The sequence below is a fragment of the Ruegeria sp. C6 genome, from assembly GCF_056537625.1.
Map to the genome: position 1 here is coordinate 1,465,949 of NZ_JBQFRW010000001.1, position 53,842 is coordinate 1,519,790.

64 protein-coding genes (2 of these 64 cut by a window edge) are annotated in these 53,842 nt (G+C 57.2%); 35 read left to right on the forward strand and 29 right to left on the reverse strand.

The genetic code is table 11. The annotated features are described in order from the left end of the window. Window positions 1–938 carry the 5' portion of a glutathione-disulfide reductase gene (gor, locus tag ACR0MJ_RS07255; RefSeq protein ID WP_480760171.1) on the reverse strand. It extends 421 nt beyond the left edge of the window, so 938 of the gene's 1,359 nt are visible here — the first part of the coding sequence; the start codon lies at window positions 936–938; its stop codon lies off the left edge, out of view. A gap of 129 nt (window positions 939–1,067) precedes the next feature. Continuing rightward, window positions 1,068–1,853 carry a ribose-5-phosphate isomerase RpiA gene (gene rpiA / locus ACR0MJ_RS07260; protein ID WP_170645840.1) on the reverse strand — a complete coding sequence of 262 codons (786 nt, stop codon included), beginning with the start codon at window positions 1,851–1,853 and terminating at the stop codon, window positions 1,068–1,070. Window positions 1,854–2,020: 167 nt separating this feature from the next. Between rpiA and ACR0MJ_RS07265 the strand changes: the two genes are divergently transcribed. The 4 genes from ACR0MJ_RS07265 to ACR0MJ_RS07280 are packed head-to-tail and all read left to right on the forward strand — an operon-like array spanning window position 2,021 to window position 5,501. Beyond that, window positions 2,021–2,722, forward strand: coding sequence for a glutathione S-transferase family protein (locus ACR0MJ_RS07265; protein ID WP_480760173.1), 702 nt, complete (start codon window positions 2,021–2,023; stop codon window positions 2,720–2,722). Between the two features lies 1 nt (window position 2,723). Beyond that, window positions 2,724–4,097 carry an L-serine ammonia-lyase gene (locus ACR0MJ_RS07270; protein ID WP_480760175.1) on the forward strand — a complete coding sequence of 458 codons (1,374 nt, stop codon included), beginning with the start codon at window positions 2,724–2,726 and terminating at the stop codon, window positions 4,095–4,097. A gap of 27 nt (window positions 4,098–4,124) precedes the next feature. Then, window positions 4,125–4,541 carry a GFA family protein gene (locus ACR0MJ_RS07275; protein ID WP_170404929.1) on the forward strand — a complete coding sequence of 139 codons (417 nt, stop codon included), beginning with the start codon at window positions 4,125–4,127 and terminating at the stop codon, window positions 4,539–4,541. Window positions 4,542–4,586: 45 nt separating this feature from the next. Then, a complete protein-coding gene (locus ACR0MJ_RS07280; protein WP_480760179.1) occupies window positions 4,587–5,501 on the forward strand; it encodes a DMT family transporter in 915 nt (304 codons plus the stop codon). On the opposite strand, the gene ACR0MJ_RS07285 is transcribed toward ACR0MJ_RS07280, so the two are convergent. Then, window positions 5,446–6,153 carry a thiamine diphosphokinase gene (locus tag ACR0MJ_RS07285; RefSeq protein WP_480760183.1) on the reverse strand — a complete coding sequence of 236 codons (708 nt, stop codon included), beginning with the start codon at window positions 6,151–6,153 and terminating at the stop codon, window positions 5,446–5,448. The two genes, ACR0MJ_RS07280 and ACR0MJ_RS07285, sit on opposite strands and share 56 nt — an antisense overlap. A 120-nt stretch (window positions 6,154–6,273) precedes the next feature. Between ACR0MJ_RS07285 and ACR0MJ_RS07290 the strand changes: the two genes are divergently transcribed. Beyond that, on the forward strand, window positions 6,274–7,947 hold the full coding sequence (locus tag ACR0MJ_RS07290) for a hypothetical protein (RefSeq protein WP_480760186.1): 1,674 nt from the start codon (window positions 6,274–6,276) through the stop codon (window positions 7,945–7,947). A gap of 98 nt (window positions 7,948–8,045) precedes the next feature. Here the strand turns inward: ACR0MJ_RS07290 and ACR0MJ_RS07295 are convergent, their stop codons facing one another. The 6 genes from ACR0MJ_RS07295 to nthA all read right to left on the reverse strand — a co-directional run bounded on the left by ACR0MJ_RS07295 (window position 8,046) and on the right by nthA (window position 12,202). Continuing rightward, window positions 8,046–8,753 (reverse strand): YfaZ family protein, encoded by a 708-nt coding sequence (locus ACR0MJ_RS07295; RefSeq protein WP_170626079.1) that lies wholly within the window; start codon window positions 8,751–8,753, stop codon window positions 8,046–8,048. 79 nt (window positions 8,754–8,832) lie between these two features. Beyond that, window positions 8,833–9,075 (reverse strand): DUF2842 domain-containing protein, encoded by a 243-nt coding sequence (locus tag ACR0MJ_RS07300; RefSeq protein WP_170511086.1) that lies wholly within the window; start codon window positions 9,073–9,075, stop codon window positions 8,833–8,835. Next, the gene (locus ACR0MJ_RS07305; RefSeq protein WP_480760192.1) at window positions 9,075–10,367 is read right to left on the reverse strand and encodes an adenylosuccinate synthase; all 1,293 of its coding nucleotides are present in this window, start codon (window positions 10,365–10,367) and stop codon (window positions 9,075–9,077) included. The genes ACR0MJ_RS07300 and ACR0MJ_RS07305 overlap by 1 nt, the downstream gene beginning before the upstream one ends. A 220-nt stretch (window positions 10,368–10,587) precedes the next feature. Continuing rightward, window positions 10,588–10,917: a nitrile hydratase accessory protein gene (locus ACR0MJ_RS07310; RefSeq protein WP_170404914.1), complete on the reverse strand. Its 330-nt coding sequence runs from the start codon at window positions 10,915–10,917 to the stop codon at window positions 10,588–10,590. Further along, window positions 10,914–11,591, reverse strand: a complete 678-nt coding sequence (gene nthB / locus ACR0MJ_RS07315; protein ID WP_480561789.1) for a nitrile hydratase subunit beta — start codon at window positions 11,589–11,591, stop codon at window positions 10,914–10,916. The genes ACR0MJ_RS07310 and nthB overlap by 4 nt, the downstream gene beginning before the upstream one ends. Then, window positions 11,588–12,202 (reverse strand): nitrile hydratase subunit alpha, encoded by a 615-nt coding sequence (gene nthA / locus ACR0MJ_RS07320; protein ID WP_170393582.1) that lies wholly within the window; start codon window positions 12,200–12,202, stop codon window positions 11,588–11,590. Before nthA ends, nthB begins: the two co-directional genes overlap by 4 nt. Before the next feature lie 151 nt (window positions 12,203–12,353). Here nthA and secG point away from each other — a divergent pair, with 151 nt between their 5' ends. From secG to ACR0MJ_RS07350, 6 genes are all read left to right on the forward strand, one after another. Further along, entirely contained in the window at window positions 12,354–12,722 is a 369-nt protein-coding gene (gene secG, locus ACR0MJ_RS07325) for a preprotein translocase subunit SecG (RefSeq protein ID WP_010439184.1), read from the forward strand. 159 nt (window positions 12,723–12,881) lie between these two features. Next, window positions 12,882–14,525 carry a CTP synthase gene (locus ACR0MJ_RS07330; RefSeq protein ID WP_170421030.1) on the forward strand — a complete coding sequence of 548 codons (1,644 nt, stop codon included), beginning with the start codon at window positions 12,882–12,884 and terminating at the stop codon, window positions 14,523–14,525. A 102-nt stretch (window positions 14,526–14,627) separates the two neighbouring features. After that, window positions 14,628–15,404: an isocitrate lyase/PEP mutase family protein gene (locus tag ACR0MJ_RS07335; RefSeq protein WP_170393586.1), complete on the forward strand. Its 777-nt coding sequence runs from the start codon at window positions 14,628–14,630 to the stop codon at window positions 15,402–15,404. A 71-nt stretch (window positions 15,405–15,475) separates the two neighbouring features. Further along, complete coding sequence (locus ACR0MJ_RS07340; RefSeq protein ID WP_170563411.1) at window positions 15,476–15,769, forward strand: DUF1330 domain-containing protein; 294 nt, start codon at window positions 15,476–15,478, stop codon at window positions 15,767–15,769. A 41-nt stretch (window positions 15,770–15,810) separates the two neighbouring features. After that, a complete protein-coding gene (locus ACR0MJ_RS07345; protein ID WP_170393590.1) occupies window positions 15,811–16,260 on the forward strand; it encodes a tellurite resistance TerB family protein in 450 nt (149 codons plus the stop codon). A 21-nt stretch (window positions 16,261–16,281) separates the two neighbouring features. Beyond that, on the forward strand, window positions 16,282–16,719 hold the full coding sequence (locus ACR0MJ_RS07350; protein ID WP_170393592.1) for a tellurite resistance TerB family protein: 438 nt from the start codon (window positions 16,282–16,284) through the stop codon (window positions 16,717–16,719). 31 nt (window positions 16,720–16,750) lie between these two features. Here the strand turns inward: ACR0MJ_RS07350 and ACR0MJ_RS07355 are convergent, their stop codons facing one another. Continuing rightward, complete coding sequence (locus ACR0MJ_RS07355) at window positions 16,751–17,329, reverse strand: disulfide bond formation protein B (protein ID WP_170563413.1); 579 nt, start codon at window positions 17,327–17,329, stop codon at window positions 16,751–16,753. 9 nt (window positions 17,330–17,338) lie between these two features. After that, the gene (locus ACR0MJ_RS07360; protein WP_223118239.1) at window positions 17,339–17,494 is read right to left on the reverse strand and encodes a DUF5993 family protein; all 156 of its coding nucleotides are present in this window, start codon (window positions 17,492–17,494) and stop codon (window positions 17,339–17,341) included. A 366-nt stretch (window positions 17,495–17,860) separates the two neighbouring features. Between ACR0MJ_RS07360 and ACR0MJ_RS07365 the strand changes: the two genes are divergently transcribed. From ACR0MJ_RS07365 to ACR0MJ_RS07380, 4 genes are all read left to right on the forward strand, one after another. Beyond that, a complete protein-coding gene (locus ACR0MJ_RS07365; protein WP_170393596.1) occupies window positions 17,861–18,637 on the forward strand; it encodes an ABC transporter ATP-binding protein in 777 nt (258 codons plus the stop codon). A 33-nt stretch (window positions 18,638–18,670) separates the two neighbouring features. Continuing rightward, window positions 18,671–19,420 carry a transporter substrate-binding domain-containing protein gene (locus ACR0MJ_RS07370; RefSeq protein ID WP_170510687.1) on the forward strand — a complete coding sequence of 250 codons (750 nt, stop codon included), beginning with the start codon at window positions 18,671–18,673 and terminating at the stop codon, window positions 19,418–19,420. Between the two features lie 81 nt (window positions 19,421–19,501). Next, the gene (locus ACR0MJ_RS07375; protein WP_170393600.1) at window positions 19,502–20,389 is read left to right on the forward strand and encodes an ABC transporter permease; all 888 of its coding nucleotides are present in this window, start codon (window positions 19,502–19,504) and stop codon (window positions 20,387–20,389) included. Continuing rightward, a complete protein-coding gene (locus ACR0MJ_RS07380; protein ID WP_170393602.1) occupies window positions 20,386–21,192 on the forward strand; it encodes an ABC transporter permease in 807 nt (268 codons plus the stop codon). Before ACR0MJ_RS07375 ends, ACR0MJ_RS07380 begins: the two co-directional genes overlap by 4 nt. On the opposite strand, the gene ACR0MJ_RS07385 is transcribed toward ACR0MJ_RS07380, so the two are convergent. Continuing rightward, window positions 21,189–22,016: a M90 family metallopeptidase gene (locus ACR0MJ_RS07385; RefSeq protein WP_480437024.1), complete on the reverse strand. Its 828-nt coding sequence runs from the start codon at window positions 22,014–22,016 to the stop codon at window positions 21,189–21,191. The two genes, ACR0MJ_RS07380 and ACR0MJ_RS07385, sit on opposite strands and share 4 nt — an antisense overlap. A 193-nt stretch (window positions 22,017–22,209) precedes the next feature. On the opposite strand from ACR0MJ_RS07385, the gene ACR0MJ_RS07390 reads away from it, so the two are divergent. From ACR0MJ_RS07390 to ACR0MJ_RS07410, 5 genes are all read left to right on the forward strand, one after another. Continuing rightward, complete coding sequence (locus tag ACR0MJ_RS07390) at window positions 22,210–23,529, forward strand: glutamine synthetase family protein (protein ID WP_480760201.1); 1,320 nt, start codon at window positions 22,210–22,212, stop codon at window positions 23,527–23,529. 58 nt (window positions 23,530–23,587) lie between these two features. Further along, window positions 23,588–24,268, forward strand: coding sequence for a type 1 glutamine amidotransferase (locus ACR0MJ_RS07395; protein ID WP_480760203.1), 681 nt, complete (start codon window positions 23,588–23,590; stop codon window positions 24,266–24,268). Then, the gene (locus ACR0MJ_RS07400) at window positions 24,268–25,626 is read left to right on the forward strand and encodes a glutamine synthetase family protein (protein ID WP_170731847.1); all 1,359 of its coding nucleotides are present in this window, start codon (window positions 24,268–24,270) and stop codon (window positions 25,624–25,626) included. The genes ACR0MJ_RS07395 and ACR0MJ_RS07400 overlap by 1 nt, the downstream gene beginning before the upstream one ends. A 12-nt stretch (window positions 25,627–25,638) precedes the next feature. Further along, window positions 25,639–26,943: an NAD(P)/FAD-dependent oxidoreductase gene (locus ACR0MJ_RS07405; protein WP_170393612.1), complete on the forward strand. Its 1,305-nt coding sequence runs from the start codon at window positions 25,639–25,641 to the stop codon at window positions 26,941–26,943. A 112-nt stretch (window positions 26,944–27,055) separates the two neighbouring features. Further along, the gene (locus tag ACR0MJ_RS07410; RefSeq protein WP_480760206.1) at window positions 27,056–28,255 is read left to right on the forward strand and encodes a DegT/DnrJ/EryC1/StrS family aminotransferase; all 1,200 of its coding nucleotides are present in this window, start codon (window positions 27,056–27,058) and stop codon (window positions 28,253–28,255) included. A gap of 9 nt (window positions 28,256–28,264) precedes the next feature. Here ACR0MJ_RS07410 and ACR0MJ_RS07415 read toward each other — a convergent pair whose 3' ends face one another. The 4 genes from ACR0MJ_RS07415 to ACR0MJ_RS07430 form a co-directional block, all read right to left on the reverse strand. Beyond that, window positions 28,265–29,020, reverse strand: a complete 756-nt coding sequence (locus ACR0MJ_RS07415) for a trypsin-like serine protease (RefSeq protein WP_170404883.1) — start codon at window positions 29,018–29,020, stop codon at window positions 28,265–28,267. A gap of 8 nt (window positions 29,021–29,028) precedes the next feature. Further along, window positions 29,029–29,583: a polyhydroxyalkanoate synthesis repressor PhaR gene (gene phaR / locus ACR0MJ_RS07420; RefSeq protein WP_170393618.1), complete on the reverse strand. Its 555-nt coding sequence runs from the start codon at window positions 29,581–29,583 to the stop codon at window positions 29,029–29,031. Between the two features lie 135 nt (window positions 29,584–29,718). Then, window positions 29,719–30,165 carry a phasin family protein gene (locus tag ACR0MJ_RS07425; protein ID WP_170393620.1) on the reverse strand — a complete coding sequence of 149 codons (447 nt, stop codon included), beginning with the start codon at window positions 30,163–30,165 and terminating at the stop codon, window positions 29,719–29,721. A 132-nt stretch (window positions 30,166–30,297) separates the two neighbouring features. Beyond that, a complete protein-coding gene (locus ACR0MJ_RS07430; protein ID WP_480760210.1) occupies window positions 30,298–32,100 on the reverse strand; it encodes a PHA/PHB synthase family protein in 1,803 nt (600 codons plus the stop codon). Between the two features lie 111 nt (window positions 32,101–32,211). Between ACR0MJ_RS07430 and phaZ the strand changes: the two genes are divergently transcribed. Further along, window positions 32,212–33,483, forward strand: coding sequence for a polyhydroxyalkanoate depolymerase (gene phaZ / locus ACR0MJ_RS07435; protein WP_170404873.1), 1,272 nt, complete (start codon window positions 32,212–32,214; stop codon window positions 33,481–33,483). After that, window positions 33,480–34,064: a DUF6151 family protein gene (locus ACR0MJ_RS07440; RefSeq protein WP_170645822.1), complete on the forward strand. Its 585-nt coding sequence runs from the start codon at window positions 33,480–33,482 to the stop codon at window positions 34,062–34,064. The genes phaZ and ACR0MJ_RS07440 overlap by 4 nt, the downstream gene beginning before the upstream one ends. Here ACR0MJ_RS07440 and ACR0MJ_RS07445 read toward each other — a convergent pair. The 4 genes from ACR0MJ_RS07445 to ACR0MJ_RS07460 all read right to left on the reverse strand — a co-directional run bounded on the left by ACR0MJ_RS07445 (window position 34,061) and on the right by ACR0MJ_RS07460 (window position 37,236). Further along, complete coding sequence (locus ACR0MJ_RS07445) at window positions 34,061–34,771, reverse strand: alpha/beta fold hydrolase (protein WP_480760215.1); 711 nt, start codon at window positions 34,769–34,771, stop codon at window positions 34,061–34,063. The genes ACR0MJ_RS07440 and ACR0MJ_RS07445 overlap by 4 nt on opposite strands. Window positions 34,772–34,844: 73 nt before the next feature. Further along, window positions 34,845–35,459 (reverse strand): hypothetical protein, encoded by a 615-nt coding sequence (locus ACR0MJ_RS07450; RefSeq protein WP_480760316.1) that lies wholly within the window; start codon window positions 35,457–35,459, stop codon window positions 34,845–34,847. 20 nt (window positions 35,460–35,479) lie between these two features. Beyond that, window positions 35,480–36,487: an alpha/beta hydrolase gene (locus ACR0MJ_RS07455; protein ID WP_480760217.1), complete on the reverse strand. Its 1,008-nt coding sequence runs from the start codon at window positions 36,485–36,487 to the stop codon at window positions 35,480–35,482. After that, window positions 36,487–37,236, reverse strand: coding sequence for an alpha/beta fold hydrolase (locus ACR0MJ_RS07460; RefSeq protein WP_480760219.1), 750 nt, complete (start codon window positions 37,234–37,236; stop codon window positions 36,487–36,489). Before ACR0MJ_RS07460 ends, ACR0MJ_RS07455 begins: the two co-directional genes overlap by 1 nt. 216 nt (window positions 37,237–37,452) lie before the next feature. On the opposite strand from ACR0MJ_RS07460, the gene thrS reads away from it, so the two are divergent. The 5 genes from thrS to ACR0MJ_RS07485 all read left to right on the forward strand — a co-directional run bounded on the left by thrS (window position 37,453) and on the right by ACR0MJ_RS07485 (window position 42,137). After that, complete coding sequence (gene thrS, locus ACR0MJ_RS07465) at window positions 37,453–39,411, forward strand: threonine--tRNA ligase (RefSeq protein ID WP_170421002.1); 1,959 nt, start codon at window positions 37,453–37,455, stop codon at window positions 39,409–39,411. A 221-nt stretch (window positions 39,412–39,632) separates the two neighbouring features. Beyond that, a complete protein-coding gene (locus ACR0MJ_RS07470; protein ID WP_010439128.1) occupies window positions 39,633–39,935 on the forward strand; it encodes a BufA1 family periplasmic bufferin-type metallophore in 303 nt (100 codons plus the stop codon). Between the two features lie 71 nt (window positions 39,936–40,006). Further along, on the forward strand, window positions 40,007–40,864 hold the full coding sequence (bufB, locus tag ACR0MJ_RS07475; RefSeq protein ID WP_480760221.1) for an MNIO family bufferin maturase: 858 nt from the start codon (window positions 40,007–40,009) through the stop codon (window positions 40,862–40,864). Next, window positions 40,861–41,622 (forward strand): HvfC/BufC family peptide modification chaperone, encoded by a 762-nt coding sequence (locus ACR0MJ_RS07480; protein WP_480760223.1) that lies wholly within the window; start codon window positions 40,861–40,863, stop codon window positions 41,620–41,622. The genes bufB and ACR0MJ_RS07480 overlap by 4 nt, the downstream gene beginning before the upstream one ends. Further along, complete coding sequence (locus tag ACR0MJ_RS07485; RefSeq protein WP_170393639.1) at window positions 41,619–42,137, forward strand: DoxX family membrane protein; 519 nt, start codon at window positions 41,619–41,621, stop codon at window positions 42,135–42,137. The genes ACR0MJ_RS07480 and ACR0MJ_RS07485 overlap by 4 nt, the downstream gene beginning before the upstream one ends. Before the next feature lies 1 nt (window position 42,138). On the opposite strand, the gene ACR0MJ_RS07490 is transcribed toward ACR0MJ_RS07485, so the two are convergent. After that, entirely contained in the window at window positions 42,139–42,507 is a 369-nt protein-coding gene (locus ACR0MJ_RS07490) for a hypothetical protein (protein ID WP_480760225.1), read from the reverse strand. 42 nt (window positions 42,508–42,549) lie between these two features. Next, window positions 42,550–42,867, reverse strand: a complete 318-nt coding sequence (locus tag ACR0MJ_RS07495; RefSeq protein ID WP_170422413.1) for an arsenate reductase family protein — start codon at window positions 42,865–42,867, stop codon at window positions 42,550–42,552. A 214-nt stretch (window positions 42,868–43,081) separates the two neighbouring features. Here ACR0MJ_RS07495 and ACR0MJ_RS07500 point away from each other — a divergent pair, with 214 nt between their 5' ends. Continuing rightward, entirely contained in the window at window positions 43,082–43,288 is a 207-nt protein-coding gene (locus ACR0MJ_RS07500) for a cold-shock protein (protein ID WP_008758035.1), read from the forward strand. Between the two features lie 115 nt (window positions 43,289–43,403). Here ACR0MJ_RS07500 and thyX read toward each other — a convergent pair whose 3' ends face one another. Beyond that, entirely contained in the window at window positions 43,404–44,315 is a 912-nt protein-coding gene (gene thyX / locus ACR0MJ_RS07505) for an FAD-dependent thymidylate synthase (protein ID WP_170510735.1), read from the reverse strand. A gap of 177 nt (window positions 44,316–44,492) precedes the next feature. On the opposite strand from thyX, the gene ACR0MJ_RS07510 reads away from it, so the two are divergent. Genes ACR0MJ_RS07510 through ACR0MJ_RS07520 form a run of 3 tightly spaced genes read left to right on the forward strand, consistent with a single transcriptional unit; the run spans window position 44,493 to window position 46,389 of the window. Then, window positions 44,493–44,921, forward strand: coding sequence for a VOC family protein (locus tag ACR0MJ_RS07510; protein ID WP_170393645.1), 429 nt, complete (start codon window positions 44,493–44,495; stop codon window positions 44,919–44,921). Beyond that, window positions 44,918–45,622, forward strand: coding sequence for a DUF1194 domain-containing protein (locus tag ACR0MJ_RS07515; RefSeq protein ID WP_480569067.1), 705 nt, complete (start codon window positions 44,918–44,920; stop codon window positions 45,620–45,622). Before ACR0MJ_RS07510 ends, ACR0MJ_RS07515 begins: the two co-directional genes overlap by 4 nt. After that, the gene (locus tag ACR0MJ_RS07520; protein WP_170596074.1) at window positions 45,619–46,389 is read left to right on the forward strand and encodes a DUF1194 domain-containing protein; all 771 of its coding nucleotides are present in this window, start codon (window positions 45,619–45,621) and stop codon (window positions 46,387–46,389) included. Before ACR0MJ_RS07515 ends, ACR0MJ_RS07520 begins: the two co-directional genes overlap by 4 nt. Here ACR0MJ_RS07520 and ACR0MJ_RS07525 read toward each other — a convergent pair. The 3 genes from ACR0MJ_RS07525 to ACR0MJ_RS07535 form a co-directional block, all read right to left on the reverse strand. Beyond that, a complete protein-coding gene (locus tag ACR0MJ_RS07525; protein ID WP_170393651.1) occupies window positions 46,336–46,833 on the reverse strand; it encodes a MarR family winged helix-turn-helix transcriptional regulator in 498 nt (165 codons plus the stop codon). The genes ACR0MJ_RS07520 and ACR0MJ_RS07525 overlap by 54 nt on opposite strands. A gap of 77 nt (window positions 46,834–46,910) precedes the next feature. Continuing rightward, on the reverse strand, window positions 46,911–47,168 hold the full coding sequence (locus ACR0MJ_RS07530) for a succinate dehydrogenase assembly factor 2 (RefSeq protein ID WP_170420990.1): 258 nt from the start codon (window positions 47,166–47,168) through the stop codon (window positions 46,911–46,913). Next, complete coding sequence (locus ACR0MJ_RS07535) at window positions 47,165–47,557, reverse strand: helix-turn-helix domain-containing protein (protein WP_170393655.1); 393 nt, start codon at window positions 47,555–47,557, stop codon at window positions 47,165–47,167. Before ACR0MJ_RS07535 ends, ACR0MJ_RS07530 begins: the two co-directional genes overlap by 4 nt. Before the next feature lie 92 nt (window positions 47,558–47,649). On the opposite strand from ACR0MJ_RS07535, the gene ACR0MJ_RS07540 reads away from it, so the two are divergent. Both ACR0MJ_RS07540 and ACR0MJ_RS07545 read left to right on the forward strand, forming a co-directional pair. After that, entirely contained in the window at window positions 47,650–48,852 is a 1,203-nt protein-coding gene (locus ACR0MJ_RS07540; protein ID WP_480760231.1) for a pyridoxal phosphate-dependent aminotransferase, read from the forward strand. A 14-nt stretch (window positions 48,853–48,866) separates the two neighbouring features. Continuing rightward, a complete protein-coding gene (locus tag ACR0MJ_RS07545) occupies window positions 48,867–49,268 on the forward strand; it encodes a hypothetical protein (RefSeq protein WP_170420988.1) in 402 nt (133 codons plus the stop codon). Window positions 49,269–49,272: 4 nt separating this feature from the next. Here ACR0MJ_RS07545 and ACR0MJ_RS07550 read toward each other — a convergent pair whose 3' ends face one another. The 3 genes from ACR0MJ_RS07550 to ACR0MJ_RS07560 all read right to left on the reverse strand — a co-directional run bounded on the left by ACR0MJ_RS07550 (window position 49,273) and on the right by ACR0MJ_RS07560 (window position 52,474). Further along, window positions 49,273–50,637, reverse strand: a complete 1,365-nt coding sequence (locus ACR0MJ_RS07550; protein WP_170645810.1) for an MATE family efflux transporter — start codon at window positions 50,635–50,637, stop codon at window positions 49,273–49,275. A gap of 129 nt (window positions 50,638–50,766) precedes the next feature. Then, a complete protein-coding gene (gene ppk2 / locus ACR0MJ_RS07555; RefSeq protein WP_170404818.1) occupies window positions 50,767–51,696 on the reverse strand; it encodes a polyphosphate kinase 2 in 930 nt (309 codons plus the stop codon). Between the two features lie 169 nt (window positions 51,697–51,865). After that, the gene (locus tag ACR0MJ_RS07560; RefSeq protein WP_480760236.1) at window positions 51,866–52,474 is read right to left on the reverse strand and encodes a carboxymuconolactone decarboxylase family protein; all 609 of its coding nucleotides are present in this window, start codon (window positions 52,472–52,474) and stop codon (window positions 51,866–51,868) included. 240 nt (window positions 52,475–52,714) lie between these two features. Here ACR0MJ_RS07560 and ACR0MJ_RS07565 point away from each other — a divergent pair, with 240 nt between their 5' ends. Next, window positions 52,715–53,215, forward strand: a complete 501-nt coding sequence (locus tag ACR0MJ_RS07565) for an NYN domain-containing protein (protein WP_170420985.1) — start codon at window positions 52,715–52,717, stop codon at window positions 53,213–53,215. Window positions 53,216–53,352: 137 nt separating this feature from the next. Then, window positions 53,353–53,842, forward strand: partial view of a DNA topoisomerase IV subunit B gene (gene parE / locus ACR0MJ_RS07570; protein WP_170596082.1) — the start only. Its footprint extends 1,469 nt past the window's final position; only the first 490 of its 1,959 coding nucleotides appear in the window; it begins with the start codon at window positions 53,353–53,355; its stop codon lies beyond the right edge, outside the window.

Below are 53,842 nucleotides of genomic sequence, written 5' to 3' on the forward strand. Positions count from 1 at the left end.
ACAGGGGTCAGGTTCACCCGATCGGTTACATCACCAATGGCAAATATCGAGGGCACGCCTGTCTGGCTGTACTCATCCACGATGATCTCACCCTTGCGACCGCGCGCGACGCCCAAAGCCTCTAGCCCCAGATCATCCGCATTCGGCGCGCGACCCGTGGCATACATCACAACGTCGAACAGCTGCTCGGAGCCATTTGTGGCCTTCACCCAGATTTTGTCGCCTTGCTTTTTCATCTCAAGCACGTTGGTACCCAGATGCAGGTCGATCCCGTTCTGGCACATCTCTTCATTGATCAGCCCGCGCGCCTCATCATCAAAGCCCCGCAGAATTTGCGCCCCGCGATAGAACTGAGTCGTTTTGACCCCCATCCCATTCATGATCCCGGCAAATTCACAAGCGATATAGCCACCGCCAACGATCAGCATGGATTCGGGCAGTTCCTCCAGGTGGAAAATCTCATTCGAGGTGATCGCAAGATCAGATCCGGGGAACTCGGGTACAACCGGGCGACCGCCCGTTGCGACAAGAATATGCTTGGCCGTCTTCCGGGTACCATCAGCCAGTTCAACCGTATGCGGATCAACGACATGGGCGCGCTGGTCGAAACTCTCGACACCATTGTTCTTCAGGATATTGCGGTAGATACCTTCCAACCGATCGAGCTCTGCGTGCAGCTTAACTTTGAAAGTGTTCCAGTTGAACGCACCCGGCTGCATGTCCCAGCCATAAGCCTGCGCGTCCCCGACCGTATCCGCGAACTCGCTGGCGAAAACCATCAGCTTCTTGGGTACACAGCCACGGATCACGCAGGTTCCGCCGTAACGATCCTCTTCCGCCAGAGCCACCTTGGCGCCGATTTCACCCGCCGCCACCCGTGCCGCGCGAACTCCGCCCGAGCCGCCTCCGATGACGAACAGATCATAGTCAAAGCTCATGTACGAGTTCCTTTTATTCCGCGTGGCCAAAATTCACTGGATATCTGGGCGCAAATCCTGAACTGCCAACCCCTGGCGCGGGAAATAGTGATTTTTCTTCTGCAGTTTATCGCGCTACTTGCCTGATCTTTAGTCCGCCAGATCGGAAAACAGGTTGTCCCCGCCGTCGCCCAGCATATCGGTCAGGACTGTACCCTCATTGATATCGCGCAATTCGACCCGGCCATCGCCATAACCAATGACAACCTTGTCGCAAATATCAATGAACAGCCCATTTTCGACCACACCCGGGATCTGATTCATTACCAGTGCCAATTGGCGGGCATTGCCGATCCGCTTGAGATGCAGGTCCAGAATGTGATTGCCCTCATCCGTAACCTTGGGCGCCTCACCGTTCATGCGCAAAGTGACCGAGGTGCCCAGCACATCCATTGTGTCCAGCGCCTCTTCAATCAGGGTGCGGGTGGTCTGCCAGCCGAACGGGATCACCTCGACCGGCAAAGGGAATGCGCCCAGCGTCTCAACCTCTTTGCCTGCATCCGCGATCACCACCATCTGATCGCTGGCTGTGGCCACAATCTTTTCCTGCAACAGCGCAGCACCACCGCCCTTGATCAGGTTGAACTCGCCATCGAACTCATCCGCGCCGTCGATCGTCAGGTCCAACCAGCCGGCCTGATCCAGCGAGACGACCTCGATCCCTTCTTCCCGCGCCAATTGCGCCGTCGCGGTCGAGGTCGGAACGCCCTTGATTTTCAACCCTTCATCGCGCACCCGTTCACCCAGGCGGCGCACCAACCACGCGGCGGTCGAGCCTGTCCCCAATCCCACACGCATCCCGTCCTGAACAAGATCGGCGGCGCGACAGGCAGCAACGTATTTCGCTTTGTCGATGGGCGACAAATCTCTGGTCATGGCAGCTTCCCCCAAGAATACTGCCAGACTTATACGGAATGCCCCGCGCAACTGCGAGAGGCAAAACACTTCATACCTGTGCTAACATGTCGCTGAAATACGCGTTTCCGATAGGAAACGTCGCAATCAGCCTCTATTGTGATCGCCAGACCCCCTAGATAGTCGCCATGGAATCGCCATACCGCCTGCACTACGCCCCCGACAACGCCTCGCTGGTGATCCGACTGGCGCTGGAAGAGATGGGCCTGCCCTATGAGACCATACTGGTCGATCGCGTCCGTGATGCACAGAATAGTGCGGCGTATCGGGCGTTGAATCCGAACGGGCTGATCCCGGTGCTGGAGACGCCCCAGGGTCCGATCTTCGAGACCGCCGCAATCCTGCTGTGGCTGGCTGATACGCATGGGCAATTGGCCCCGACACAGGTCAGCCCTGATCGGGCGGCATTCCTGAAGTGGCTGTTCTTCGCCTCTAATACCCTGCATGCCGATCTGCGAATGCTGTTCTATGCCGAGAAATACATCGCTGCTGATCAGTCCGATACACTACGCTCCGGCATCCGCCCGCGGCTGCGGCAGCACCTGAATCTGCTGGATGCTCAAGCCCAAAAAGCGCCCGACTGGTTCAGTGCTGATCGCCCTTCAGTCCTCACGATATATGTCGCCTGCATGATGCGCTGGATGGCACTCTATCCCGCTAAGGCAGACCGAAGCTGGTATCAACTGGCCGACACACCTTATCTGCAAAAGATCCTGATGCAGCTAGAATCAAACCCGTCGACCCGCGCAGCAATTGCCGCCGAGGGGCTGGGGGTCACTCCCTTCACCTCGCCGACCTACGCCAACCCTCCAGAAGGCTCAGCTACCTGACATGTTTCTCTCTGTCTTCGATATGTTCAAAGTGGGCATTGGCCCATCCTCGTCACACACCATGGGTCCCATGGTGGCCGCCGCGCGGTTCCTTGACATGATGCGCGCCTCACCGTTCGAATTCGCGGGCTTGCGGGGTTCACTGCACGGCTCGCTGGCTTTCACGGGTGTCGGCCACGCCACCGACCGCGCGACGATTCTGGGTCTCGCCGGATTTGTCCCCGACACCTATGACAACGACAAGGCCGAGGCCGCGCTGGCACAGATTACCGAAACCCATACGGTGACACCCGAAGGCCTGCCTACCCTGACCTTCGACCCCAAGGCCGATCTGATCTTCGACTATGAAAACAATCTGCCCGGTCATGCCAACGGCATGATTCTGATGGCCACCGATGCGCAGGGCGACGTCATCCTGCGGCAGGTTTATTACTCGATCGGTGGTGGTTTTGTCCTGACCGAGGAAGAGTTGGCCGAAGGCAAAGCAACGGATGAAGGCGACCCCGTGCCCTTCCCCTTCAAATCCGCTGCCGAGATGCTTGAGATGGCGAAGACCAGTGGCAAGAGCATCGCTCAGATGAAGCGCGAGAATGAAATCGCGCGTGGTTGCGCGGATAGTTTTGCCAAAGGCAGCGCGCGTCTGTGGCAGGTGATGAATGACTGTATCGAGCGTGGGCTAAAAACGGATGGCATCCTGCCCGGTGGTCTCAGCGTGCGCCGCCGCGCCAAAGGCATTCACGATGCCCTTCTGGCAGAACGCGGCATGAACCTGAATGCCCCGCATACGATCAACGACTGGATGAGCGTTTACGCCATGGCCGTGAACGAGGAAAACGCAGCCGGTGGGCAGGTTGTCACCGCCCCTACAAATGGCGCGGCAGGCGTGCTGCCATCAGTTCTGCGCTATTACCTCGATCACGTGCCCGGCGCGTCCGAAAGCCATATCGAGGATTTCCTGCTGACCGCCGCCGCCATCGGTGGTCTGGTCAAGTTCAACGCTTCGATCTCGGGCGCTGAAGCGGGCTGTCAGGCCGAGGTTGGCAGCGCGTCAGCCATGGCTGCGGCAGGCATGTGCGCCGTGATGGGCGGTACGCCTGAGCAGGTTGAAAACGCCGCCGAGATCGCGTTGGAACATCACCTTGGCATGACCTGCGACCCAGTCGCGGGCCTTGTGCAGGTGCCGTGTATCGAGCGCAACGGATTGGGCGCGATCAAGGCCGTCTCGGCGGCCTCGCTGGCCCTGCGTGGCGACGGCAAGCACTTTATGCCTTTGGACGCGGCCATTGAAACTATGCGCCAGACCGGCGAGGATATGCACGAGAAATACAAGGAAACATCTTTGGGCGGGTTGGCCGTCAACGTGCCGAACTGCTGATCTGACAGCAAGAACAAGTGGGGTGACATGCGCGGACATTGCCTGTGCGGCAAGATTGGATACGAGGTTGACCCTCCGGTTCTGTCCTGTGTCACCTGCCATTGCGACAGCTGCCGTCGCCAATGCGCGGCCCCGATGACCACCTATTTCGGGGTGCGCGACGGCAATTGGCGCTGGACCGGGGAACAGCCAAAACGGTTCAACTCATCCCCCGGAGTCGAGCGCAGTTTCTGCCCCCATTGCGGCACGCCAATCTCCTTCCGCTCGACTGTGATGTCGGATGTTATGCACCTCTATGTGGCGACGCTGGAAAAACCCGAAGCACTCAGCCCAACCTTGCATGTCGCGCACGAGGAAAAGCTTAGCTGGCTGCAGCTTGGTGACGGCCTGCCCACCTGCATCGGCCCGGATTACACCAAAGTCCAACCCCTGCCCGACACCTGAGATCAGAGCTTCCCCCTCTGCCGCGAAACCGCTAGCGTCGCGCACATGACTCAGGATCGTCCCGTTCTCGGCATCATATTGATGCTCGGCTTTTGCGTGCTCGCACCGCTGGGTGACGGGATGGCAAAGCTGTTGGGTGAAACCACAGCTTTGGGACTGTTGGTACTGGTGCGGTTTGCTGTTCAGGCGATGGTCCTGATCCCACTGATCGCGATGACCGGCAAGCCATGGAAGATGACGCCGCGCGTTTTGCGCCTGACGATGATCCGCACCCTTCTGCACATCATTGGGATCGCAGCGATGTTCACAGCGCTGCAATATATGCCGCTGGCCGATACCGTGGCCATCGCCTTTGTAATGCCTTTCATCATGCTGCTTTTGGGCAAATACGTTCTGGGCGAACAGGTCGGCCCCCGACGTCTGGTCGCCTGTGTCGTGGGATTCATCGGCACCTTGCTGGTCATCCAACCCAGCTTTGCACAAGTGGGCGCGCCTGCCTTGTTGCCCTTGATCGTCGCAGTGGTCTTCGCCCTGTTCATGCTGGTTACGCGGCAGATCGCCAAGGAAACCGACCCGGTTGCGCTGCAGGCTGTATCGGGGGCCATGGCGACCGCCTTTTTGCTTCCGATTGTCCTGCTGGGTTCCCAAATCGGCCTGCCCGCAATGTCCCTGACCATGCCCACGGCTGAGACACTCTGGCTGCTGCTGGGAATCGGTGTGCTGGGCACCGTGGCGCATCTACTTATGACATGGTCTCTGCGCTATGCGCCGTCTGCGACTCTGGCCCCGATGCAATATCTAGAGATTCCGGTCGCCACCCTGATCGGCTGGCTGATCTTCCACGATCTGCCAAACGGGCTTGCCGCGCTAGGCATCGGCATCGGCATCACCGCCGGGCTCTACGTTATCCTGCACGAGCGGGCCAACGCTCGGTCCGGCCCGACTGAAACGCCTGCATAACCAGATCCAACGCCGCGCGCGGCAGGATCGTCAGCAACCCGGGTCCATCGACCTCAAGCGTTAGCGCGCCTAGCGCTCGGTTTGAGGTTCCGACCTGCCCGTCCGGTTCTAGCACCAGATCATCAATCGGCCATTCCAGCCCCTCGCTGCGCCCGGTCACCCGCCGCAGCGGAAACAATGAAACCGTGTCTCCTGCTGTGAGCTCCAGACTGATCCTGGGTGGCGCATGAAAGACAATTTCTCGTGCGCCCAACAGGACACAAGGCCGATCCTGCAACCGAACCAGTGTATTGAACGCCACCAACTGATGATCCACGCGCGCGCCCAGAAATCCTGCTGCCAGCACCACAGGCGCATCCATATTGCGCAGCGCCTTGTCAAAATCGGTGCTGTTCTGCTCGGATATCTGGAACAACCGATCCTTAGGAATCCGGGCCAGATATTCTGCCGTAATCGAGTCCAAATCGCCGATCACTGCGTCCGGCATCCGTCCCGAATCAATCAACGCAGCCGCACCGCCATCCGCCGCAACGGCAGAATTGACGCGATTTAGCACCAGATTCACATCCTCTGAACAGATTTCGCCCCCACCAAACAGCCCGATTGGCCCGCCAGAGCGAACAATTGCCCCATTTTCCACAAGATTGACCATATTTTCCAGTTTTGGACATAATGAAACCACAAAATGATAGCTTCATGGCTAGAGTTTCGAGTCGGTTGCCCCTGCTGTGTCTGGTAGTCGACCTGGTAGTTTGTAAAGGACATGCGTCTGATGGTACAGAACAACAAGGTACTCACCGTTTCATACGGCACCTTCTCGTGCACCCTCGAAGGCTTTGACGATTCATTTGAAACAATGAAGGCGATCGCCGAGTATTTCCGGGACCTTGCAGCGGATGACCGATACTTCGGATCGGAACCCCCTCAGCCTGACGCCGAGATGCTGACCCGGATCGCACAGCGGGACGCCGCACAGAAGGTTGAAGCCAGCCAGAACGAGACCGGCCTGTTGCTGCGCGCAACGGAAACCGCCCCGGTTGCAGCACCGACCCCCGCTGCAATTGCGTCAGCCATAACACCTGAACCTGCTCAGCCTGTCGCGGATGTTGTTCCCCCTGCTCCGTCTGCTCCGCAATCCGAAGATGCCCCCGCCGCTGACAGTATCGCAGCCAAGCTGCAGCGAATCCGGGCTGTTGTTTCGCATTCCGATGCTGCCCCTGCCGGATACTCTGAAGACGAAGACGTCAGCTATCTGCAGCCCGTGAAGCCAAAGGTCGATGCAATTTCTGCCGCTTTTGAGTCCGGCGCGCTGAGCCCGACCGATCTGGAAGACACGGCCGCGGACGACGCTCCGGCAACGGCCCCGAAGGTCGAACAGCCTGCTGAACCTGAGCAAATGGCAACCATCGCTGAGCTGCCCGTTCAGGACGAAGAACCTATCGCACCTGCCACCAACGAGCAGAACGAAGTCGAAGCAGCCCCGATCATCTCACCGGCGATCACTGCCGAACTTGAAGACGAGGACGAAGCGCCCGAACAGCCGGCAGCAGATGTCACGGACAAGGACGTGTTGTTCTCGGACCTCGACGACGAATCTGAAACTGAAGACGAAGGCCCCTCAAACATCCTGAATGACCAGGACAACACCGACGAAGATGAAACAACACCGGATCTTACCGGCCTCGCCCATGGCGTCATCTCGGCCGAGGATGAGGCGCTGCTACTTGACGAAATGGCGCTGGTAGAAACCGAGCTGGCGGCAAACACGACGGCTGAGCTGCCCGATATGACGGGTCTGGATCAGGACGTCTCGCGCCTGATGGACGAAGCGGGTGCCCATATGGATGATCCTGCCACCAGCGGCCAGCGCGAAACATATTCTCACCTGCGCACTGCCGTTGCTGCAACCGAAGCAGACCGCGAAGATGGCGCAGACAAATCTCAGACCCCCGAGGATGATTATCGCGGTGATCTGGCCTCGGTCGTCAATCCACGCCGACCCGAGATCGAGGTCACCAGTGAACGCCCCACCCCGGATGCTGCCGCACCATTGAAGCTGGTGGCTGAACAGCGGGTGGATACCGAAACGGCTGACACCGGCCCGGTGACACCGCGCCGTGTCACCTCTGCGGACGAGGAATCTGCAGATGAAGAAGGTGGTTTTGCCGCCTTTGCGCAAGAACAGGGTGCCCAATCACTACTCGACCTGCTGGAAGCTGCCGCGGCTTATTTGTCCTTCATCGAAGGTCAGGAACAGTTCTCGCGTCCACAGTTGATGAACAAGGTTCGCTCGCTCAAGCAGGACTCGTTCAACCGCGAAGAAAGCTTGCGCTCATTCGGTCAGTTGCTGCGGGACGGCAAGATCGAAAAGGCCGGAGGTGGCCGTTTCGCCGCCTCAACCCAAATCGGGTTCCGCCCGAACGACGACGAGCGTGCCGCTGGCTGACACCAAGATCCCCCAATACCCCCTCAAGACAAAATTGGGCCAGAGGAAACTCTGGCCCTTTTTCGTTCCGTGGCTCGCAGCCAAAAAGCCAATCAAGTTCAGAAGTTGAACGCCAGCGCCACGTAAGGGCCGGTCAGGATCAGATCAATCACATCGCGCCCGTCTTCAAACTCAACATCCAGATGGCGATACCCGCCCGCAACGTTGATATTCTCACGCCACTTCCAACTAGCCTGCACCAGCGCCTCCCACTGGAATTCCGAGCCATAACCGAAGCCGCCGATGTTGCCCATCGCTGTGAGGCTCCAGCGGTCATTCAGCGCGTAGTTATAGCGTGCGCCGATCAACGGGTCAGTCCAGCTTTGATCCGTGCTGAAGGTGCGATCCAGCACGGTGGTCGAAACATCCAGGTCCCAATGGCGCAGCCCGGCCAACGCTTCCAACCGTGACTGATCATCCTGATAGACCGCATAGCTGGCCGCCAGTGAGACCATCGTGCCCTCAAGATCCCAACTGGCTGCATCGTCGAACCGACCGACCGAGACATCGTCACCCAAATTGAGATAATTGAACTCACCACCAATGGTCCAACGCCCATTTCGGGCCTGACCAGCGATCAGGAACGCGCCCTTCAGAATGTCGAAGATCGAGGTATCCCCGTTCACCGGCGGGTTTGGTCCCACGTCCAGTGAGGTTCTGAATTCCGGCCCCCAGAAATAAGGCGCAATGGTATAGCGCCAATCATCGGCCTGAGCGCTGCTCGCGATACATGTTGTGGTAACCGCCGCTAATACCCGGTTTTTCATGCCCTGTCTGCCTCTGGTTGCCGCGAAAGAAAGTCGCAAACATCGTGCCACGCAGAAGACACCAAGACAATCGGGCGGCTTAGCTTTGATCTTGATCCGGGTCCTCTTTGCCCACCCCGCGGAAGACAAATTTGAACGGCAACGCCCAGACAATGCCAAGTGCGACATATACCAGAAGTTCCAGCCAGACCGGCGGGCGATCCAGCCAGTTCACGATTGTCACAACCGCAACGATATAGATGGGGAGCCCGATCAGCAGCAGCACCAATGACCACCGCCGACGTGCCTTATAGCTGAGGCCGGGTTTGTCGTTGCTGCTCATCAATCTGCAAACGGGTCGGTCACCAGAATGGTGTCCTCCCGCTCCGGGCTGGTGGACAAAAGGGCGACCGGACATTCGATCAATTCCTCGACGCGGCGCACGTATTTGATCGCGTTCGCAGGCAAGTCTGCCCAACTGCGCGCGCCTTCGGTGGATTCGCTCCAGCCCGGCATCTCTTCGTAAATCGGCGTGCAACGTGCTTGCTGGTCGGCGGCGGTCGGCAGATAGTCCAGACGATCGCCATCCAGCTCATATCCAACGCAGATTTTCAGCGTCTCGAACCCGTCCAGCACATCCAGCTTGGTCAAGGAGATGCCGTTCACGCCGCTGGTCGCGCAGGTTTGGCGTACCAGACAGGCATCGAACCAACCACAACGGCGTTTGCGCCCCGTCGTGGTGCCGAACTCATGCCCCCGTTCGCCCAGGCGCTGGCCATCTTCGTCGTCTAATTCGGTTGGAAAAGGCCCCTCACCCACGCGGGTCGTGTACGCCTTGACGATGCCCAAAACGAAGTCGATCGAACCCGGCCCAATCCCAACGCCTGTCGAGGCCTGGCCCGCAATCACATTCGACGATGTCACAAACGGATAGGTCCCGAAATCGATATCCAGCAGCGCACCCTGTGCGCCTTCGAACAGGATTCGCTTGCCTGCCTTGCGCTTCTCGTTCAGCACCTTCCATACGGGCGCGGCAAACGGCAGAATCTGTGGTGCGATCTCTTTCAGCTGCGCAATCAACGCGTCACGATCAATAGGTTCCAACCCCAAACCATTGCGCAGCGCATTGTGATGGACCAAGGCCCGATCGACCCGCAGCGCCAGCGTCGCATCATCAGCCAGATCAGCCACCCGGATTACACGCCGCCCGACCTTGTCCTCATAACACGGACCGATCCCGCGACCGGTCGTGCCGATCTTGGCCACCGAGTTCTGGCTTTCGCGCGCACGATCCAGCTCGCCATGGAACGGCAGGATCAGCGGGGTGTTCTCGGCAATCATCAGCGTCTGGGGCGTGATATCGACACCCTGCGCGCGGATCGTACCGATCTCTTTGATCAGGTGCCAAGGGTCCAGAACGACCCCATTACCGATCACGCTCAGCTTTCCACCGCGTACGACGCCCGAAGGTAGCGCATGCAGTTTGTAAACCTCACCCTCAATGACCAGCGTGTGCCCGGCATTATGTCCACCCTGAAAACGCGCGATCACATCCGCTCGCTCACTGAGCCAGTCGACGATCTTGCCTTTTCCTTCGTCGCCCCACTGGGCGCCGACAACAACCACGTTGGCCATATCCGGTCCTTTTGCGCTGAATATTCAAACCCGGCTCATATAGCCGGGCACAGACGGCAGGGAAACCGATATTTCGCCGCAGATACAAATCGTGCTGCGCGCGATGCCTCCGGCGGAGGTGTTTTTGGCCAGATGAAGAGCGGATCCCCTGCTTCATCTGGCCAAAAGTACCTCGGGGGAGTCGCCCGGACGGGCGGCGGGGGCAGCGCCCCCTCTGCTTTTAGCGCAATTGTACGGGATGACCGTGGGGTGTTGTCAGGTAAGCCTCTTCCCATGCATTGCGAAGATCCTGGACATCATCAGTGGGCGCTTCCCCCTGCTCAGCCAGCAGCGCCTCCAAGGTCTCCAACCAAGCGTGAAAGTAATCGTCCCCACCATCCAGATCTTTTTTGAGGCCGTTCCGTTTCAAAGTATTGGAAAACCGTTCCGCCCAGTCCGGCCAATCAAACCGGCCCGCTTCGTTCAAGGCCACTGTGACCGCAAAAACCTGCGCGTGCCAGGGCTCGGCAAAAACCGGCTCGGGGGCCGAGTGAGTGATACAATCGCTCATGCGGGCTCCAAATAAGACTGCCAGAGGTCCAGCACGACTTCATCCGCCGGATGCTCGGGGTTTGCCCAAAGTTCTGAGGCGGGAAACACGACCGCATATAGCGGCTCGGGGGCTTCACCCAACCCATGGGCGTTGGAATCCGGCAGGACATGAGTGCCATGCAGCCTGAGGATGCGACCCGTTGCACCCGCGGCATAGATCGGCAACCGGGTGTGGCCGCCATCAACCAGTCGATTGGCGCTCTGGCTCAAGGTTCGGACTGCTTGTTCAGCTTGAAACCGAACTTCGACGTTCGACGGGCGATCTGCGGGTCCACCTTTGGCCAAAGCGCCTGCGACGGCGTCAGCCATCAGGGTACGCTCAGTCAGAGGATGAACACCATCCCCGTCAACACCGCGCAAATCATCAAGCGTCAGGACACCCTTTTCGACCAGAAGATCAGCCAGACCAGACATCCATTTCTCATAGTAAGAAAACCGCGCGTAGTCCGTAGGAGACAACCTTTCCCGCGCGTGACGTGAGACATCGATATTCCATTGCCCCAGAAACCCCGCAGCGAGCGTTACCGCCAGCGCCCGACCGTGCCAGTCTTCGGCAAACACCGGCGCGTCTTCGGGTTCCGGGTTCACCGGACCATCACCAAAGCGCCCTCCCATATCATGGACCCGCGTCATGACGGCACCTTGGGTAGCCCAGTGCCGATCATGCTGTCGCGGGTGACCAGCGCCGCCAATTCGTCCGCGTTCAATCCTTCTGTGCCCTCTGGGCGCATCGGCAGGACGAGGTAACGAATTTCGGCCGTCGAATCCCAAACGCGGACCGAAGTGCCTTCGGGCAAGGTAACGCCAAACTCAGACAGGACCTTGCGCGGCTCTCGCACGGCGCGGGCGCGGTAAGCGTCAGATTTGTACCAGCCGGGTGGAATTCCTAGCAGCGGCCACGGGTAACAGCTGCATAAGGTGCAGACGACCATGTTGTGCTGTTCAGGCGTGTTCTCGACGACCACCATATGCTCACCCTGACGACCGTAAAACCCCAGATCGGCCACGACCGATGTGGCGTCCGCCAGCAGCGCGGCTCTGAAATCGGGATCACTCCAAGCCTTGGCAACAACATGCGCGCCGTTCTGTGGACCTATCTTGTTCTGATAAGTATCGATGATTTCATCCAGCGCTGCAGGATCAATCAGACCCTTGCGGGTCAGAATCGTCTCAAGCGCTTTGACGCGCAGCGCGGGTTCGGGAGGCAACAGGGCGTGCGGGTGGTCGTGATCATCATGTGGCATGAGGCGCAGCCTGCGCGACAGAACAGCGCTCTGTCCAGTCTCTTTGGTGTGATATGAAACATCACCGCACGTGATGCCAACTCGTGACTTGCCCCCGCTGGCAAACTTGCATAAGTACCACGCGATACACGCCACGCTGTACAGGACCACCATGGAAAACGTCGTTCTCATCATCCACCTTCTTCTGGCCTTGGGCCTGATTGTCGTTGTGCTGATGCAACGTTCCGAAGGCGGCGGCCTTGGGATGGGTGGCGGTGGCGGCGGGGCCATGACGGGCCGCGCGGCAGCAACGGCGTTGGGCAAGCTGACATGGATCCTGGCCGCGTGCTTTATCGTCACCTCGATCACGCTGACGATTCTGGCGGCCCAGAAATCTTCTGGCAGCTCGGTGATTGACCGTTTGGGCGTGCCTGCCCCGGCCCCGGCTGAGGAAAGCGCTCCGGCAGTCCCATCGGCAGATGAATTGTTGCCGCCGGCGCAAGGCGACAATGCTCCGCTGATCCCGCAGGCGGCCGACTAAGCCACAAAACCTAGAAAATCATAAGGGAACTGCAACAGCATCTTGCGGTTCTCTTGCGCTATGTGCGCGAATCCTTTATACGTGAAGTCCCGTGATGCAGCGGTTTTTTCGAACCGCCGGGCAGCTAATAATGACGTCTCACGGGAGCAGCCGAAAAACATGGCGCGTTTTATTTTCATCACTGGTGGTGTGGTTTCGTCCTTGGGCAAAGGACTGGCTTCGGCGGCGTTGGGATCGCTGTTGCAGGCCCGGGGATATTCGGTGCGTCTGCGCAAGCTGGACCCCTATCTAAACGTCGATCCGGGCACCATGTCGCCCTTCGAACATGGCGAAGTATTCGTTACCGATGACGGCGCTGAAACCGATCTGGACCTTGGCCATTACGAACGCTTCACCGGTGTGGCGGCACGCAAGACCGACTCGGTCAGCTCGGGGCGGATTTATTCCAATGTGCTGGAGAAAGAGCGCCGTGGAGATTACCTCGGCAAAACCATTCAGGTGATCCCGCACGTCACGAATGAGATCAAGGATTTCATCGCGATTGGCGAGGATGAAGTTGATTTCATGCTCTGTGAAATCGGCGGCACCGTAGGTGATATTGAGGGCCTGCCCTTCTTTGAAGCGATCCGCCAGTTCAGTCAGGACAAGCCGCGCGGTCAGTGTATCTTCATGCACCTGACGCTGCTGCCCTATATCAAAGCCTCGGGCGAGTTGAAAACCAAGCCAACCCAGCATTCGGTGAAAGAGTTGCGCTCGATCGGTCTAGCCCCTGACATTCTGGTTTGCCGGTCCGAGGGACCGATTCCAACTAAAGAACGCGAAAAGCTGGCCCTGTTCTGTAACGTCCGCCCCGACAGCGTGATTGCCGCACAAGACCTCAGCACCATCTACGACGCCCCGCTGGCCTATCACCGTGAAGGTCTGGATCAGGCGGTTCTGGACGCATTCCAGATCAGCCCGGCCCCCAAGCCCGATCTGGCCAAATGGGAAGACGTCAGCGACCGCATCCACAACGCCGAAGGCGAAGTGAAAGTAGCCATCGTCGGCAAATACACCCAGCTTGAAGATGCCTATAAGTCAATTGCCGAGGCCCTGACCCATGGCGGCATGGCCAACCGCGTCCGCGTCAAGATCGAGTGGGTCGATGCCGAGGTGTTTGACAACGAAGACGCCGCACCTCATCTGGAAGGCTTCCACGCCATCCTCGTCCCCGGCGGCTTTGGCGAGCGTGGGACAGAAGGCAAGATCAAGGCCGCTCAATATGCGCGTGAACACAAAGTGCCCTATCTGGGCATCTGTCTGGGCATGCAGATGGCCGTGATCGAAGCCGCACGCAACGCGGCGGGAATCACCGAAGCCGGGTCCGAGGAATTCGACCACGAGGCTGGCAAAAAGCGTTTTGAACCCGTTGTTTACCACCTGAAAGAATGGGTGCAGGGCAACCACAAGGTCGAACGCAAAGTCGGAGACGACAAGGGCGGCACCATGCGTTTGGGCGCCTATAATGCGGTTCTGGCCGAAGGCTCGAAGGTCGCGGAAGTCTATGGCGGCACCCAGATTGAGGAACGCCACCGTCACCGCTACGAGGTCGACATCAAGTACCGCGACAAACTGGAAAAGGCAGGCCTGAATTTCTCGGGCATGTCCCCGGATGGTCGCCTGCCGGAAATCGTCGAATGGTCGGATCACCCATGGTTTATTGGTGTTCAGTATCACCCGGAACTGAAATCCAAACCCTTCGACCCGCACCCCCTGTTCCGCGAATTCGTGCGCGCCGCGAAAGACACCTCGCGTCTGGTCTGATCACGGGCCGATAACAGATTTGTACCAGTCGGCGCGAAATATCTTTACGCGCCGGCGGTTTGCACGGTTAACTGCCGCCATAGCAGCGACAGGAGACCGGCCATGACCGATCAGATTACCCAAGCAGAAACATTTGCCGCCCTGCACAAGAAGGGTGATCCGGTCATCCTCTATAACATTTGGGACCCCGGCAGCGCCGTCGCTGTACGCGATGCAGGGGCCAAAGCGCTGGCGACTGGCAGTGCTCCGGTCGCGATGGCGCAGGGGTTTTCGGACGGCCAGAACATCCCGTTTGAGTTGGCGTTAGACAACGCTCGCCGCATTGTCGAGGCGGTTGATATACCGGTCACCATGGACCTCGAAGGCGCTTATGCCGAGGATACTTTTGGCATATCGGCCAATGTCAAACGCGCGCTGGAAACCGGAGTAATCGGCTTTAACTTCGAAGATCAGGTCGTTGGAACTAAAGATCTTTATGACATTGAAACACAGGCAGCGCGTGTCGCTGCGATGCGCGAAAGCTGTGACGTGGCCGGTGTTCCCGCCTTCATCAACGCCCGCACTGACATCTTCCTCAAAGCCGCTCCGGACACGCATGATCAAGCGATGCTGGATGACGCCATGGCCCGCGCGGCAGCCTACGCCGATGCCGGAGCCAGCGGGTTCTTCGCGCCGGGCCTGAAAGACGAATCCATGATCGGCCAGCTTTGCGCGGCCACCGACTTGCCGGTCAACATCATCGCCCTGCCCGGCACGCCTGACACGCCGACGCTGGCGAAACTCGGCGTGGCCCGGATCAGCTATGGCCCGGTTCCCTATCGGCAAATGACCGCTTGGTTACAGGATTCAGCACGCGCCGCGCTGCAATCCGGTGGATGATCCACTTTTAGGGGATTGCATTTCAACCTGTTCCTCCGCACCTTGCATCCGATACCAGCGGAGGACACCTTGTGGCCAAAGGATACTGGGTTGCCCATGTCGATGTAGACGACATTGAAACCTACAAATCTTACATTGCTGCCAATGCGGCCCCATTCGCCGATTACGGGGCCAAGTTTCTTGTACGCGGCGGCGAGAGGAGCGAGCCCGAAGGCAAGGCTCGTGCCCGCACAGTTGTCATCGAATTTCCCAGCTATGAACAGGCGCTGGCCTGCTATGAAAGCGATGCCTATCAAGCCGCCAAGTCCTTGCGCGATCCGGTTTCGACCGGCGATCTTGTGATTATTCAGGGCTATGAGGGCTAGCACCGCTTGGCGCGCCTCGAATTACGGAATATCCTGCCGATATGTTGAAAAAATTCTTCCAGGCCTTTCGGCCACCGCAACATGACAAACTGCCCGATCCTGATGCCGAACTGGCCCTGGGGGCTTTGCTGGTACGTGTCGCGCAGGCCGACCGCGACTATAAGCTGGAAGAGATCAGCCTGATCGACCGCATTCTTGCGCGACTTTACCAGCACAATGCGATCGAGGCCGCCAAAGTCCGCGCCACCTGCGAAAAATTGCACGCAGCTGCTCCGGAAACAGATACATTCGGCAAACTGATCCGCGAAACCACCGATCTTCAGGAACGCTTGGCCGCGCTTGACGCCCTGTGGGAGGTCGTGCTGGCCGATGGCAACTCGGACGAGGGCGAGGTCAAGATCGTCGAAGAAGCCCGCATTGCCATGGGCCTCAGCTTCAACGACAGCAAAGCGGCACGCGAGCGGATACAAAGCCGCTTGGAAGCGACCTAGGCTATCTCTATATAAACGCTTATGTTCAGTGATTTCCTGTCCCGGCTCACACAGCCGCAGCCCGACCCGCTTGTCGAAGATGATGCCCGTCTGGCCCTCACCGCCCTGTTGGTGCGTATCGCTCGGTCCGACAACGACTATGCCGATACCGAAATGGCCCGAATCGACCGCATCTCGGCCGAACGCTATGGCCTGTCGCCATTTGAGGCCGCAGCCCTGCGCGCCCGCGCCGAAGACCTTGAAGCCGAGGCGCCCGACACCGTCCGCTTTACTCGCGCCATCAAAGAGGCCATCGCCTATGACGACCGCCTGGCCGTTGTGCAGGCCATGTGGTCGGTCGCACTGGCGGACGGGCACCGCAGCGGTGAAGAGGATTCTCTGCTACGCCTTGTCGTCAGCCTGCTCGGCGTGAGCGATGTGGATTCGGCGCTTGCAAGACAAAAGGCGGCGAAGGTCTGATCAACCGGCAAGCCTTCGGGCTTTGTCAGCGCTATGAATCGCTGCCTTCAAGCTCATTCAGAAACTTGTAGTCCGTCGGTGGATCGTCACAGATGCCGGGCCCACACTCCAAAAGCGCCGAACCAGCGTTCGCGACAGCCAATGCCAAAATCAGGAAAAACGCTGTTTTGGCCAATGTACTTCCTCCGAAGCGTTCGGTTGCCCGAACGTCCGACGCAAGATCATACTGCTTCTCGAATACCAGCATGATTGCGGTGCCAAGGATGATCAAACCAAACGCGACTCCCGCCCAAGTATAGAAGTGTAGGCCCAGAACCGGGGAGCCGTAGTGCCCTGTTCCGGGCACGATATGCAGCAGGATCTGGCGGATCGAAACGCTGATCCCAAATATCGCTGCCACCAGCACGATGCCATAGTTTCTGGCGCGCGTACCCCATAACAGGTTCAGAGCAAGCCCGAACCCAACGGCCACGAATCCCACGCGTTGGAGCAAACATAACGGACAGGGCAGTTCGTAAAGGATAAGCTGAAAGTAGAAGGCAAGCACCAGAACCAGGCAAACCGCCAGTGCACCAATCGCATTCATGTTACGAGCAAACTCAGGTGACATTGGACGACCTCACAGTTGAATCGTTAAGGGGGTCGTGGCGTGAAACTTCAGCCAGTAGGCACTCGCCAAAAGCGTCAGCACGAACAATGCGTATGAAATTCTGACCAGCTTAAAGTATGCCAGCACCATCGTGCCGGCGAACAATGCAAATAATAGCGCGATCACAAGAAGCCCCTTACGTGAATTGAATTCGTATATTTCAATCTTTAACTCAAAACGAATTATTCCCAAATTCAAACAGTTTTGGTGATTGGATCAAGCCAGTTCAATAAATTCGGTTTCGCTTAGGATCACCTCGGTTGATCCGGAATCCTGTGACCTGAATCTCTGGGCCGCAATCAAGAGATTGATCTGGCTGACCTGTCGATAATGGTGCATCGGGTCACAGAATGCGCCCAACAAACTGACAGTTTAGACAGCGCGACCGCCCGATTTGGCAATTTCGCTGCGTGAACTTGTCAATTGCGCATTGCATTAGCCCGATTTTTCAGCCCTATTACCGCACCAACACCAATCATATCTGGACTGCCCGTGACAGACGCCGCTCCCGTCATTGAGATCAAGAACCTGCACAAAAGCTTTGGCCAACTCGAGGTGCTCAAGGGCGTGGACATCACCGCGCATCGCGGCGACGTCGTGTCGCTGATCGGATCATCCGGTTCGGGGAAGTCTACCCTGCTGCGCTGCTGCAATCTGTTGGAAGACAGCCAAGAGGGCGAGATTCTGTTCAAAGGCGAGCCCGTCCGTTGGACTGGCAGCCACAATCATCGCCGTCCCGCCGATCCCAAGCAGGTGCTGCGCATCCGCACAAATCTGTCGATGGTGTTCCAGCAGTTCAATCTGTGGGCCCATATGACCATCCTGCAGAATGTGATGGAGGCTCCGGTCACTGTCATGGGCCGCGACAAGGCCGAGGTCGAAGACAGCGCGCGCAAATATCTGGAGAAGGTCGGCATTGGCGACAAATGCGACGTCTATCCGGCGCAACTATCGGGCGGACAGCAACAACGCGCCGCAATCGCACGTGGGCTGTGCATGGAACCTCAGGCGCTGCTGTTTGACGAACCGACCTCAGCGCTCGATCCCGAACTGGAACAGGAAGTGATCAAAGTGATCAAGGATCTGGCCGCAGAAGGCCGCACCATGATCATCGTGACTCATGACATGAAGATGGCTGCGGATATCTCCAGCCACGTTGTGTTCCTGCATCAGGGCCTGATCGAAGAAGAGGGTTCAGCCGAAGACATTTTCACTGCCCCTGAATCCGAACGGCTTCAGGGCTTTCTCTCCGCCACTCAGGCGGCTTAACCAACGGACAGAACCAATAAAGGGGAGTAACTCATGAAAAACCTGATTCTGACCACCGCAGCGCTGGCGTTGACCGCCGGTATCGCAATGGCCGAAACTGTGCGCATGGGCACCGAGGGCGCCTACCCTCCGTACAACTTCATCAATGATGCTGGTGAGATCGACGGCTTCGAGCGTGAAGTCGGTGACGAGCTGTGCAAGCGCGCCGGTCTGGAGTGCGAATGGGTCAAGAATGACTGGGATTCGATTATTCCGAACCTGGTTTCGGGCAACTACGACACCATCATCGCGGGCATGTCGATCACGGACGAGCGTGATGAGGTCATTGACTTCACTCAAGACTACTACCCTCCTACCGCTTCAGCATACGTTGCGACCTCTGACGCAGCAGATGTGACAGGCGGGATTGTTGCGGCGCAAACTGCCACAATCCAGGCTGGCCACGTTGCCGAATCCGGCGCAACCCTTGTCGAGTTTGCAACCCCCGAAGAAACCATCGCCGCCGTCCGCAACGGCGAAGCCGATGCAGTTCTAGCAGACCGCGATTATCTGGTCCCGCTGGTCGAGGAATCGGGCGGTGAGCTGGTGTTTGTCGGGGATCCGGTTCCACTGGGCGGTGGCGTCGGCATGGGCCTGCGTGAAAGCGACGGTGAGCTGCGCGGCAAGTTCGACGAAGCCATCACCTCGATGAAAGCCGATGGCACACTGAACGAAATGCTAACCAAGTGGTTCGGTGAAGGAACCGCCACATACGGTGCTGACGGTTCAGTCGTCACCAACTAATTCCTAACATATCCCGGTCCGGTGTCTCAGCGCCGGGCCGAGACGCTGGCTTTGCCGGTAACGACGTTCGAAAGACGCCTTATGTTCTCCTACTGCGCTGATCCTGACACGCTGGGCACGTTCCGCTGGTTCTCGTGCTATCTGACCAATGGCGTCCACTGGTCGTTCTACTTGTCGTTCTTCAAGGTGCTGGGTCTGCTGGCCGTCACCGCCCCGGTCGCCCTGAGCTTCGGTTTTGCCGGCGCTATGGCAGCGCGATCGCATTTCCCGCCGCTTAGCTGGCTGGGTAAGGCCTATATCGCCATCGTGCGTGGCGTGCCTGATATCGCTTTCTTTCTGTTCTTCGTGATCGCTCTGGATCAGGGCTTTGAATGGCTGCGCCATAAAGTGCTCTGCCCCGAATGGACCGATCCGGTGCGGCAGGGCAACGACTTCATCGTCTGTCAGGCCGCCAAGCTGCCGCTGGGCACTGCACCCGAATGGGTGCATGAAACCTACGGCTTCTTCCTTGCCGTCGTCACATTCTCTATCGTGTTCGGCGCGTTTGCCGCCAACGTCCTGTTCGGCGGCATGCGGGCTGTACCACACGCCCAGCTTGAGACGGCCGCAGCCTACGGCATGACACGCCGCCAGACTTTTTGGCGTATCCTGGTGCCGCAAATGTGGGTCTACGCCCTACCTGGCCTATCGAACCTGTGGATGGTGCTGATCAAGGCCACACCACTGCTTTTCTTGCTGGGCATCGAAGATATCGTCTATTGGGCTCGCGAGTTGGGTGGCACAAAAACATCCCGCTTTACCGATTACCCTCATGGCGACTGGCGCATGTGGTACTTCCTCGCCCTGCTGATCTTCTACCTCGGCATGACCCGCGTCTCGGAAATCGGGCTTGAGAAACTGATGCGCCGCCTGTCCCATGGTCAGGCCACATCGGGCGGAGAGCTTCTGCGCAAGGAGACCACCGCATGAGCTGCATCCAGACCATTCAAGACTACGGCCTCCGTTCGCTAGGCTTCGGGGAACGCCTGCTGCCCAAAACCGATTTCACCCTGTGCGAGCACTTCACGCTGATCGGCTCGGGCATGATCTGGAATATCTATTTCGGGATCATGGCGATGGTCACGGGTTTCTTCCTCGCCACCGCGCTGGCCGTCGGCAAAGCGTCTTCGAATAAATGGCTGCGCAAACCGTCCGAGTGGTTCATCTTTTTGTTCCGCGGCTCGCCGCTGTTTATCCAGTTCTTCTTCGCCTATTTCTTCTTCCTTTCGCTGAAGAAGCCCTATCCGATGTTCGACGCCTTCACCTCGGCCTGGCTGGGGGCGCTGATCGTGCTGTTCCTGAATACTTCCGCCTATTCGGGTGAGATCTTCTATGGCGCCCTGCGTTCGATCCCCAAGGGCGATATCGAAGCCGCTGACGCCTATGGCATGTCCGGCTGGTCCCGCTTCCGACGTATCGTTTGGCCCACAATGCTGCGGCTGGCGTGGCCCGCCTATACGAACGAAGCGATCTTTGTCTTCCAGTCCACCACACTGGTCTTCTTCTCGGCCTTCCCGGCCTGGCAACAACGGGGCGACGCGCTCTATTACGCCAGCTACTTCGCGGACAAGACGTTCAACCCGTTCATCCCCTACCCGATTCTGGCGTTCTATTTCATCCTGCTGACGCTGGTCATCGTTTGGGGCTTCGGAAGGGTCAACAAACGCCTGAACCGCCACCTGCCTGCCGAGCGGAAAGCCAAGATGCGCTTCCGACTAAATTTGGCGCGCTAAGCCCACTCCACCGGGTTCAGCCGGAACAGTTTCGAAAGCTGCTCATAGACCTCGGGCACCTCGTGCTTCAGCGCTTTCGGGCGCTCAAAGAACACTTCGACCGAGACGGCAAAGAACTCTTCATGCCCGGTTGCGCCATAGGGGTCGATAACCGTGTGCCGCCCGCTTTCAACCGCGTGAACATGCGCGTCATAGGCGGTCAGGAATACCTTTTCCCATTCGGCAAAGCTCTGCCCTTCACTCAGGATCGGTACGCCATTTGTACCCCCGGACAGATCATCGATCTGATGCGCAAATTCATGCAGCACTACGTTCTGCCCGTCGCGATCATCCAGAGCGCCCTGCTGGCTGTGTGCCCATGATAAAATGACCGGTCCGCGATCCCAGCTTTCCCCGGTCCGCACGATCTCTTTCTCGGACACGACATAGCCCGAGCGCCGCTGCTGCTTTGACTTGAACGCATTGGGATAGATCAGAATGGTCGTCAGATTGTCATACCAAATGTCGCTATTGATCACGAGCAAACAGGCCTGCGCCGCAATCGACAGCTCCATCTCCTCAGTCACTTCCAACCCGTCGCAGCCGTAGAAGCTCACTTGATCCAGAAACAGGTTCACCTTGCCATCCAAGTGGCTGCGCAGCCCGGCGGGCAGCCGCCGGATGATGGGAACTTGCTGATCAATGATGTCCCGTTGATCCGAGGTCAGACGCGTCGCCAACAGCGCCGCGCGGGCCTGTCTCTTGGACCAGACGTAATAGCCGACCCCGCCTGCGATCAGTAACACTATGGTAAGAAAGATGAACATATATGAGACTATAGGCATCGCTACGCCCGGCACAATCGGGCACCTGAATGTTGTACAACTCGGAAGACAGCGGTCTCGACCACTGTACAAGTCGGTTGATTTTCAACATCGCGCCCCACCGCAAGCGACGCCTATTCGTAATTTGATCAAATTTCGTGACAAGACGCTAATCCTGATTTAAACCTCTCGTGACTAGACCACGGAGCCCCCAATGGACCTGAGCGCCCTGCATACATTCCGCGTCGCCGCCTGTGACCTCAACGGTCAGATGCGTGGCAAACGCGTGCCGCCCTCATACGGTGCCAAGTTGGACAAAGGCGCCGTACGCATGCCGTTCTCTGCGCTCAATGTCGATCTCTGGGGCGCTGATATCGAAGGCAGCCCGCTTGTCTTCGAAAGCGGTGATGCAGATGGTGTGTTGCGCCCCACCGGGCGTGGTCCGGTTCCCATGCCCTGGCTTGATACACCCACCGCGCTGGTGCCCATGTGCCTGTACCACGATGACGGCACGCCTTTTGCGGGCGATCCGAGACACGCGCTTTCTGCGGTTCTAGATCGATTTTCCGAACGGAGCTGGTCGGTCATCGCCGCCACCGAACTCGAGTTCACTCTGCTTGACGCCTCAGGCGACCAACCGCAGCCTCCCATCAACCCGGTCACGCGCCGCAGGCTGCGGGACGAAGCCGTTCTGTCGATGGCCGAAATGGACGCGTTTGATGCGTTCTTCACCGATCTCTATGATGGTTGCGCCGCTATGGGTATTCCCGCTCAGACTGCAATATCTGAAAGCGGGATCGGCCAGTTCGAGATCAATCTGAACCATCAGGACGCCATGCGCTGCGCCGATGATACGTGGCTTTTCAAGACCTTGGCGCGTGGCGTGGCCCGCAAGCATGGCTTCACAGCAACCTTCATGTCCAAGCCCTATGCCGAGGATGCGGGCAACGGGATGCATGTGCATTTCTCGGTCGTCGATGTCGATGGACGCAATGTCTTCGATGACGGAGGGGCCGAGGGAACCGATGAACTGCGCTCGGCGGTTGCCGGATGTCTGACCGCGATGCCCGGCTCTACGCTGATCTTCGCTCCTCATGGCAATTCTTACACGCGCCTGGTGCCTGGTGCCCACGCACCCACCGGAGCAAGCTGGGCCTATGAAAACCGCACAGCGGCCCTGCGCATTCCGGGTGGTGCCCCTGCCGCCCGACGGATCGAACATCGCGTTGCTGGCGGTGACATCAACCCCTATCTCATGCTGGCCGCAGTTCTGGGCGCGGCAATGGTTGGGATCGAGGATGGCCTGCGACCGCCCAGCCCGATTTCGGGCAATGCCTATGAGTTGACGGATCTGCCGCAGCTGGCAGCCGACTGGCCGTCGGCCATCTCTGCTTTCGAAACTGACCCGGTAGTTGCGCGCATTTTCCCGGACGATCTGATCCGCAACCTGGTAATGACCAAACGGCAGGAAATTGCACGATTCGCGTCCCACCCCCCTGACGAGCACTGGCTCAGCTATCTTGAGAGCGTTTGAACCTCTTGCCCAGCTCGCTTCGCTCCGTTAGAATAAATTTGATCAAATTTGGTGAACTATGAAAATCGGCATCCTTGTAACCGGCCACCCACCCGATGAATTGCACGAACAATTCGGGGAATATGATGGCATGTTTCGCGCATTACTGGGTGGGAACGGCTTTGAATTCCAAACATACGCAGTGGTCGATGGTGAGTTTCCGGAAGACGCGCATCAGGCCGACGGGTGGATCATCACCGGATCTCGTCATGGCGCATACGAAGATCACGTTTGGATTCCCCCGCTTGAACAGCTGATCCGGGATATTCAGAAGACAGGGAACCCCTTGATTGGTGTCTGCTTTGGACATCAGATCATCGCGCAAGCGCTTGGTGGAAAAGTGGAAAAGTTTGATGGTGGCTGGGCTGTAGGACGCACGGAATACAGCTTTGGCGATCAGACCGTCACCTTGAATGCTTGGCATCAGGATCAAGTGACCAAACTGCCCGCAGGTGCGGTGGTCACCGGTACGAATGACTTTTGCCAGAACGCCATGGTCACCTATGGCGATACGATCTGGACCGTGCAGGCCCATCCTGAATATGAAAATGACTTCATACAGGGCTTGATGGAGACCCGAGGCAAAGGCGTGGTTCCCGATGCGTTGATGCAGGCGGCAGCGAACCGGAAAGATGCCCCGGATGATAATGCCAAAATCGGACACCACATGGCAGAGTTCCTAAAGAAAGCGAGGGCCTGATGGCCGACTGGACAGATCAGCTGCCTGAGGCGGCGCGCACCTACTTTGAAGGCAAACGGCTGGATGAGGTTGAATGCATCATCTCTGACCTGCCCGGCATCGCCCGCGGCAAGGCGGTCCCGGCGTCAAAGTTTGCCAAGCAATCCTATTTTCACCTACCCGACAGCATTTTCTACCAGACCATCACAGGGGATTGGGGCGAAGCTGCAGGTGAGGACGGTTTCATTGAGCGGGACATGATCCTGAAACCCGACTTCTCAACTGCGTCGGCCGCTCCTTGGACGGGCGACTGGACCTTGCAGGTGATTCACGATGCGTTCGACCGGGATGGCGAGCCGATCCCTTTCAGCCCCCGCAATGTGCTCAAACGCGTTGTGAAGATGTATCACGACAAAGGTTGGAAGCCGGTTGTCGCCCCCGAGATGGAATTTTTTCTTGTCGCGCCGAATGTAGATCCCGCGCAAGGGATCAAGCCGATGATGGGCCGCTCGGGCCGACCTGCGGCGGCGCGGCAGGCTTATTCGATGACAGCGGTCGATGAATTCGGGCCAGTGATCGACGACATCTACGACTTTGCCGAATTTCAGGGGTTTGAAATCGACGGGATCACGCAAGAAGGCGGTGCCGGACAACTAGAGATCAACCTGCGTCATGGCGATCCGGTGAAGCTGGCGGACGAGGTATTCTATTTCAAACGCCTGATCCGCGAAGCCGCGTTGCGTCACAACTGCTTTGCAACATTCATGGCGAAACCGATCGAAGATGAACCGGGCTCGGCCATGCACATCCATCACTCGATTATCGACATGGAAACGGGTCAGAATATCTTCTCGGGCCCTCAGGGCGGAGAAACGGACGCCTTCTACAACTTCATCGCCGGCTTGCAGAACCACCTGCCTGCAGGGCTGGCGGTGATGGCACCGTATGTGAATTCTTATCGCCGCTACGTCAAAGACCATGCGGCCCCGATTAATCTGGAGTGGGCACGCGACAATCGCACAACTGGCATTCGCGTACCTCTGTCCGGCCCCGAGGCGCGCCGGGTCGAAAACCGCATCGCAGGCATGGACTGCAACCCCTATCTGGGCATCGCATTGTCGTTGGCCTGTGGCTATTTGGGCCTGACTCAGCAAGAACGCCCACGCCGCCAATTCTATGGCGACGCCTATGAAGGCGACGGCGATATCCCTCAGATCATGGGTGAAGCTCTGGATCTGTTTGATGAAGCCACTGCCCTGCACGAAGTTCTGGGTCCCGAGTTCGCCCGTGTCTACGGCATCGTCAAACGTGCTGAGTACGAAGAGTTCCTGCAGGTCATTTCCCCGTGGGAACGCGAGCATCTGCTGATGAACGTCTAGGGCAAAGACGCGATGAACCTGCTGTATTCTAATGACCGCAAGGCGGAGTACCCGCCGAGCTGGTATGCCGCGACGGCGCACGCCTTTGACCGCCACCCGGCGCTTGAAGGCGACCATACCGCAGACGTCTGCATTGTCGGAGGCGGTTACACGGGCCTTTCGGCAGCATTGCACCTGGCTGAGGCTGGGTTCGATGTTGTCCTGCTGGAAGCTCATCGCGCGGGCTTTGGGGCTTCGGGTCGCAACGGAGGCCAACTGGGCAGCGCGCAGCGTTTGGATCAAGAGGATCTTGAACGGCTTGTCGGCGATGAAGATGCGTTAAAGCTTTGGGATCTGGCCGAAGAAGCCAAGGATCTGGTCAAATCTCTGATCTCAAAACATCAGATCGATTGCGACCTGAAGCCCGGCATTGCGGTTCTGGGCTTTAACAACTCGGAGCGCGCAGAGCTACATGATCACGCGGCGCATCTGTCGGGTAAATACAAATACGACCAAATCGAAACTTTAGATGCCGATGCCGCGCGCGGGCTTTGCCCCTCACCAGCCTATGCGGGTGGGTATCTGGACAATGGTGCCGCGCACCTACACCCGTTGAACTACGCCCTCGGCCTTGCGCGTGCCGCTGTCAGAGCCGGATTAAGACTGCATGAAGACACCGAAGTTCTTGGCATCGATCAGGGCGCTCGTGTCACTGTACGCACTGAAAAGGGCAAGATCACTGCCGATCACGTTATTCTGGCCTGCAACGGATACCTCGGAGATCTGAACCGGCAAGTTGCATCGCGCGTGATGCCCATCAACAATTTCATCGCGGCAACCGAACCTTTGGGCGCTGAAGTGCAAAAAGTTTTGGCCAAAGATATCGCCGTTGCTGACACCAAGTTCGTGATAAACTATTTCCGGCTAAGCGCCGATGGCAGGCTGCTGTTTGGGGGTGGCGAAAGTTATGGTTATCGTTTCCCCGAGGACATCGCCGCAAAAGTCCGCAAGCCGATGACCGAGATTTTTCCGCATCTGCGTGACGTCAAAATCGACTACGCATGGGGCGGAACGCTGGGCATCACCATGCGGCGCATGCCCTATTTGACCCGGGTTGCGCCAAATATCCTGTCCGCCTCGGGTTATTCTGGCCACGGCGTCGGCACCGCGACCCATGCGGGGCAACTCATGGCGTTGGCGATCCAGGGGCAGGCTGAGGGGTTCGATACCATGGCCCGCGTTCCTGCAGTGCCCTTCCCGGGTGGTCCTGCTTTGCGGACGCCGTTGCTGATACTGGCCATGACTTGGTATGCGCTGCGTGACAGGCTGGGTATCTGAACACATTCTTTACGACGAATTGGTGAAATCTCGCTGACGATGCGAATTGGGACTTGGCTTGCCTGCACATCGAATTTATATTTCCCAAAGATAAAATTCGGGAAATCCAAATATGACGCTTGTACCCAACGTTCATGAAGCCGAACCCATCCCCGCAGCCGCCCGAGACGCAATCGACGCCCTGATGAAGTCAGGCGATCTGTTTCGCTATACCGCACCTCAGGATGCGCCCGTTGCTCTTCTGGAAACAGAGTTTGCCGAACTGCTCGGCACAAAATACGCGCTGGCGGTCTCTTCCTGTTCTGCCGCGCTGTTTTTGTCGCTCAAGGCGCTTGGGTTGCCCCGCGATGCGCGGGTACTGATCCCCGGATTCACCTTTGCAGCCGTGCCGTCTTCAATCGTGCACGCGGATTGCATTCCGGTTCTGTGCGAGGTCGGGGACAATTATCGCGTCGATATGGCCGATTTCACGGCCAAGCTGGACAGCGTGCAGGCAGTGATCATCAGCCATATGCGCGGCCATACCTCGGACATGGACGCGATCATGGAGCTGTGTGAAGCGCGCGATATCCCGGTGATCGAAGACGCCGCCCACTCTTTGGGCACAGCCTGGCATGGGCGCAATATTGGCACCATCGGTAAGGTCGGCTGCTTCTCGTTCCAGTCCTATAAAATGATCAACGCAGGCGAAGGTGGCATTCTGGTCAGCGACGATGCGGATCTTGTGGCGCGCGCTGTCATCATGTCGGGCGCATACGAGCACAACTGGAAAAAGCACTCTGGCTCAACAGAGCTGGAGCAGGCCTTTGCCAAATGGCAGAACCAGTTGCCACTGTATAACCTGCGCATGAGCAACCTCAGCGCTGCAGTCATTCGTCCGCAAATCCCCGAATTGGCACGCCGTGTCCGCGACGGGCTGGCAAACCATGACTATGTGGCTGATCGTCTGAACACATCGCCCTACATCGATGTCCCTGCCCCTCTGACACCCGAGCAGCGCGCACCGGATTCGATCCAATTCAATCTGGTTGACCTCAGCGACGATGAAATCCGCGCCTTTGCCGCCGCAGCCGAGGCACGCGGTGTCAAGGTGCAGGTCTTTGGACTGAGTCAGGATAACGCTCGTGCCTTCTGGAACTGGCAGTTCCTACCCGAACAGTTCGAACTGCCACAGACCCGTGCGATGCTGATGAAGGCCTGCGATGTACGTCTGCCCGTGCGTTTGACGCGCGATGAACTGGACGTAATCTCGGACATCCTGCTGGCTTCTGTTGGCGAGGTTGTTGGCCCGGTGCCAGTCTACGGGACCTGATCGTCAGTTCTATTGCAGATCAAGGTCGTTAACTGAAAGTAACAATGCGTCGATCCCGTCGGGGGTTGGCGCGACGCGTGACAAAATCCCGGCAACGGCGAGCCCGGTTTCTGTTTGCGTCAGAAACGGTGCACCGGAATCCCCCATCATGACGGGGCAGATCGCGCGCATCAGCCCTTGGCCGGCCTGTGCGGCATTACAGCTATCGGTGCGACTGAGCACGTGAGGCCGCAATCCGGGATAGCCCACGAACGAGCCCATCTGCGGGACAGTCCGGGAAATATCGAAAAAACCAACCTGCTCTCCAATTGGCTCGGCCAACTCCAACACGGCCCAATCCAGATCGGCGCGATTGTTGAATACACCGTCGCGCCCCTGTTCCGAATCCAGCCGATAGGCCAATACAGTGGACACGGCGGCAGCCTCGCCGCGCTGATACCCTGCGGCAAACCGGATACTGGCCGGAGGAATCCAGCGGTTGCGCGCGCTGTTGTACAAGCAATGTGCCGCGGTCAAAACCAGCCGCTCAGACACCAGCACGCCTGTACAATGGGACCGCTGACTGCGGCTGGCAAAATTGACCCGGCCAATGGCGCGCCAGGGCGGGGTTGTTGCATCCAGAATTTCGCGCGCGCGAATCTCGTCGCAGCCCGCAGCCGTATCCCGACCCATTGTGCAGATAGGTTCCCACACGGATGTAAACTGGCCTTGGGCCTGTGCAGTCTGGGCCCAGATCAACGCGCCCAGAACAGACAGCCAGCGCATCGGTCAGGCTAGCTCAGCTTCGATAGTTTTTGTTGCAGCTCGGCAAGTTGCTTTTTGATGTCGTCCAAATCCTCTTTGGGTTCGGGCGATGTTTCTTGTTCATCATCCGGCCCCGACCAGTTCCCCGACAGACCACCGGTCATGGCTTTTAGAAAGGCCTTTTGCTGCGCTTGCATCGCCTCGAATCCCGGCATCTGGGACATCGGGTTCATGGCGCTCATGTTCTCCATCATCTTCGACTGGCTTTCGCGCAGCATCTCGAATGAGCTTTGCAGGAATTGCGGCATCATGCCCCCGCCCGGCACCATGTAGCTGCGCACCAGATCGTTCAGCACATTAATCGGCAAAACATTTTCGCCGCGGCTTTCGTGTTCGGCAATGATTTGAAGCAGATACTGACGGGTCAGGTCATCACCGGTTTTTAGGTCGATGATCTGAACCTCGCGGCCATCGCGTATGAAACCGGCTATATCTTCAAGCGTCACGTAGTCGCTGGTCTCGGTGTTATACAGCCGACGGCTGGCATAGCGCTTGATCAGCAGCGGTTTGTCTTGTTCCGACACCCTGTACCCTCCCCAAGGATGATGCGTTGCAGCAGAGGTTATGCGACTGCAGAACAAAAAGAAAGGGCAGGTCAAGCGACCTGCCCGAAGCGATTACACCATTTGGGAGGAATGGGTGCTATATCGCAGCCTTACTTACTTGGTGGTTGCTGCTTTCTTTGCGGCAGCGGTCACCTCGTTGGTGGCTTTTTTGACGGCTGCGGTTGCATCTTCTGCAGCGTCTTTGCCAGCCGCCATCAGCAGCTCAACGGTTTCGGTCTGAACTTTTTTCGCGATTTCAGCGAAAGCAGCCAGGTTTTCAGCGGCAACTTCAGCCGACGCGCTTGCGAAGTCGGTTGCAGCTTTTGCGTAATCCGCAGGCTCGGTTTTTGCTTTCGACATCTCGGTCAGTTTGGCCAGGGTTTCTTTGGTCCATTTGTTCGAGATTTCAGCCGATTTCTCAGCTGCGTCCAGAGCAACACCCGACAGCTTTTCGTTCAGAGAAGCGGTCGATTTGAATGCGTCTTCCAGAGCGGTTGTGTCAACCGGGAACGCGCCCATCATGTCTTTCAGGGTCGCGGTAAAGTCTTGGGTCTTTGCCATTGTCCTAAATCCTTCTAGCCGTTCCGGGCCCACCCCGGTTCTCATCAGCTTGAAGGCAATATGATTGCTGCATTGCAGCATTGCAAGTTTTTTCTTGCTGCAATGCAGAAAAATTTGAGTTTCAAAATGATATCAGCGGTTTGCCTTGACCAAAACATAGGTACCCGGAGCCGGGCAAAGGCGCGGATGATCCGAATCGCCGGTATCGCGCGCGGGAACCTGCTTGCCTGATCGCTTCTTTAACCACGCTTCCCACATCGGCCACCATGAACCTTCGTGGAAGTCAGCTTCTTTCAGCCATGTATCAGCATCACACTTCAGCTCAGGATTGGTATAGTGACCATATTTTTTCTTACTGGGCGGGTTCACAATGCCCGCGATGTGACCGGACTCGGAAACCACAAAGGTCTTCGACTTCGCGCCCATCTGCTGTACCCCGCGATAGCAATCCTTCCACGCGGCAATATGATCCGTCTCGCAGGTGATCGCCATCAAAGGCACATCGACATCCTTGATATGCAGCTTATGGCCAAACAATTCGAACCCGTCGTTGACGAAATCGTTGCTCTGACACAAACCGCGCAGATACTGGATCGCCATCCGGCCTGGCAGGTTGGCCCCGTCGCCGTTCCAGTACAACAGGTCAAACGCTGGCGGTGTTTCACCCATCATGTAGCTGCGGATCGCCGGAGTATAGATGAGATCTCTGGATCGCAGGAAAGACATCGTTCGCCCGATGATCCATGCCTTTAGAATACCATCCTTCGAGACCTGTTCTTCGATGCCATCCACAAAGTCATTTTGCAGGAACGGCGTGAACTCCCCCTGCTCACCAAAGTCTGTCAGGGTGGTGAAGAAAGTGGCAGATTTGATCGACTTGTCGCCGCGCTGCTTCATCAGCGAAAGCGTCAGGCTCAGCGTCGTACCGGCGATGCAGTAACCCACTGCGTTGACCTGCTTGACCTTGCAGATTTTCTTCGCCTCTTCGATGGCGGTCAGGAACCCTTCCTGAATATAGTCCTCCATCCCAATATCGGCGTGTGAACTATCGGCATTCACCCAACTGACCACAAACAGGGTATAGCCCTGCTCGGTCACCCATTTAATCAGGCTGTTCTGAGCCTTCAGGTCCAAGATATAGAACTTGTTGATCCATGGCGGGAACAGAACGATCGGCGTTTCGTGCACCGTCTCGGTCACCGGTTTATACTGGATCAGTTCCATCATTCGGTTGCGATAGACGACGTCGCCGGGTGTAGTTGCGATATTCCCGCCAATCTCAAAGGCACTTTCGTCAGCCAGCCTGACAACCATCTCGCCGTCATTGGCCTCAAGGTCCGACACGAGGTTCTCCAGCCCCTTTATCAGGGACTGCCCTTCGGTCTCGATGGCCTTTTCCAGCGCATCGGGGTTGGTGGCCAGAAAATTCGTTGGCGCCATCATATCTATGATCTGTTGCGAGAAGTACTGCAGACGCTGTTTATCCTTGGTTTCCAGATCGTCAACCGATGCGACGGCCTGCGCGATCGCTTCGGCATTGGTTTGGTACTGCTGGCGAATGAGGCGAAAGTAGGGGTTGGTTTCCCACATTGGATTGGCAAACCGTTTATCTTTGGCAGCGGCTGGGGGTACATCCCCGTCGCTTTGGGTCATCGCTTTCTGCGCTTCCGCAAAGTTGAGAACCGATTTTCCCCAATACTCAATTTGCTGCTCCAACAGCTTTGTGGGGTTTTGAAACGCTTCAGCCCAATACGCAGTTGCTGCTTTTGCAAAAAGCTCTTGATTCGGGCCATCCAGAGCGGGGGTGTGCGGCGTTTTTCCTGCCATGACCTCGACCAGGCGTTTGGACAGTTCTTCTACTTTGTCCATATTTTCTTTAAGTCGTTCAATATGTTCTTCGGTCAGTTTTGGCGTCTGGTCTTCGGTAGTTGTCATTTTAACAATTCCCCCCTAGTCTCGCTGCTGTGCAGAATAACGTCGTTGGCGTCGGGGGGCAAAGCGGCGAATGGTCCGAATTCTCAGGCTGATACTCAGGAGGCACATTCGATGCGCTACATGATGACCTATGACCTGATGGAAACCATGCGTAACACCAATCAATGGCTTGGTGCAACCGCAAGCGCGATGGCATCCTACCCCCTGTTCTCGATGACACCCAACCCGGCCTTCAACTGGATGGCTGCATGGGGCGAAGTAACCGAGCGCACATTCCAGCGTATGGTCGTCAAGCCTGATTGGGGCATCCGCACCTTTACCTGCGAAGACGGCAAGGACCATCTGGTCGATATCACAACCGTGCTTGAGCGTCCTTTCGGCGACCTGATCCATTTCCGCGTTAATGGACGCAAAGAACAGCCACGCAAGGTGCTGCTGGTTGCGCCGATGTCGGGGCATTACGCGACCCTGCTCCGCTCGACCGTCAAAAGCCTGCTTGTCAATTGTGAGGTCTACATTACCGATTGGCATAACGCGCGCGACATTCCCGTGTCCGAAGGCAAGTTCGATGTAGAGGATTACACGCTCTACCTTGTCGATTTTATGAAAGAGCTCGGCCCCGATACGCATGTTATTGCGGTTTGTCAGCCCGCACCGCTGACTCTGGCCGCAACCGCCTATCTGGCCGAGGTCGAGCCGAAGGCGCAGCCAAGTACCCTGACCCTGATCGGCGGTCCCGTCGACCCCGACGCAACTCCGACCGAGGTTACGGATTTTGGTCGCCGTGTAACGATGGGTCAGTTGGAAGAAACGATGATCCAGCGGGTTGGCTTTAAATACAAGGGCGTAGGCCGGATGGTGTATCCCGGCTTGCTACAACTGGCTTCGTTCATGTCAATGAATGCCGAACGTCACAGTAAGGCGTTCTCGGATCAGATCCAGCGCGTTATTCGTGACGAGGCATCCGACCACGATGCCCATAACCGGTTCTATGACGAATATCTGGCGGTGATGGACATGACTGCCGAGTTCTATCTTTCGACCGTTGAACGTGTCTTCAAAAACCGTGAGATCGCGCGCAACGAGTTCGTTGTAGCCGGCCACAAGGTAGATATCGGCAAGATCACTGATGTGGCTGTGAAATCGGTCGAAGGCACGAATGACGATATCTCAGCCCCCGGGCAATGCATCGCGGCGTTGGATTTATGCACGGGTCTGCCCGACAGCAAAAAGGCCAGCCATGTTGAACCCGGCGCGGGTCACTATGGCATTTTTGCGGGCCGCAGCTGGCGCGACAACATCCGTCCGCTAGTGATTGATTTCATGAATGAAAACAGCCGCAAACCCCGTCAACGAGCCGCCAATAGCAACAAAGTTGCATGAGCCGCGCAGCGGCAGGAGACCTTCCTTTCCGTTGCAATTGCGGCGCCCTTTCGGGGCGCATTACTGAACACGGCGTCGTATCCGGCACTCATGTCGTATGTTTTTGCCATGACTGCCGCGCGGCTCAGCTGTATTTTGAACAGCCCGACCCTGCGCCCGACCCAGTCGAGGTGTTTCAGATGTCACCGGAAGACATTAAGATCGATGCAGGGGTCGAGCACTTGGCAGCTATGCAACTTAGCCCCAAGGGCATGTTGCGGTGGTATGCCAGATGCTGCAACGCGCCGCTGGCCACGACGCCGACAACTCCAAAATTTCCGTTCGCGGGTTTTATCGTCAAACGTATTCCTCACCCCAGCAGTTTGGGTCCCATCACTACGCGTGGATTTGTGCCAAGGGCTGACGGCAAGCAGTCTCATGAGAAAATCCGCTATGCCGCTATGGGTCTGCTTAAACGCGTACTAAAATCGCGTCTGTCCGGGAGCTGGAAGAAAACGCCATTCTTTGACTCTGAAACCGGTCGGCCGGTGGTGCAACCAACTGTTCTTACCAAGAACCAGCGCGCGGTTTTCTACGACTAGGTCAGCCGCAGTGGTTTCCGGAGCCAATCCTGCAGCATCGCAATCACGGATTCGGGTGCTTCCAGTGTCGGATAGTGCCCGGCCTCATCAATCACGCGCAACTCTGCATCCGGAATGAGATCAGCCATGAAGGTATTCTTGCGGACCGGATTCTCCGCATCATGGGCACCGCAAATGATCAGCGTGGGCATCCTGATCCGGCGCAGCGTGCCTTGTAGGTCCGGACGGCGTTGCATGGTTCTTATCTGACGCACAAACACATCCGAGCCCAATTCCTCGGCCATCTGCAACACTTCGTTCAAAATCGGGATGCGTTGCGGACCGGGAGACAACATGTCCGAGCCGATCAGCTTGCGCATCACTTCGTCCAACCTCCCCGCCTGCGCGCCAACGATCAGGTCTTCGCGACTCGCCGCGATATGAGGTGTGTCGGCCTGCGCATCCGTCGCCAGCAAGGCCAGTCGTGTAACCCTCTCAGGTGCTCGCCGCACGATCTCAAGCGCGACGCCACCACCCAGACCAAACCCGCACAAAGCAAACCGGTGCGGCAGTTGATCCAGCAAGCCCGACGCGATCTCTTCGAACCGTTCACCGCCGGTGATCGGTGCGACCATAACTGCACGTTCACGCGACAGCGCGGTGATCTGCGCCTGAAACAACCGTGCATCGCACATCAATCCGGGTAGCAAAACCAACGGCTCGATCACCTCGGTGCCCTCCGCTCGTTGTTATTATTTTGTTACAGGATGAGAGGTTTGCCAACAGCGGGCAAGCAAAACTTCACGGATAGCTGATCGCCCGAAACGGTGGGAAATCCGCATAGCGTTCCTGCCTTTGGCCCAGCGGTTCATCTGGCTCCGCCCCGGCCCGCAACAAGCAGCCGCGCGGGGCGATGCAGCTGTCGATCCGCCGTACAGGCTTGGGCCGCCAAACCAGATTGAACGCGCATAATTTGGGAAAAAACCAAATCTCGGAATAGTCCAGATGGTCATGCATCCACCACGCCAAATCGCGCCAATCGCGCCCCTGCGCATAACGGTCTGCAAACCACGGAATTACCACCGACGCCCCTGCTACACGTGCGTCACCTTCGCCCCAATCCCAAATGTGGCACTCCAACGGGTTGTCATTGCGGGCACAGTTCAACCTGTTCTCGTTCCCGAACCGGTTCAGAGATCGCGAGCGATAGCCCGAGCGCACCGCGATACGACCAAAGGTTTCTTCCAGCGGATCCAGCAGGGTCTCGCAAAACGCGCGCCCGGTCTCGATCGCAAGATCAGGGTTGTCGGGAATATTTTGCAATGCGTGAAAGTTCCCGATCTCGGAATATAGGAAATCACGCATGAAAAAATGCCGGGATAGTCGCACGCGACCCAACGTCTCAAGGCTCCACATACTGCCCGGTCTACGCATATTCAGCCACCGCTTTGCCTCTGAATCCCCTGCTCTGACAGCCACTCCAATATGCCCGCGACCGCCGCGTCGGTCTGACCCGGTGACATTAGACGCCCCGCGACCACGTGTGAGGCCGGATCATCCCCGGGCCCCATTGTCACCAATGAAACCATCGCCTGACCACCCCAGGTCTTGGCCGCCTCATGCATTTTTTCCGGACGCACCACCTGATCATCATCAGAAAACCAGAACAGCGCCGGAACCCGCGCGCCCGAGAAGTCCAGCGCATTGACCGCATCTACAAGGGCAAACATCGGCACGACCGCCTCCCACGGATAAACAGTTGTCCAAAAGATGTTCTTCTCGGGATCAGTGCTTGAGACATCCCGGTCCTGTCCCATCAAAGGCGGCAGCCAATGCCGGGCCCACGGCAAAGATGGCACCCAGGAACCAGCCGAGTTTACGCCAAAGTTCGGCGACACCAAAACCAATGCAGCCACATCAGTGCTCAGTTCCGTATCCATCGCAGCCGCGGCGGCCAATGTCGCCCCCGTCGAGGTTGCGATCACAATGACTTGCTCACCAACAGCCCTGGCGGCAGCCAACGCCTCTGCTGTATCCTGCATCCAGCCCGACGCCGTACCTTCGGCCATTGCGTCCCCATCGCGGCCATGCCCTTGAAGCCTTGTGTAGACAAGGTTGGCACCCAACGCGTCCGCAACGCGATCAGGTACTGGCCTGATCTCTTCGGACGTGGCGGAAAACCCATGAATGTAGAGCACCGCATAAGCTGTCCGCTGTTCAACAAAACCATCCTGCCAGACCACGCGCTTTTCAACACCTGGCACGATGTCATCATAGGCGGATTCGATGCTTTCAAAGTAAACCTGAACGCCCTCGCCAAATTTGCGCGGATCGAAACGCGGATGCAGGTCCACTGGCTCGCGCGGGCCAAAGGCGTAGATCAACACACCAACCAGCGTCAAACCCACCAGCACCCGCCCCAAAACCCAGCCGAGGCGACGCATCAGGTGCCTTCCAGGACTTCTCGCAGAGCCTGCTCAATCAACCCGAGGCATCGCTCATCCGAGAACCTGTGATCCGCATCTTTGACCAGCAGCAGCTGCATGTCCGGACCAGAGGCATGATCCAGCAGACGCAACGCCGTATCGGTCGAGACGGCCGTATCTGCTGTCCCCTGCAGGAGACGCACAGGGAAAGGCAGATCAAGCGAAGCGCGCAAAACCAACCGCTGCCGCCCATCCTCAATCATCCGCTTGGTGATGACGTAGGGCTCCATGTAGTCCGATGGCAGTTCCACATGTCCAACCGTCTCTAGTTCAGATTTCTGCTGGTCCGAAAACGACGCCCAATACCCATCCTCGGTAAAATCTGGGGCCGCCGCAATTGTCACCATACCTGCGATCCGTTCGGGCATGACACGCGCCAGCAACAGCGCTTGCCACCCGCCCATCGACGATCCCACAACAACCAGCGGACCATCAGTTAACCGAGAAACTGCAGCCAGCGTATCCTCGTGCCAGTCCCCGATACACCCGTCAGTAAAGGCGCCCGAGCTTTCACCGTGCCCCGAATAGTCAAACCGAAGGAACCCCTGCCCGCGCGCGCGAGCCCACGCTTCCAGATGCACCGCCTTGGTGCCCTCCATATCTGATTTCAAGCCACCTAGAAAAACGATGGTCGGCCCGCGCCCATCACTCTTGTGATACGCCAGACGTCGTCCCTGAGCGGTTTCCAGAAATTCTGCCTCTGCCATGCTACCCTCTTTGCTTGTCCGCCCATCATGCATGTCACGCACCTCTCTGCAATTGCCCGATCCTTCTTCATCTGGCTAAAAATACCTCGGGGAGTGCGAGGGGCTGGCCCCTCGCTCCTGCCCTTGACACCTGTGTCCCCACCTGCCACATGAGCCGGGCATATATAACCCGCAACCGGGCGTTCAGTGGGCGCCAAACCGACGAGGAGAGCCGATATGGCCCTGGACTCACAGTCAGTCTCCCTTACCTTTCCCGATGGCAATTCCCGGTCCTATGAAGCAGGCGTTACGCCCGCACAGGTCGCCGCCGACATCTCGACCTCGCTGGCAAAAAAAGCCATTTCTGCCACGGTGAATGGACAGCATTGGGACCTGCAATGGCCAATCGAAGCCGACGCGCAAATCGCCATTCACACCATGAAGGACGAGGCGCAAGCCAATGAGCTGATCCGACACGATCTGGCGCATGTCATGGCCCGCGCCGTGCAAGAGATTTGGCCCGCAACCAAGGTCACCATCGGCCCCGTCATCGAAAACGGCTGGTACTATGACTTTGACCGTGAGGAACCGTTTACGCCCGAAGATCTCGGCCTCATCGAGAAAAAGATGAAAGAGATCATCAACAAGCGTGACCCGGTGACCACCGAGGTCTGGGATCGCGATCGCGCAATCGAGTTCTACAAGGCCAATAATGAGCCCTATAAAGTTGAGCTGATCGAATCCATCCCGGGTGACGAACCGTTGCGCATGTATTGGCACGGACACTGGCAGGATCTCTGCCGTGGCCCGCACTTGCAGCATACCGGTCAACTGCCGGGCGACGCGTTCAAGCTGATGTCAATCGCCGGGGCTTATTGGCGCGGCGACAGCGACCGCGCAATGCTACAGCGCATCTACGGCGTGGCCTTCACCGGCAAGGAAAAGCTCAAGGCTCATCTGCACATGTTGGAAGAAGCCGCCAAGCGCGACCACCGCAAGCTGGGTCGCGAGATGGATTTGTTCCACATGCAGGAAGAGGCCCCAGGGCAGATTTTCTGGCACCCTAATGGCTGGACCATCTACACTCTTCTGCAAGATTACATGCGTCGGCAACAGCGCAAAGGTGGCTATGTTGAGGTCAACACCCCTCAGGTCGTCGACCGCAAGCTGTGGGTAGCCTCGGGTCATTGGGACAAATACCAAGAGAACATGTTCATCGTCGAAGTGGACGAGGAACATGCACGCGAAAAGGCGGTCAACGCCCTGAAACCGATGAACTGCCCCTGCCACGTGCAGATTTTCAATCAGGGTCTCAAATCCTACCGCGACCTTCCTCTGCGCATGGCCGAGTTCGGATCGTGTAACCGGTACGAACCTTCGGGCGCGCTGCACGGCATCATGCGCGTGCGTGGCTTTACCCAGGATGATGGCCATATCTTCTGCACCGAAGACCAGATCGAATCCGAAACCGCTGAGTTCATTCGGTTCCTGTCCGGGATCTACAAAGACCTCGGGTTTGAGAACTTCTCGGTCAAATTCTCGGATCGGCCGGAAAAACGCTCAGGATCGGACGAGGTCTGGGACAAGGCTGAAGCCGCCCTGCTCAGCGCAACTCGCGCAGCTGGGATCGAGCCGGAACTCAATCCGGGTGAAGGGGCATTCTACGGCCCGAAACTCGAGTTTGTTCTGACCGATGCGATCGGGCGGGATTGGCAATGCGGCACGCATCAGGTGGACTTTGTTCTGCCCGAGCGTTTGGACGCCACGTATATCGGCGCTGATGGTGGCAAACACCGCCCAGTTATGTTGCACCGCGCGACCTTGGGCTCGTTTGAACGTTTCATCGGCATTCTGATCGAAGAACACGCGGGCAAGCTGCCGTTCTGGCTGGCCCCGCGCCAGGTCGTTGTGGCCTCGATCACCTCCGAGGCCGATGAGTATGTGGCCGAAGTGGTCAGCACCCTTCGCGCAGCAGGCATCCGCGCCGAGGCGGATATTCGCAACGAGAAGATCAACTATAAAGTCCGCGAACATTCGGTTGGCAAAGTGCCGATCATTCTGGCCGTTGGTCACCGTGAAGTCGAAGATCGCACGGTCAGTGTCCGTCGCCTTGGCGAAAAACAGACGCAGGTCCAATCGCTTGAGGCTGTAACAAATGAGTTGAGCGTGGCTGCAACGCCCCCCGATCTGCTGTAACATTCGGCAGCAAACCGCTAGAAATCCGGCCCGTTATTTTGGGCCGGATTGAAACAAATATCATTTTTCAATTCAAAAACAATTTGTTAACGTTCAAGGGTGCATGACGACCTTTGACGGGGTTGTGAGACACGGGCTCGTGAATTCAACTGCTGCCCCTGAACCATTACCTTGTCGTTGTCACAAGCAGACATTCGCAGTCATTAACAAGGATTACCAAGATGTCGAACACTGCAAAAACACTGGTTATCGCAAGCGCAGTTGCTGCAGCCGTTTCCGGCGCGGCCACAACCGCAACAGCCCAGGCCAAAGAAAAGTGCTATGGCGTTTCTCTGGCGGGTCAGAACGACTGTGCAGCCGGCCCCGGCACAACTTGCGCGGGCACTTCGACCGTCGACTATCAGGGCAACGCATGGACCCTGGTTGACGCAGGCACCTGCGCAGACATCGAGCTGCCGAAAACAGCAGACGGTGCAGATCGCAAAGGCTCGCTTGAGCCGCTGGAGCGTGACCTGCCTGCATAAGGCTTTTCCGAATGAACCAGAAAGGGCGGGCAGGATCGCCCGCCCTTTCCACGTAATCAGGGGATTTGCAAATGTTGGACAATGCGCTCAGATCGAACCGGCTGCCTGCAGCACCGGGCGTTGGTTACAAACCACAGCATTTCTCGCAGATTCTTGAACAGGCCAAGCCTGTGGCGTGGTTGGAAATCCATGCCGAAAACTATATGGGCGATGGTGGCAGACCTCTGGCACAACTGCGTCACCTGTCCGAACAATTCCCGATTTCAGTGCATGGTGTCGGGCTGTCGATCGGCGGCGAAACGCCACTTGACCCAGATCACCTGGACCGCCTGAAGCATCTTGTCGGCTGGTTGAACCCGGCCAGCTTTTCGGAGCATTTGGCATGGTCAACCCATGACAGCCACTTCCTGAACGATCTACTTCCTCTGCCCTATACTGATGCCACTCTGGACCGTGTTTGCGACCATATTGATCAGGTGCAAGAGGTGGTCGGGCGGCAAATGCTGTTAGAGAACCCCTCAAGCTATTTGGCTTTCGAGGAAAGCACATGGTCCGAACCTGATTTCTTGCGAGAAATCACCCGGCGCACCGGATGTGGGTTGCTGCTGGACGTGAACAACGTCTTTGTTTCAGCCACCAATCTGGATTTTTCACCGCAGGGCTATATCGATGCCTACCCGCTGGACCAAGTCGGTGAGATTCACCTGGGCGGGCATGATGAGGACGAGGACGATCATGGGCATCCTTTGCTGATCGACAGCCACGGGCGCAAGGTCGTTGATCCGGTCTGGTCCCTGCTGGACTACGTTCTGGACAAATCCGGCCCCAAACCCCTGTTGATTGAATGGGACACCGATGTGCCAGACTGGCCGGTGTTACGGGCCGAAGCCGAGCGCGCGCAAAAAGCGCTGGATCGCGTGCCCGCATGAGCGTGTCGCAAACGACATTCCACATGGCACTGCTAGATGCCAACAAGCCCATTCCCGATGGGTTGCTGGACGCCGAGGCGCAGCCCGCTGGTCGTCGCTTCAGCGTCTATCGCAACAACGTCGCCGTCTCGCTGACCGAGGCGATGCATCAAGCCTTCCCGGTCATCACAAAACTTCTGGGCCCCCAGAATATGGACGGGCTGGCTGGAATATTCTTGCGCCAGCACCCGCCGTCCTCACCCCTGATGATGTTTTACGGCGAGGAATTCCCTAAATTTCTGGAAGGAATGGAGCAGTTGTCGCATCTGGGCTACCTGCCAGATGTTGCCCGTCTGGAACTGGCGCTGCGTAGGGCTTACCACGCCGCTGATCGACAACCCATAGATGCCGAAGCGCTCAGCTTGCCACCGGAAGACTTGATGCAGGCCAAACTGACCCTCGCGCCGTCGGTGCAGGTGTTGCGTTCAAGCTGGCCCGTACATGCAATCTGGCTATATAACACCGAAGAAGGCGCGCCGAAACCCGAGGCGGGCGCTCAGGATGTTTTGATTATGCGTCCCGAATACGACCCTGCCCCACACCCATTGCCACCCGGTGGTGCGGCATGGATCGCGCTGATTCAGGATGGCAAATCCATCGGTGAGGCATTTGAATCCACCATGGCCGAAACACCCGAATTTGATCTTGGAACCACTCTGGCACTGCTTTTGCAGGGCGGTGCAATAACTTCTGTGACTATCGAAAGGCTGGACACATGACTGCCCTGATCTCAACTTACAATAATGCGATGGAAAAAGCGGATCACGCGTCCGGTTGGCTGACACCAACCCTGGCTCGGGTGGTCTTTATCGCCGTGTTGTTCGTCTACTACTGGAACTCGGCCACGCTGAAAATCGACGGCTCAATCTTTTCGCCATCGGCCGGAGCCTTCGGTCAGATCTTTCCCAAAGCTGCAGAGGCGGTGCTGTATGATGTGACTCAGATGACCTTTTTCCAGCGGGTCGTCATCTTCTTTGGCACAGTGGCCGAATTTGTCCTGCCTGTGCTTTTGCTGGTCGGCCTGCTGACGCGCCTTGCCGCGCTTGGCATGATCGGATTTGTCTGGGTTCAAACACTGACCGATGTCACCGGGCATGGTATCAAACTGGGCGGCTTGTTCGACAACGCAATTACGTTGATGGATCAGCGCGTGATGTGGACATTCCTGCTGCTGGTGATTGTGATCAACGGCGCGGGTCCGCTGTCTCTGGATCGGTTATTACGCCTGAAGTGACCTAGAAATGTGCCTTGGGCTCGTCCGGTTTTCCTGCGGCGAGCCCGAGCAACCCTGCTACGCCTGCAAAGGAAATCGGGAACATGGTGAAAACACCAAAGCCAAAGGCGTAGTACATCCCAGCGGCAGAAATCAGCAGCAAAATGCCTGCAATCAGAGCCCGCGAATGGGCCATCGCCCCGCCAACGATTGCCAACAAAGGCGCCACGATCGAAGCCGTCTGGATCAACTCGGGGTTCTCTACCTGCTCGGCAATGCCTTCGATCTCACCAAACTGGTCGATCAGTTCCACAAAGCCGTAGCCAAAAAAGCCGACGATCATCCCGATCAGCCCGGCAATGACGCCTAAAATCATGGCAGCGTTTCGCATTCACAGGTCTCCGCTTGTTGCCCGTGTCACATAAGCAGTTCTTCAGGCAACACCAAGGGCCTGACGGGTTTCAGGCGTCCAGCCCAGATACATCTGACCATTGGATACTATCAATGGGCGTTTCATCAGGGTCGGATGATCAGCCAACAGCGCGAGCACCGGTCGATTGCGTGTGTCATCATCCAATCCCCGCCAGGTTGTTGATCGCGTATTGAGCAAGGCTTTGCCGAAAGTCTCGTACGCCTCGGACAGCACATTTTCGGGAACCCCTTGCGCCCGGACATCAACGAAAACCGCATCTGGAAGCAGTTTCAATGCCTTACGGCACGTATCGCAAGTTTTTAACCCATATAGCTGCATTATCTAACTAATCCTGTAATCGCTGCAAATTTAGACAAACCCATCAGGCTGCCCCAGTTATTCTTGATTTTTTACTTCACCGTGTAATGTTGAAAAAGGCGAAACACGCGACCCGGGCTGTATCGTGAGGGCGAACAGTGACGCGTGGCGGTTTTGCCAGCCAAGGCCCCCACCAATTTGTGGGACAACTTGTAAGTAGAAGGAGACACGGGAAATGCCAACCGGCACCGTGAAATGGTTTAATACAACCAAAGGCTATGGTTTTATTGCGCCCGACGAAGGGGGCAAAGATGTGTTTGTTCATATCTCGGCCGTAGAACGATCCGGTCTGACCGGACTCGCTGACAATCAGAAAGTCTCGTACGAGTTGCAGGACGGACGTGACGGCCGCCAAATGGCTGCTGATTTGAAGCCGCTGTAAGGCACAGCCCGCCCCGGCGGGAAAGATAAAAGAAGGTTGACGGCCAATTTCAGGCCGTTAACCGCAAACCCTAGTGAACGCGCCCACCTTGGGACGTGCTCAGTTTTCTGTTGAATCAACCCTCTCGGATAACAGCCTCAAACTCACGCCATTCCCGTGCGGTCATGCCTGAGTTTTCCTGAGTGACATCTTCACCGCTGAGCATCCGACGCAAGCAGGTCACCATCTGCGCCGAGAGGTTGACTGCGCCAAGGCGGTAGTCCTCAAACGCACGGTAGGCAAACGGTACCCAGTCGGCGACAATCTTGCACATGGTATCTGCGTAAACGCGGATTTCGTACTGCGCGTGCGGGTCGGCACGCAGACGCAAGAAGTGGAACAAGTTGTGCAAGTCCACCTTCCAATACCATTGCGTATAAATGTTGGCTGGAAGGTTCATCCGCGCCAGTTCACGCGCAAGCCCTTGCTGGCCGTCCTGACCGATCATCGCCTCGTAGTTGTCATAGCAGCGCGCACTGTCCGCTTTCAGTATCTCCAACACACGCGCGGCCTCTTCGCCTTGCAATGAGTCTCCACGGCCCTGATTGTTAACCTCGGATTGCGCGGCGACATGTTCGGGTGCCGGGATATAGAACTCTCGATCCAGTATCGAATACCGCGCCGAATATTCGTTCACATTCGCCGTGCGGTGGCGGATCCACTGACGGGCTACGAATACGGGCAGTTTGACGTGCAACTTGATCTCGCACATTTCAAACGGGGTCGAATGCCAGTGGCGCATCAGATAGCGGATCAGGCCTTCATCATTTTGCACCGACTTAGTGCCTTTGCCGTAGGAAACACGCGCGGCCTGACAGATCGCAGCATCGTCACCCATATAGTCGATAACGCGGACAAACCCGTGATCCAGAACCTGATGCGCCGTGTACAGATGATCTTCCATACCTTCGGCAACGACGCGGCGGGTCGGGCTCGACTGTGCGCGCTGAGCTTCGATCTCGGCCAGTTGGTCGGCAGACAGAGGCATGAAATTATCCTTTCCAGCAATGAGTCGCCGACCACTATATATCGGCAAGCTTGCCATCGGAACCGCGATATGTGCGGCGCATTGCGCTAAATCGGAATTGTGTCCGGCCAGCCCCTCGACACGGGATGAAGGCGCGCTAAGGTGCTTGGCATCACAACCAATGCAAGGAAAGTCGCGATGGGGCTGACATATCTCCACACCATGGTCCGCGTGAAGGATCTTGAGAAATCCATAGCGTTTTATGAACTATTGGGCCTGAAGGAAACGCGCCGTTATGAAAGCGAGGCTGCGCGGTTCACACTGGTATTCCTCGCCCCACCAGGGCAAGAGGACGCGCCCATTGAACTTACATACAACTGGGATGGCGACGACGCACTGCCAAGCGACAGCCGCCATTTCGGGCACCTCGCCTATGGCGTCGACAACATTTACGAGACCTGCCAGCATCTTCAGGACAATGGCGTCGTGATCAACCGCCCGCCACGCGACGGGCGTATGGCGTTCGTTCGCTCGCCCGACAATGTCTCGATCGAGTTGCTGCAAAATGGTGAAGCGTTAGCCCCGGCAGAGCCTTGGTCTAGCATGGAAAGCACCGGCCACTGGTGATCCGCTGGCTGGGAGCATTGGGGCTGGCTGTCGCGGGCAGCCCCCTTTGGGCCGAGACCTGCCGCCTGGCGCTGGCGCTGGCCATGGATATCTCGACCTCGGTGGACGCGACTGAGGATGCGCTGCAACGACAGGGGCTGGCCAACGCATTGATTGCGCCCGAGGTGCAGGAGGCTTTCTTCCTTTCACCTCAACCGGTTGCATTAGCCGTCTATGAATGGTCCGGCAGTTTCAACCAGACATTGCTTTTGGATTGGACGATAATTGATACTCGGGCCAATTTGATCTCCGCCGCGCATCGGATCGGCACATCGAAGCGATCGGAAGACGAGTTTCCAACTGCAATGGGTCACGCGCTGGCGTATGGGGCAACCCTGCTGGCGAGCGCCCCGAATTGTCTGTTCCAAACCATTGATATCTCGGGCGATGGCAAGAATAACGATGGCTACGGGCCACAGATCGCCTACAAGCACTTTCCGTTCGACAACACGACCGTGAATGGTCTGGTGATCAATGCAGCTGATTTCGAAGGAGAAATCGACTTGATCCCGTTCTTTCAGAAAAATGTACTACACGGACCCGGTGCTTTTCTTGAGATCGCCGCCGGGTTCGAAGATTTTGAGCGTGCCATGCGTCGCAAACTGGAACGGGAATTGAAAGGATTGGAACTTAGTGCGTTGCAACCGGATAATGCGAAATGATCCGCCTGTGTGCGACACTTCTTTGCCTGCTGGCCAACCCGCTTTCAGCGCAATGTCGACAGGCTTTGGCGTTGGGAATGGATGTCTCTGGTTCGGTCGACAGTCGTGAGTACAGGTTGCAACTTAGTGGCCTTGCGGCCGCGTTGCGCCATCCCGAGGTGGTTCAACTGATCCTTTCAAACCCGTCTACCTTTGTACGGATCGCTATCTACGAATGGAGCGAACCTGGCCACCAACGCCTCTTGCTTGGTTGGACAGATGTTCGCTCGACTACTGATCTGCGTCGAATTCAGCAACATTTAGAAAGCACAACACGCTCATCAGCGCCGCAGGGAACGGCGGTCGGGTCGGCCATGTTGTACGGTGCTGAGATGTTGGAGAGCCAAAGCGATTGCTGGCGGCGAACACTGGATCTGTCCGGTGATGGCAAACACAATCTCGGACATCACCCACGGGATATAAAAGCCGCTCTGCAAAACACTGATATTACAATCAATGCCCTTGTAATCGGTATCGACGACCCCAATCCAGGAGACACCCGCCAGGTAGAGATTGGGGAGCTATCTGCTTATTACCACGCGTGGGTCATCCGAGGCCCCGATGCTTTCGTCGAAGTCGCCCTTGGCTTCGAAGCCTATGAAGATGCGATGACACGTAAACTGATCCGTGAGCTTGAGGGTCTGTCGCTCTCCCAAACTCAGCCATCAAAGCTATCAGTAGATATACCGAATCTGATCGGTCCAATATCGTTCGACCCGACGCAGTGAACCGGTGATCTCTTCAATCCCATCGGTCCCGATCACGCCGCGGTTTTGCAGCCCTTCGGCATGGCGGGCGAACAGGTCTGACACGATGTCACGAATCTCGCGCCCGCGCGGGGTCAGGCGTACCCGTACCGAGCGGCGGTCGATCTCGCATCGTTGATGGTGCATATAGCCCATCTCGACCAGTTTCTTAAGATTGTAGCTGACATTGCTGCCTTGATAGTAACCACGGCTCTTCAACTCTCCGGCGGTTACTTCATGGTCGCCTATGTTGAACAACAGCAGGGCCTGCACCGCGTTGATTTCCAACACGCCGACGCGCTCGAATTCATCCTTGATGACGTCCAGAAGCAAGCGGTGTAGACGTTCGACCAGTGCCAACGCCTCAAGATAGCTCGTCATGAACCCCTTGGTCCCGGGCGCGGTGACCTGTAACTCCATACTCATTCAATCCTCCGATTCATCGCGCTGTTTCTGAAAACATGACGCGAATTCCCGAAAAATCGGTTAAGCCTGATGATTGCTTATTTTTGAAAGGTTTGCGCGATATCCGCGATCAATTCGGCCAGCGGTTCCGGCGGACTGGCCTGACCAGTGACCCATTGATAAAGGTCCTGGTCATTTTCATGCAGCAAGGCATCGTATGTTTCCAATCCCGCCTCGTCCATCGAAGACAGATTGCGATCGGCATATGCCGTCAGGATCAAATCCATCTCTTTGATGCCCCGCCGCATCGAGCGCATTTTCATGCGCTTGATCCGGGTCTCACGCGGCTCGGTCATTGATTGCGTTCCAATTTCAGACGCAGCGCTTTTTCGACGCGAGCCAGACGCTCGGAGTTGGCTCGCATCTCACCTCGGATCGTGCGTAGCTCTGCAACAAGATCGCGCAATTCCGAGTCCGTATCGCCATGCAGGCTTGTTTCGTCCATGCCGTCGCCCTCGCCCGTCAGAAGCCACATGATCGAGACATTCAGTAGCCCCGCCATCATCGACAGCTTGTTCGCGCGGGGTTCCGACAAATCATCTTCCCACGAAGTGATCGTGGCTTTTTTGACACCAAGCCTGCGGGCCAATTGGGTCTGCGTCATGCCTGCGGCTTCGCGTGCGCCAGCAACGCGATCCCCGAAGGTTGCGGTGTCCGGTCCGAACCAGTCTGTTTCGTCGTTCATCGGGGTCTCCAAAGGGTAAAACTCAATTGGCTTGATCGTTATTTCGGCGCACCCTATGACAGTCGGGCTGAACATACAAACCGAGGCCGACCATGAGTTTCCTGTCTGCGACACTGTCACGCGTAAAACCCTCGCCCACCATCGCGATGACGTCCAAAGCAGCCGAGCTGAAGGCCGCCGGGCGCGATGTGATCGGGCTGAGCGCAGGCGAGCCCGATTTCGACACGCCGCAGAACATCAAGGACGCCGCCGTGGCCGCCATCGCTGCGGACAAGACCAAATACACTGCTCCGGACGGCATCCCCGAGCTGAAACAGGCGGTCTGCGCCAAGATGAAGCGTGACCACGGATTGGACTATACGCCCGCTCAGGTCTCGGTCGGGACCGGGGGTAAGCAGACGCTTTACAACGCGCTGATGGCTACGCTGAACGAGGGCGATGAGGTCCTCATCCCCGCGCCCTATTGGGTCAGCTACCCGGACATGGTGTTGCTGGCCGGTGGCACACCCGTGATCGTCGAAACTTCGCTGCAGACCAATTTCAAACTGACAGCGGATCAACTGGAAGCCGCGATCACACCTAAAACGAAATGGTTCATCTTCAACTCACCCTCGAATCCCACCGGAGCGGGCTATAGCCGGGCTGAACTGAAAGAACTGACAGATGTCCTGATGCGGCATCCGCATGTTTGGGTGATGACCGATGATATGTATGAGCACCTGGCCTATGACGGGTTCGAGTTCTGCACGCCCGCACAGGTGGAACCGAGACTTTATGATCGGACGCTGACCTGCAATGGCGTCTCCAAAGCCTATGCCATGACCGGTTGGCGTATTGGCTATGCGGCAGGCCCGGTCGAGTTGATCGCCGCGATGCGCAAGGTGCAATCTCAATCAACTTCGAATCCCAGTTCGGTCAGCCAATGGGCAGCAGTCGAGGCTCTGAATGGAACTCAAGCATTTCTTGCGCCGAATAATGAGATCTTCAAACGCCGTCGCGATCTGGTCGTCGACATGCTCAGCCAAATCGACGGTATCTCGTGCCCGACACCCGAAGGCGCGTTCTACGTCTATCCATCAATTGCAGGCTTGATCGGGAAAACCACACCCGCGGGCACCGTGATAGATTCGGACGAAACCTTCGCAATCGCCCTGCTGGAAGAGGCCGACGTGGCGGTGGTGTTTGGCGCAGCTTTTGGTCTGTCGCCCAATTTCCGCGTCAGCTATGCGACCTCTGATGAAGCCCTGACTGAAGCCTGCACACGCATCCAACGTTTTTGCGCCGCGCTCACCTGATACCGGAGTTTGTTATGTCCACAGCCCTGCCTGAATACTATTTCCGCGTGCGCGAAAATGGGGCAGCGGTGTTCAGGATCGACACGGAAAATCGCCATCGCCGGATCGAGATGGAACAGATCGCGGTCATCAACATCCGCAATGGCGAGGTCAAACCGCAGGGCCAGCGTGTACTAAGCGACGCCGACAACGATGAAATCGCGCGCTGGATGGAAGAGCGCAAAGCCCTGCTATCCCGCCGCGATGTGGATGATATACACCGTGCGGTTGACTACCTGAATCTGACCACGCAATGGGCTCAGTCTAAAGCAACGGATGCGCAATTAGAGGACGTGACCGACCCATTGCTGATGGCAATGCACGACTTGCGGTCGGTACTTGTTCGAAAGAAATCCGACCGTATGAGCAAAGAATGATCCCCTAGGCGGGAACTTCTCCTACATCGCGCACCGACCTTAGCCAGAAGCGCGCCATCAACAATACGGCAGCACAAGCGAGGCCAATCACGAGGCCAAGCCAGACTCCGATCCCCTCCATACCTCGAACAAAGCCGAAATAGTACGAAGCGGGGATACCGATCACCCAATAGCTGAGTGCGGCCATCACCATCGGTATTTTTGCATCCTGCAAACCTCGCAACAGGCCTAGTGCGATGACCTGCGCCCCATCGACCAGCTGGAACAACGCAGCCATCGCCAGCAGGCCAGTGCCGATTAGCAGGATCTGTGGCCGCTGCGGATCATCAGCCTCCATAAACAGCGAGATCAGGGGCTCAGCGCATGTCAGGAATAGAACAATCGTCAAGACCGACACGATCAACGACATCCCGGTCACCGTAATCGCGCCTTTCTCAAGATGCGCCCGATCCCGTCGACCCAACGCGTTGCCCGCCCGAATAGTCGCCACATTAGACAGGCCCAAATGAACCATGAACGTCGCCGAGGCGAGGTTTAACGCAATCCCGTGAGCTGCCAGCGGCACTGGACCCAACCAGCCCATCATGACAGCAGAGATCGCGAACAATGACACCTCCGCCAGTGTCGTCAGACCGATGGGAACGCCCAAACGCAGCACGCTCATGAACATCTCCCAATCCGGGCGCCAAAACCGCTGAAACAAGCTGTGTTCCGGCAACGCACGCACCGCATAGATCACGACCGCCACCAATGATACGATCTGCGTCACCACTGACGCGATAGCCGCACCAATCACCCCAAGTTCGGGCGCGCCCCAGTTTCCGAAGATCAGCGCATAGTTGGTCACGCCATTGACCACAGCTGCAACAATCGTGATCCACAGCACAATCTGCGTCCGCTCAAGTGCGGCCAAATAGGACTTCAGGACCATCACCAACAGCGCCGGGAACAAGCCCCACCCCGCGACCCGCAGGTATACTGACGCAGTTTCAGCGACTTGCGGCTCTTGCTTCAAAGCAATCAGGATCGGATGGGACCACCACAAAAGGGGCATCATCACCGTCGCATAGATCAGAGATAGCCACAGACCCATGCGAGTGGAGCGGCGAATGCTGGTCTCATTCTCCTCGGCGGCAGCGGTCGCCACCATTGGCATTACGGCCCACCCAAACCCGGCACCAAACAGGAACAGGACGAAGTAATAGCTGTTGGCCAGCGTCACGGCAGCCAACGCCTCGACCCCGTACCAGCCCAGCATGACTGTATCGGTTAAACCAATCGCATACTGTGCCAGATGCCCGCCAATCAATGGCAGGCCCAGCACCGCGATTGCGCGCAAATGGCCGGGATATGTCATCACCTTGTTCATTCCGCCAGCCTTAGGCTTGCGCGCTGCCCGAGACAAGAGCGGAACAAACTTATTTCATAATGAGACTAACGAGAACAAAGCGACGCAAGCCATCACCTTTGGTGCAACGGCTTTACAGTTTATCGATTTTCAGCCGATCTTCGCGTCAGGATGCAGCGCTGTCCCCAGAATATGGTCCGAGTTATGAATTACGTGATGCGCCTGCCCAACTATCAACGGATCAGGCTCACCAACGATCCTGAGGTCTTTGTCCGGGTAGTCCAGCGTCGACAGGAAATGCCGCATGCAGTTCAGACGCGCGCGTTTCTTGTCGTTGGATTTGACAATCGTCCAGGGCGCATCAGCGGTGTCGGTGTAGAAGAACATCGCCTCTTTCGCCTCGGTATAATCATCCCATTTGCTCAGGCTAGCCTTGTCAATCGGTGACAGTTTCCATTGCTTCAACGGATCAGTTTCACGACTCCCAAAGCGCCGCTGCTGCTCTTCCTGCGTGACCGAGAACCAGTACTTATAAAGTTGAATGCCCGAGCGCACCAGCATCCGCTCCAACTCGGGCGTCTGCCGCATGAATTCCAGATACTCATTGGGTGAGCAGAAGCCCATCACCCGCTCGACGCCCGCACGGTTGTACCAGGACCGATCATAAAACACCATCTCGCCCACGGTGGGCAGCTGCTGCACATAGCGTTGGTAATACCACTGCCCCTTCTCCTCATCCGTCGGCTTGTTCAATGCGACCACACGCGCCTGACGCGGGTTCAGATGCTCCATGAACCGCTTGATGGTCCCACCCTTGCCGGCGGCGTCGCGGCCCTCGAACAACAGCACAAACCGCTGCCCGGTCTCCTGCGCCCACAATTGAACCTTCAACAACTCTGCCTGCAGCTCGGCCTTTTGCGCCTCGTAATCCTTGCGTGCCATCTTGCGGCCATAGGGGTACTTGCCGCTCTCAAAAGCTTGCCGGATTTTCTCGGATGTTGGCGCCGAAGCATCCGCCTTCAGGTCAGTTACAGCTTTGATCTGAGATGATTTTTGTTTGATCTGGGGTGCCGCATCCATACATGTTCTCCTCGGTTTCACTGTCGAGGAGATGCTTAGCCGATTGTCACACGGCGCGCTTTGATTGGTGTCAAATTGACATAGGTTTTATCGGGGCGTCAAAGAACAGGCCTATGCCCGTTCTTTACATGACCCCAAAATACATAGGGGGGAGCGGCCAGCCCCGCACTTACCGATGCCCCCAATCATCAGGATTGTCCGAGTTGTTCGGCGACAAGCCCAAAACGTCTCCGTCAGTCGAACACCCCAAACCCAAAACGGTTCTGTTCGCATAGGAGAAATACGAACACACCTGATTGATCTCAAGAATCTCGCCATCTTCCCACCCCGCCTCTCGCAGAGCGATCACATACGCCTCGGTCAGATCACCGGGTGCCTCGGTCAGCTTGCGCGCATATCTCATCGCTTCGACCTGTGCCGCGTCCAGCGGGGCCGAGGCCGGATCACGCGCCTCAATCGCCGCACGGATCGCATTGCCGCGCACCTCATCCTGCAGCAACCGCTGCAATCCGGAAAAGTGATGTTCTACGCAATACCCGCACCGGTTCAGAGAGCTGACCCACACGCCCAGCACCTCAAGAAACCACTTCGGTATCTTGTTGCCCGAGTGATGCAGTACGGCCTTATACATCGCCATATGGCCTTCCATCGAATGCGGCCGCAGGCTGTGCGCCATCATGATATTGTCCACATTGTTGTCCGGCCCGGTGACCCGGTCATAAAGCCTCCTCAGCTTTCCCGTCGCCTCTTCCAATGGAATGGTTCTGATCCAGCTCAATTCTTCTGCTCCCTAATTTCTGCTTCCGGAACAAAGCCTAAACGGGATTTCGAAACATGACGAGACCTTGGAAAGCTCGCGGTTTAATATCAATCTGTTTTGCATCACTGATATATGCTGGGCAGCCACCCCTACTGTCTGCTACGTCCCTATTGAAACAACTTTCTGACCAAAGACTTTTCAACTGTGCGCCCTCTCATCTGTATTTTTGCCCTGTCTTGTTTTGGCTCTGCTATAGCTATGTTCAATCCAGCGTTCTCAGATTGGTTATTGCTGACAGGACCGTGCGCATTGGCAAGTTTGCTGCTGCTGTTCGGAAAAAGGCTACGCCGGCTCAAAACTTCGAAAAACTGGGCTGTCGTCGATGGATCAAATGTTTTGCACTGGAAAGGCGGTGTTCCTAATATCGCCACAGTGCGCGAGGTTGTCGACGAGTTGAAGACAAAGGGGCGGACACCGGGCGTCGTCTTTGATGCCAATGTAGGATACAAAATCTCAGATCGCTATATGAACGACAGTTCCCTTGCGGCTTTGCTTGGGTTGCCATGCAGCCACGTGATGGTTGCGCCGAAGGGTACTCCTGCCGACCCGCTAGTCCTTCAGGTAGCGCGGGATCTCGGCGCTGCTATCGTCACAAATGACCGGTTCCGTGATTGGGATGACGAATATTCGGATGTGCTTGAGAAAAGTTCTCTTGTTCGAGGTGGCTTTAAAGACAAAACTCTCTGGCTGTCATTGTAAACGCGCTGCAATACAGCGCTGAATATCGCTCCGGTTCCGTTGGCCCCGACAAACCGGATACAACACCTCGCGTCCCTCTTCCCCCGGACCACATCACCTGCCATAATGGGGGAAACTCAAAAACAAGAGCAGCACCCATGCCCGACGATCTGTTGACGCCAGAAGCGACCTCCACCTATGACGCCTCGTCCATCGAGGTGCTCGAAGGGCTGGAACCGGTGCGCAAACGCCCCGGCATGTATATCGGCGGCACCGATGAACGGGCGCTGCACCACATGGTGGCCGAAATCCTAGACAACTCGATGGACGAAGCGGTCGCAGGCCATGCCAACCGGATCGAGGTGGAACTGCACGCAGATTACGCTCTGACCGTGCGCGACAACGGGCGCGGTATTCCGATCGACCCCCACCCGAAATTCCCGGACAAGTCCGCGCTAGAGGTGATCCTTTGTACCCTGCACGCGGGCGGCAAGTTCTCGGGCAAGGCGTATCAGACTTCGGGCGGTCTGCACGGTGTGGGTGCATCGGTGGTGAATGCCCTGTCGGATTCGATGGTCGTGCAGGTGGCACGCGACAAGCAGCTGTTCGAACAACGGTTCTCGCGTGGTATCCCTCTAGGACCGGTGG

Excerpts from the sequence above, each read along its gene's own strand:
- ACR0MJ_RS07525 (WP_170393651.1), bottom strand. The coding sequence starts at position 46,833 with ATGAGTATGGAGTTACAGGTCACCGCGCCCGGGACCAAGGGGTTCATG.
- ACR0MJ_RS07490 (WP_480760225.1), bottom strand. The coding sequence starts at position 42,507 with ATGCGAAACGCTGCCATGATTTTAGGCGTCATTGCCGGGCTGATCGGG.
- ACR0MJ_RS07455 (WP_480760217.1), bottom strand. The coding sequence starts at position 36,487 with ATGCGTCGCCTCGGCTGGGTTTTGGGGCGGGTGCTGGTGGGTTTGACG.
- ACR0MJ_RS07285 (WP_480760183.1), bottom strand. The coding sequence starts at position 6,153 with ATGGTCAATCTTGTGGAAAATGGGGCAATTGTTCGCTCTGGCGGGCCA.
- ACR0MJ_RS07565 (WP_170420985.1), top strand. The coding sequence starts at position 52,715 with ATGTTCAATCCAGCGTTCTCAGATTGGTTATTGCTGACAGGACCGTGC.
- thyX (WP_170510735.1), bottom strand. The coding sequence starts at position 44,315 with ATGCCTCTGTCTGCCGACCAACTGGCCGAGATCGAAGCTCAGCGCGCA.
- ACR0MJ_RS07535 (WP_170393655.1), bottom strand. The coding sequence starts at position 47,557 with ATGAACGACGAAACAGACTGGTTCGGACCGGACACCGCAACCTTCGGG.
- phaZ (WP_170404873.1), top strand. The coding sequence starts at position 32,212 with ATGCGCTACATGATGACCTATGACCTGATGGAAACCATGCGTAACACC.
- ACR0MJ_RS07310 (WP_170404914.1), bottom strand. The coding sequence starts at position 10,917 with ATGAGCGATTGTATCACTCACTCGGCCCCCGAGCCGGTTTTTGCCGAG.
- ACR0MJ_RS07385 (WP_480437024.1), bottom strand. The coding sequence starts at position 22,016 with ATGCCTATAGTCTCATATATGTTCATCTTTCTTACCATAGTGTTACTG.
- ACR0MJ_RS07355 (WP_170563413.1), bottom strand. The coding sequence starts at position 17,329 with ATGTCACCTGAGTTTGCTCGTAACATGAATGCGATTGGTGCACTGGCG.
- ACR0MJ_RS07265 (WP_480760173.1), top strand. The coding sequence starts at position 2,021 with ATGGAATCGCCATACCGCCTGCACTACGCCCCCGACAACGCCTCGCTG.
- bufB (WP_480760221.1), top strand. The coding sequence starts at position 40,007 with ATGTTGGACAATGCGCTCAGATCGAACCGGCTGCCTGCAGCACCGGGC.
- ACR0MJ_RS07415 (WP_170404883.1), bottom strand. The coding sequence starts at position 29,020 with ATGCGCTGGCTGTCTGTTCTGGGCGCGTTGATCTGGGCCCAGACTGCA.
- ACR0MJ_RS07470 (WP_010439128.1), top strand. The coding sequence starts at position 39,633 with ATGTCGAACACTGCAAAAACACTGGTTATCGCAAGCGCAGTTGCTGCA.
- ACR0MJ_RS07280 (WP_480760179.1), top strand. The coding sequence starts at position 4,587 with ATGACTCAGGATCGTCCCGTTCTCGGCATCATATTGATGCTCGGCTTT.
- ppk2 (WP_170404818.1), bottom strand. The coding sequence starts at position 51,696 with ATGGATGCGGCACCCCAGATCAAACAAAAATCATCTCAGATCAAAGCT.
- ACR0MJ_RS07495 (WP_170422413.1), bottom strand. The coding sequence starts at position 42,867 with ATGCAGCTATATGGGTTAAAAACTTGCGATACGTGCCGTAAGGCATTG.
- ACR0MJ_RS07370 (WP_170510687.1), top strand. The coding sequence starts at position 18,671 with ATGAAAAACCTGATTCTGACCACCGCAGCGCTGGCGTTGACCGCCGGT.
- rpiA (WP_170645840.1), bottom strand. The coding sequence starts at position 1,853 with ATGACCAGAGATTTGTCGCCCATCGACAAAGCGAAATACGTTGCTGCC.
- nthB (WP_480561789.1), bottom strand. The coding sequence starts at position 11,591 with ATGACGCGGGTCCATGATATGGGAGGGCGCTTTGGTGATGGTCCGGTG.
- ACR0MJ_RS07425 (WP_170393620.1), bottom strand. The coding sequence starts at position 30,165 with ATGGCAAAGACCCAAGACTTTACCGCGACCCTGAAAGACATGATGGGC.
- ACR0MJ_RS07275 (WP_170404929.1), top strand. The coding sequence starts at position 4,125 with ATGCGCGGACATTGCCTGTGCGGCAAGATTGGATACGAGGTTGACCCT.
- ACR0MJ_RS07530 (WP_170420990.1), bottom strand. The coding sequence starts at position 47,168 with ATGACCGAGCCGCGTGAGACCCGGATCAAGCGCATGAAAATGCGCTCG.
- ACR0MJ_RS07480 (WP_480760223.1), top strand. The coding sequence starts at position 40,861 with ATGAGCGTGTCGCAAACGACATTCCACATGGCACTGCTAGATGCCAAC.
- secG (WP_010439184.1), top strand. The coding sequence starts at position 12,354 with ATGGAAAACGTCGTTCTCATCATCCACCTTCTTCTGGCCTTGGGCCTG.
- thrS (WP_170421002.1), top strand. The coding sequence starts at position 37,453 with ATGGCCCTGGACTCACAGTCAGTCTCCCTTACCTTTCCCGATGGCAAT.
- ACR0MJ_RS07345 (WP_170393590.1), top strand. The coding sequence starts at position 15,811 with ATGTTGAAAAAATTCTTCCAGGCCTTTCGGCCACCGCAACATGACAAA.
- ACR0MJ_RS07305 (WP_480760192.1), bottom strand. The coding sequence starts at position 10,367 with ATGGCCAACGTGGTTGTTGTCGGCGCCCAGTGGGGCGACGAAGGAAAA.
- ACR0MJ_RS07390 (WP_480760201.1), top strand. The coding sequence starts at position 22,210 with ATGGACCTGAGCGCCCTGCATACATTCCGCGTCGCCGCCTGTGACCTC.
- ACR0MJ_RS07400 (WP_170731847.1), top strand. The coding sequence starts at position 24,268 with ATGGCCGACTGGACAGATCAGCTGCCTGAGGCGGCGCGCACCTACTTT.
- ACR0MJ_RS07430 (WP_480760210.1), bottom strand. The coding sequence starts at position 32,100 with ATGACAACTACCGAAGACCAGACGCCAAAACTGACCGAAGAACATATT.
- ACR0MJ_RS07300 (WP_170511086.1), bottom strand. The coding sequence starts at position 9,075 with ATGAGCAGCAACGACAAACCCGGCCTCAGCTATAAGGCACGTCGGCGG.
- ACR0MJ_RS07520 (WP_170596074.1), top strand. The coding sequence starts at position 45,619 with ATGATCCGCCTGTGTGCGACACTTCTTTGCCTGCTGGCCAACCCGCTT.
- ACR0MJ_RS07335 (WP_170393586.1), top strand. The coding sequence starts at position 14,628 with ATGACCGATCAGATTACCCAAGCAGAAACATTTGCCGCCCTGCACAAG.
- ACR0MJ_RS07450 (WP_480760316.1), bottom strand. The coding sequence starts at position 35,459 with ATGTGGAGCCTTGAGACGTTGGGTCGCGTGCGACTATCCCGGCATTTT.
- ACR0MJ_RS07550 (WP_170645810.1), bottom strand. The coding sequence starts at position 50,637 with ATGAACAAGGTGATGACATATCCCGGCCATTTGCGCGCAATCGCGGTG.
- ACR0MJ_RS07540 (WP_480760231.1), top strand. The coding sequence starts at position 47,650 with ATGAGTTTCCTGTCTGCGACACTGTCACGCGTAAAACCCTCGCCCACC.
- ACR0MJ_RS07330 (WP_170421030.1), top strand. The coding sequence starts at position 12,882 with ATGGCGCGTTTTATTTTCATCACTGGTGGTGTGGTTTCGTCCTTGGGC.
- ACR0MJ_RS07290 (WP_480760186.1), top strand. The coding sequence starts at position 6,274 with ATGGTACAGAACAACAAGGTACTCACCGTTTCATACGGCACCTTCTCG.
- ACR0MJ_RS07440 (WP_170645822.1), top strand. The coding sequence starts at position 33,480 with ATGAGCCGCGCAGCGGCAGGAGACCTTCCTTTCCGTTGCAATTGCGGC.
- ACR0MJ_RS07410 (WP_480760206.1), top strand. The coding sequence starts at position 27,056 with ATGACGCTTGTACCCAACGTTCATGAAGCCGAACCCATCCCCGCAGCC.
- ACR0MJ_RS07545 (WP_170420988.1), top strand. The coding sequence starts at position 48,867 with ATGTCCACAGCCCTGCCTGAATACTATTTCCGCGTGCGCGAAAATGGG.
- ACR0MJ_RS07380 (WP_170393602.1), top strand. The coding sequence starts at position 20,386 with ATGAGCTGCATCCAGACCATTCAAGACTACGGCCTCCGTTCGCTAGGC.
- ACR0MJ_RS07350 (WP_170393592.1), top strand. The coding sequence starts at position 16,282 with ATGTTCAGTGATTTCCTGTCCCGGCTCACACAGCCGCAGCCCGACCCG.
- nthA (WP_170393582.1), bottom strand. The coding sequence starts at position 12,202 with ATGCCACATGATGATCACGACCACCCGCACGCCCTGTTGCCTCCCGAA.
- ACR0MJ_RS07295 (WP_170626079.1), bottom strand. The coding sequence starts at position 8,753 with ATGAAAAACCGGGTATTAGCGGCGGTTACCACAACATGTATCGCGAGC.
- ACR0MJ_RS07500 (WP_008758035.1), top strand. The coding sequence starts at position 43,082 with ATGCCAACCGGCACCGTGAAATGGTTTAATACAACCAAAGGCTATGGT.
- ACR0MJ_RS07510 (WP_170393645.1), top strand. The coding sequence starts at position 44,493 with ATGGGGCTGACATATCTCCACACCATGGTCCGCGTGAAGGATCTTGAG.
- ACR0MJ_RS07485 (WP_170393639.1), top strand. The coding sequence starts at position 41,619 with ATGACTGCCCTGATCTCAACTTACAATAATGCGATGGAAAAAGCGGAT.
- ACR0MJ_RS07460 (WP_480760219.1), bottom strand. The coding sequence starts at position 37,236 with ATGGCAGAGGCAGAATTTCTGGAAACCGCTCAGGGACGACGTCTGGCG.
- ACR0MJ_RS07270 (WP_480760175.1), top strand. The coding sequence starts at position 2,724 with ATGTTTCTCTCTGTCTTCGATATGTTCAAAGTGGGCATTGGCCCATCC.
- ACR0MJ_RS07405 (WP_170393612.1), top strand. The coding sequence starts at position 25,639 with ATGAACCTGCTGTATTCTAATGACCGCAAGGCGGAGTACCCGCCGAGC.
- ACR0MJ_RS07395 (WP_480760203.1), top strand. The coding sequence starts at position 23,588 with ATGAAAATCGGCATCCTTGTAACCGGCCACCCACCCGATGAATTGCAC.
- ACR0MJ_RS07375 (WP_170393600.1), top strand. The coding sequence starts at position 19,502 with ATGTTCTCCTACTGCGCTGATCCTGACACGCTGGGCACGTTCCGCTGG.